The sequence below is a fragment of the Methyloparacoccus murrellii genome, assembly GCF_054657115.1.
Genome location: NZ_BAAHXD010000029.1, coordinates 1 through 42,604, shown reverse-complemented (window position 1 = coordinate 42,604; position 42,604 = coordinate 1). Strand labels below are relative to the sequence as shown.

Annotated in this window: 30 protein-coding genes; 8 read left to right on the top strand and 22 right to left on the bottom strand. The window is 65.2% G+C overall.

Annotated features, from left to right (window positions below; all coding sequences use genetic code 11):
- Positions 1-993 precede the first annotated feature (993 nt).
- The 8 genes from ACYQ1H_RS09715 to ACYQ1H_RS09680 all read right to left on the bottom strand — a co-directional run bounded on the left by ACYQ1H_RS09715 (position 994) and on the right by ACYQ1H_RS09680 (position 12,342).
- Positions 994-3,429, bottom strand: a complete 2,436-nt coding sequence (locus ACYQ1H_RS09715) for a phosphoketolase family protein (RefSeq protein ID WP_460027851.1) — start codon at positions 3,427-3,429, stop codon at positions 994-996.
- Positions 3,430-3,557: 128 nt separating this feature from the next.
- A complete protein-coding gene (locus ACYQ1H_RS09710; RefSeq protein WP_460027850.1) occupies positions 3,558-6,446 on the bottom strand; it encodes a discoidin domain-containing protein in 2,889 nt (962 codons plus the stop codon).
- Positions 6,447-6,738: 292 nt separating this feature from the next.
- Entirely contained in the window at positions 6,739-8,976 is a 2,238-nt protein-coding gene (locus ACYQ1H_RS09705; protein ID WP_460027849.1) for a tetratricopeptide repeat protein, read from the bottom strand.
- 205 nt (positions 8,977-9,181) lie between these two features.
- A complete protein-coding gene (locus tag ACYQ1H_RS09700; RefSeq protein ID WP_460027848.1) occupies positions 9,182-9,676 on the bottom strand; it encodes a hypothetical protein in 495 nt (164 codons plus the stop codon).
- Positions 9,677-9,721: 45 nt separating this feature from the next.
- The gene (locus ACYQ1H_RS09695) at positions 9,722-10,108 is read right to left on the bottom strand and encodes a hypothetical protein (RefSeq protein ID WP_460027847.1); all 387 of its coding nucleotides are present in this window, start codon (positions 10,106-10,108) and stop codon (positions 9,722-9,724) included.
- 132 nt (positions 10,109-10,240) lie between these two features.
- The gene (locus ACYQ1H_RS09690; RefSeq protein WP_460027846.1) at positions 10,241-10,741 is read right to left on the bottom strand and encodes a hypothetical protein; all 501 of its coding nucleotides are present in this window, start codon (positions 10,739-10,741) and stop codon (positions 10,241-10,243) included.
- 180 nt (positions 10,742-10,921) lie between these two features.
- Positions 10,922-11,350 (bottom strand): hypothetical protein, encoded by a 429-nt coding sequence (locus ACYQ1H_RS09685; protein WP_460027845.1) that lies wholly within the window; start codon positions 11,348-11,350, stop codon positions 10,922-10,924.
- A gap of 263 nt (positions 11,351-11,613) precedes the next feature.
- Positions 11,614-12,342 (bottom strand): DUF3313 domain-containing protein, encoded by a 729-nt coding sequence (locus ACYQ1H_RS09680; protein ID WP_460027844.1) that lies wholly within the window; start codon positions 12,340-12,342, stop codon positions 11,614-11,616.
- Between the two features lie 358 nt (positions 12,343-12,700).
- On the opposite strand from ACYQ1H_RS09680, the gene ACYQ1H_RS09675 reads away from it, so the two are divergent.
- Both ACYQ1H_RS09675 and ACYQ1H_RS09670 read left to right on the top strand, forming a co-directional pair.
- On the top strand, positions 12,701-13,018 hold the full coding sequence (locus tag ACYQ1H_RS09675) for a hypothetical protein (RefSeq protein ID WP_460027843.1): 318 nt from the start codon (positions 12,701-12,703) through the stop codon (positions 13,016-13,018).
- A gap of 346 nt (positions 13,019-13,364) precedes the next feature.
- Positions 13,365-14,942: a DUF1254 domain-containing protein gene (locus ACYQ1H_RS09670; RefSeq protein ID WP_460027842.1), complete on the top strand. Its 1,578-nt coding sequence runs from the start codon at positions 13,365-13,367 to the stop codon at positions 14,940-14,942.
- Positions 14,943-15,215: 273 nt separating this feature from the next.
- Here ACYQ1H_RS09670 and ACYQ1H_RS09665 read toward each other — a convergent pair whose 3' ends face one another.
- The 9 genes from ACYQ1H_RS09665 to ACYQ1H_RS09625 all read right to left on the bottom strand — a co-directional run bounded on the left by ACYQ1H_RS09665 (position 15,216) and on the right by ACYQ1H_RS09625 (position 23,960).
- A complete protein-coding gene (locus ACYQ1H_RS09665; protein WP_460027841.1) occupies positions 15,216-16,616 on the bottom strand; it encodes a BatD family protein in 1,401 nt (466 codons plus the stop codon).
- On the bottom strand, positions 16,613-17,206 hold the full coding sequence (locus tag ACYQ1H_RS09660; RefSeq protein WP_460027840.1) for a tetratricopeptide repeat protein: 594 nt from the start codon (positions 17,204-17,206) through the stop codon (positions 16,613-16,615). Before ACYQ1H_RS09660 ends, ACYQ1H_RS09665 begins: the two co-directional genes overlap by 4 nt.
- 10 nt (positions 17,207-17,216) lie before the next feature.
- A complete protein-coding gene (locus tag ACYQ1H_RS09655; protein ID WP_460027839.1) occupies positions 17,217-18,224 on the bottom strand; it encodes a vWA domain-containing protein in 1,008 nt (335 codons plus the stop codon).
- Positions 18,221-19,252 carry a VWA domain-containing protein gene (locus tag ACYQ1H_RS09650; RefSeq protein WP_460027838.1) on the bottom strand — a complete coding sequence of 344 codons (1,032 nt, stop codon included), beginning with the start codon at positions 19,250-19,252 and terminating at the stop codon, positions 18,221-18,223. Before ACYQ1H_RS09650 ends, ACYQ1H_RS09655 begins: the two co-directional genes overlap by 4 nt.
- Positions 19,253-19,267: 15 nt before the next feature.
- Positions 19,268-19,741, bottom strand: a complete 474-nt coding sequence (locus ACYQ1H_RS09645; RefSeq protein ID WP_460027837.1) for a DUF4381 domain-containing protein — start codon at positions 19,739-19,741, stop codon at positions 19,268-19,270.
- 63 nt (positions 19,742-19,804) lie between these two features.
- Positions 19,805-20,722: a DUF58 domain-containing protein gene (locus ACYQ1H_RS09640; RefSeq protein WP_460027836.1), complete on the bottom strand. Its 918-nt coding sequence runs from the start codon at positions 20,720-20,722 to the stop codon at positions 19,805-19,807.
- 17 nt (positions 20,723-20,739) lie between these two features.
- On the bottom strand, positions 20,740-21,702 hold the full coding sequence (locus ACYQ1H_RS09635; protein WP_460027835.1) for an AAA family ATPase: 963 nt from the start codon (positions 21,700-21,702) through the stop codon (positions 20,740-20,742).
- Complete coding sequence (locus ACYQ1H_RS09630) at positions 21,699-22,283, bottom strand: YqhA family protein (RefSeq protein WP_460027834.1); 585 nt, start codon at positions 22,281-22,283, stop codon at positions 21,699-21,701. The genes ACYQ1H_RS09635 and ACYQ1H_RS09630 overlap by 4 nt, the downstream gene beginning before the upstream one ends.
- A gap of 78 nt (positions 22,284-22,361) precedes the next feature.
- On the bottom strand, positions 22,362-23,960 hold the full coding sequence (locus ACYQ1H_RS09625) for an arylsulfatase (protein ID WP_460027833.1): 1,599 nt from the start codon (positions 23,958-23,960) through the stop codon (positions 22,362-22,364).
- 988 nt (positions 23,961-24,948) lie between these two features.
- Between ACYQ1H_RS09625 and ACYQ1H_RS09620 the strand changes: the two genes are divergently transcribed.
- The 6 genes from ACYQ1H_RS09620 (at position 24,949) to ACYQ1H_RS09595 (ending at position 33,012) form a co-directional block, all read left to right on the top strand.
- The gene (locus ACYQ1H_RS09620) at positions 24,949-26,127 is read left to right on the top strand and encodes an iron-containing alcohol dehydrogenase (RefSeq protein ID WP_460027832.1); all 1,179 of its coding nucleotides are present in this window, start codon (positions 24,949-24,951) and stop codon (positions 26,125-26,127) included.
- A gap of 59 nt (positions 26,128-26,186) precedes the next feature.
- Complete coding sequence (locus ACYQ1H_RS09615) at positions 26,187-27,635, top strand: coniferyl aldehyde dehydrogenase (RefSeq protein WP_460027831.1); 1,449 nt, start codon at positions 26,187-26,189, stop codon at positions 27,633-27,635.
- A 42-nt stretch (positions 27,636-27,677) separates the two neighbouring features.
- On the top strand, positions 27,678-28,532 hold the full coding sequence (locus tag ACYQ1H_RS09610; protein ID WP_460027830.1) for a porin family protein: 855 nt from the start codon (positions 27,678-27,680) through the stop codon (positions 28,530-28,532).
- Positions 28,533-30,005 carry a carbohydrate porin gene (locus ACYQ1H_RS09605; protein ID WP_460027829.1) on the top strand — a complete coding sequence of 491 codons (1,473 nt, stop codon included), beginning with the start codon at positions 28,533-28,535 and terminating at the stop codon, positions 30,003-30,005. It abuts the gene before it with no gap.
- Positions 30,006-30,071: 66 nt separating this feature from the next.
- On the top strand, positions 30,072-31,142 hold the full coding sequence (locus ACYQ1H_RS09600; RefSeq protein ID WP_460027828.1) for an AI-2E family transporter: 1,071 nt from the start codon (positions 30,072-30,074) through the stop codon (positions 31,140-31,142).
- A 214-nt stretch (positions 31,143-31,356) separates the two neighbouring features.
- Positions 31,357-33,012, top strand: a complete 1,656-nt coding sequence (locus tag ACYQ1H_RS09595; protein WP_460027827.1) for an alginate export family protein — start codon at positions 31,357-31,359, stop codon at positions 33,010-33,012.
- Between the two features lie 125 nt (positions 33,013-33,137).
- Here the strand turns inward: ACYQ1H_RS09595 and ACYQ1H_RS09590 are convergent, their stop codons facing one another.
- The 5 genes from ACYQ1H_RS09590 to ACYQ1H_RS09570 form a co-directional block, all read right to left on the bottom strand.
- Complete coding sequence (locus tag ACYQ1H_RS09590; RefSeq protein WP_460027826.1) at positions 33,138-34,592, bottom strand: efflux transporter outer membrane subunit; 1,455 nt, start codon at positions 34,590-34,592, stop codon at positions 33,138-33,140.
- Between the two features lie 13 nt (positions 34,593-34,605).
- A complete protein-coding gene (locus ACYQ1H_RS09585; protein ID WP_460027825.1) occupies positions 34,606-37,740 on the bottom strand; it encodes an efflux RND transporter permease subunit in 3,135 nt (1,044 codons plus the stop codon).
- A gap of 5 nt (positions 37,741-37,745) precedes the next feature.
- A complete protein-coding gene (locus ACYQ1H_RS09580; RefSeq protein WP_460027824.1) occupies positions 37,746-38,942 on the bottom strand; it encodes an efflux RND transporter periplasmic adaptor subunit in 1,197 nt (398 codons plus the stop codon).
- Between the two features lie 32 nt (positions 38,943-38,974).
- Positions 38,975-41,698: a cation-transporting P-type ATPase gene (locus ACYQ1H_RS09575; RefSeq protein WP_460027823.1), complete on the bottom strand. Its 2,724-nt coding sequence runs from the start codon at positions 41,696-41,698 to the stop codon at positions 38,975-38,977.
- Between the two features lie 589 nt (positions 41,699-42,287).
- A partial coding sequence (locus tag ACYQ1H_RS09570) for a hypothetical protein (RefSeq protein WP_460027822.1) occupies positions 42,288-42,604 on the bottom strand: 317 nt, incomplete at its 5' end.

The following is a 42,604-nucleotide window of genomic DNA, read 5'->3' as shown; positions in this document are numbered from 1 at the left end:
AACTCGACGAGTCTGCCCGAGCGGCATGACTCAAACCAGAGAGCCTCCGGAATTCTCGGGGCGGTTCAGTTCCGTATCGGAACACGGTGGACACAAAAAACCCGCGAAGCCTTGCAACTCGCGGGTTTCATGGATTGCCCAGGATGCCCTAGGACTTTCGATTGGTGCCCGAGGCCGGAATCGAACCGGCACGCCTTTCGGCGAGGGATTTTCTTACCACTTCGGCTTTCGCCGCCAGCGCGTGCGCTGTTCGTGGTCTGGAGCACGCCTTCACCATAGCCTTGCGGCCGTAGGTGCCCGCCGTCTGCTCTCTACACCTTCCCAGCTGGACGGCTTGGGCTTGGCTCGGCGTTGGCTCGGATGCCAAGGCATCCAGGGCGTTCGCCGACTTTGACGGGCTTCACCTCTGGGGTTTCCCCCGGAGGGCTCAAATTGTTCAAGTCCCTTGTGTCTACCGATTTCACCACTCGGGCGTAGCGCGATGCGCTGAAAACTCCTACCTCTCTCGACTGACTCCCAAGTTGGCCCCTGACCACCAGGCGGTGCTCGCAAGCCGTTGTCACTATTGGCCTTCCAGGGCAGTGGTGCAAGCAGAAAAGGCTTGACAAGACGGATTTTTTAAGTCTCTTGCGTCTACCGGTTTCGCCATCGGGGCTGGACAGGCTCGGCCTGCTGGCGGGCACAGGGGAGGGCGGCGTCGGGTGGCGGGATTGGTCATCGCTCCGGATCTGTTCCCCCCGCATTCGGTCAGGCGGGCATGGCAAGAATCCTGAGTGCTGATGAAGGTATGCCGGGCGCCCGATCATGCCTTCCGACCTGCCAATGAAAGACAGAAACCGCTGAATGGTAACACAGGCCGGGAAAGCCCGGCACCCGCCTCGCCCGGGGAAGGCGAGCGCAGACGGGCATGATCGGTTCGGCCCACAGCACCGAAATCGCATGCCCGTCGTCGTGGAGTTCGGGAATATATATGCCCGCCCGCAGGATGTTATGTCAGCCCGGCCAGCGCCAACCGGCCGCTTCCGGCAGGTCGATGCCGTGCTCGTGGGCATGGTGACGGCAGGCCAGCTGCTGGTTGCGGAACTTCTCCTTGGCATGCGCCCCGGCCACGCGGATTTTCTCCACCCGGTCGATCACGTCGATGGCCAGGCTGAAGCGATCGATCTGGTTGTTGATGGCCAGTTCCAGCGGCGTATTGATGTTGCCTTTTTCCTTGTAGCCGCGCACGTGCAGGTTGCGATGGTTGGTGCGCCGGTAGGCAAGGCGGTGGATCAGCCAAGGATAGCCGTGGAAATTGAAGATGATGGGCTTGTCCACGGTGAACAGGCTGTCGAAATCGCGGTCGCTGAGGCCGTGCGGATGCTCCGAGGCCGGTTGCAGCTTGAACAGGTTGACCACGTTGACAAAGCGGATGCGCAGCTCGGGGAACGCCTCGCACAGCATTGCGGTGGCTGCCAGCGCCTCCTTGGTGGGGATATCGCCGGCCGAGGCCATGACCACGTCGGGTTCCACGCCGGCATCGTTGCTGGCCCAGTCCCAGATGCCGATGCCCTTGGTACAGTGGATGATGGCGTCTTCCATGCTCAGGTATTGCAGGTGGTTCTGCTTGTCCGAGACGATGACGTTGACGTAGTTCTCGCTGCGCAGGCAATGGTCGGCCACCGACAGCAGGCAGTTCACATCCGGCGGCAGGTAGATGCGGGTCACCTCGGCGTTCTTGTTGACCACCAGATCGAGGAATCCCGGGTCCTGATGGGTGAAGCCATTGTGATCCTGGCGCCACACCGTGGAGGTGATCAGCAGGTTGAGCGAGGCGATCTCCTCGCGCCAGGACAGCTGGTTGCAGATCGACAGCCACTTGGCGTGCTGGTTGAACATCGAATCGATGACATGCACGAAGGCTTCGTAGGTGGAGAAGAAGCCATGCCGCCCGGTCAGCAGGTAGCCTTCCAGCATGCCCTCCAGGGTATGCTCGCTGAGCATCTCGATCACCCGGCCATTGCGGGCCAGCTCGCCGCCATCCGCGTCCTCGGGCAGCGACGCTTCGATCCAAAATTTCTTCGAGACCTCGTAGATGGCGTTCAGCTTGTTCGAGGTGTTCTCGTCGGGGCCGAACACGCGGAAATTGTGCCCGTTCGCCTTCATGACATCGCGCAGGAACACGCCCAGCGGCCGGGTGTTCTCCGCCTCGATCCGGCCTGGCTCGGGCACCTCGATGCCGTAGTCGCGGAAATCGGGCAGCCGTAGCGCCTTCTTCAGATGGCCACCGTTGGCGTGCGGGTTGGCGCCCATGCGGCGCGTGCCGCTTGGCGCATACGCGCGGATGGCGGCCACCGGTGTTCCATCGGCGTCGAACAGTTCCTCCGGCCGGTAGCTTCTCAGCCAGGCTTCCAGCAGGGCAAGGTGCTCGGAATTGCGCTTGACATCGGCCATCGGCACCTGGTGCGCGCGCCAGTAACCCTCAATCTTGTGGCCGTCGATCGTCGCCGGCGCGGTCCAGCCTTTGGGCGTGCGCAGCACGATCATCGGCCAGCGTGGACGCTGTACCGTGTCCGCGCCCCGGGCTTCCGACCGGATGGCGCGGATGCGCCCGATGGCGTGGTCCAGGGTGGCGGCCATGGCCTGGTGCAGGCTGTCCGGCTCCGAACCCTCGACGAACAGCGGCGTCCAGCCATAGCCTTCCAGCAGCCTGTTCAGTTCCTCATGGCCGATACGGGCCAGCAGGGTGGGATTGTTGATCTTGTAGCCGTTCAGATTGAGGATCGGCAGTACCGCACCGTCGCGGATGGGATTGAGGAACTTGTTGATGTGCCAGGACGTTGCCAGCGGGCCGGTCTCCGCCTCGCCATCGCCCACCACGGCCGCGACGATCAGGTCCGGATTGTCGAAGGCCGCACCGCAGGCGTGCGACAGCACATAGCCCAGCTCCCCGCCTTCGTGGATGGAGCCCGGCGTCTCCGGCGTGCAGTGGCTGCCGATGCCGCCGGGGAAGGAAAACTGCTTGAAGAAGGCGCGCAGACCCTCTTCGTCCAGGCTTTTGTCGGGGTAGATTTCCGAGTAGCTGCCCTCCAGATACACCGGCCCCAGCACGCCCGGCGCGCCATGGCCGGGACCGGCCAGGAAGATGGCGTCGAGATCGTACTGGCGGATCGCCCGGTTCAGGTGAGTCCAGGCGAAGGACAGGGCCGGGCTGGCGCCCCAGTGACCCAGCAGGCGATTCTTGATGTGTTCCGGTTTCAGCGGCTCCCGCAGCAGCGGATTGTCCTGGAGGTAGATCATGCCCAGCGCCAGGTAGTTGCAAGCGCGCCAGAAGGCATGGGTCCGGGCCAGTTCCGCGGCGCTCAGCGGAGCGCCCGTCACCGTGCTGCGAGCGAGGCCGAAACTGCTGATCTCGTCGTTGTCCTGATGGGGCAAGGCGGTTTCCGACATGATGGTTCCTCTGGGCAGTGGTCTGGATGATCGGTCGGGGGGCATTCTGGCATGGCAATGTGACAAGGGCGCCGCGTCCCGGGGTCACCTATGGGGTCCGTGTTCGGGCGGCGGTGGCGCGTCGACGTTCAGGGCGGTGGCGCCCGGTCGATCACCAGCCGGCGCAGGTCGGCAGGCGCCAGGATCGTTTCGCCATCCATCGCGCAAGGTCTTCCATCCGCCCAGGCCCTGCGGGCTCCCGGGAAACGAACCACGATCCGTTCCGGGAGCGGGCCGCCCAGCGACAGCTCGACGCAGGCCTGTGAGCGCTCGCGGGTGGCGGTGAGCGTGGCCAGCCCGAAAGACGTCGGTAGCTCGTGCAGCCGGATGCCGTCGCCGGACCACCAGGCGTCCGGCACGCTGCGCAACAGCTCCAGGGTTGTACCGTTCTCGCGCAGCAGCATGCGGCGGATCGCGGTGAAGAATTCGGCGCCGATCCAGGTGTGCGGCATGTCGCCGATGTATTCCGGCGCCCGCGGGTTGCCCCAGACCACTTCCGCCCAGCCGCGCCAGCCGGGCGGTCGGCGCCAGCTCAGCGCCTGTTCCAGCAGCGCACGGGCATCCTCGTGGCGCCCCAGCGCCACGAAGGCGTTGAGGTTGCGGATCTCGTAGGGCGTGAAGCCACCGTCGAAGCCGGGTTCGGCGATGATGGCCAGATGCCTGCGGTAGTCGTCGTAGGTCGGCTGCAGGCGCTCGGCCGGCAGCACATCCGCCACCCGGCAGGGTTCGAAGGCGATGGCGGTGGCGGTGGGATCCACATCCTCGCGGTCGGCCGAGGCCGGGATGAAGTCGTTGGGCATGGCTGCGGCGGTCAGACGTATCGATCGGCCCAGCCCTGCGGCGAAGGCCTCGCCCTTGGCGGCGGCTTCGGCGGCGATCGCACTGTCGCCCATTTCCCTGGCCAGAAACGCGCAGTTTCGCCAGGCACTGAGCGCGAAGAAGTTGTCCCAGTAACTGTAGGTTGGCTTGTTGTAGCCCTCATGGCTGATGGACGGCGCCAGGAGACCGTGGAACCGGCTGGCGGGACCGTGCAGGGCGTTGGTGCGGGCGCAGAGTTCGTCGAGGAAGCGTGTCGCCCGCACCACCGGTTCGAAAATGGCGGCGAGGAAATCCCGGTCGCGGCCGATCCGGTAGGTGTCGGCGGCGATGCCGACGAATTCACCCTGGGCGTCGAATTCGATGTCGCTGCCATAGCCCCGGTTCACGCTGCCGTCCGGGTTGAGGATTGGCGGTACCAGACCGCTCGGGTAGATGCGCGCCGCATACCACAGCACATAGCGCTGGGCCTCGTCGATCAGGCCCGCCCACAGCAGCGCCAGCGCCTGCGAGGCGCCGTCGCGGATCCAGGTGCGATCGTAGTGGCGCGGGCCGGGCTTGAAGGCATGGCGGGTAGCGTTGACGAGGATCAGGGCGATCTGCGCCTCGGCCGTCTCGCTGACATCCCGGTCGCCCACCGTGATGCGGCGCGGCCCGAGTTTTGCGCGCCAGGCGCCGATGACCGCTGCCCGCCGCGCATCGAAGTCGTCGATCGGCACGGCGGCGAGCTTCTCGCCCATGGGCAGGGCGACGACGACCTCGGTGCTGGCACCCGGCGCCAGCTCGAAGGCGAACTCGAAGGCGCCACTCACCAGGCCCGAGCCGGAGATGAGCGGATTGCGGGATGGCTGGGCCGCTGTCCCGATGAGGCGGACGACATCGCCATGATCGAAGTCGGCCAGCGTCGCGGCGTCGGGAACGCGCGAAAAGACCGCGTAGAGCTGCTCGTTGACGCGGACCGTCCGTTCCTCGTGGGCGACGGCATGGATGACGGCATGACCGCCGTGTTGCCAGTAGGGGTTGATCTGCACCGGCCGGACCGCCAGCACCAGCGCCCCCCGCCGCTGGCCGGAGCCGGTGTTGCGCAGCCGGTAGCGCACGAGGGCCGATCCGTCCTCTGCCAGGGCGCTGGCCTCGACATCGATGTCGCCGCAGGTCCAAGCGACGCTCGGGACCGGCCATGCGCCCTCGGCCAGGGAATGGCGCAGGTTGCCGGCGGCGGGGGCACCATGCAGCTGTCCCTCCAGCCGCAGCAGTGGCGTCAGCTGCCCAGCCTTGAGCCGTGGTTCGAGGTTGCCATACTCGTCGAACAGGGCTTCGGCATCCGTGCCGGGCTCACCCAGCACCGTCCAGTACACCTGCCGGCCCAGCAAGGCCTGCGGATACAGCTCGCCGCGACCCGCGGCGGCGGCCCGCTCCAGCTGCCCGATCGGCATGCGGTCCTTGTCGAGCAGGCGCAGCTTGAGTTCGTCGATGATGGCGCCGGCCGGTGTGCTTGTCGCGTGGACCGTCAGCCGGAAGTAGCGGGCGACGGTCGAGCGCCAGTAGAAATTGTCGTAATCCCCGTGGCTGGTGGTGATGCGGCCGACTTCACGAAACGTCTCGCCGTCGTCGGACAGGTGCACCGAGAATACCGTCCCCCAGCTGTCGCCCCAGTCGATCAGCGCGCCCAGAGGCAGGCGCGGATAGCCGAAATCGACGGTGATGCTGTCGCCGGCCGCCAGCGTCACCGGCGCCTGCCCGAGGGCGGAGAGACAGCTCGGTTCCCGCACCGACATGGCGTCCCCGGGCGCGTAGAGGTTGATCTCGACGATTTCCAGTGCCCGCGCCGGCATCGCGCTGGCGTCCGACCAGCGCAGGTGACGGGTTTCCACCGGCGTGAAGGCGAACACGTTCTGCCCACCCTCGCCATGGGCGGTGCCGCAGAGCGGCGTCCACTCCTCACCGTCCAGGGAGGTCTCGAAGCCGTAGACATCCGCCCAGTGCCGTCCCCAGTACACCTCGATGCCGCCCAGGGTGACCGTTTCGCCCAGGTCGATGCATAGCCAGGCCGTCGTCGCGAGGTCGGAGACCCAGGCGGTCGCATAGAGATCGTCGATCGCCGGGCGGGCATCGCCGCTGCTGGCCGTGATCCGCCATCGGGTTTTTGCCGGGATGCGCATGGATTGCCTCGCCAAAGGTGAATCAGGGGAAGACGCTCGCCTCGCGCGGCCGCGGCGATTCGGCCTTGCGCCGCGCATTGACGACCCGGCCGCCGCCTGGTCCGGTAGCGCTGGATGGTGGCGACCAGGCTCTGTTCGGCCTGCTGCATGTCCGGCCGCCGGCGGAGCGATTCAAAAGTGTAGCCGATTTCCAACCAGGTTCCGGTGATGCGGCACGCCTCGCCGAGGCTGTCGATGATGCCGCGGGTGGTCTCCAGGGTCAGCTCGACGGTGCGCCGTTTATTGGCGTTGCCTAACGGCCCAATGCCGCGGCCAATTCACGCAAACCCGGGTCACCGGGCGTTCCTTTCAGTCCAGCCTGCACGACCCTGCGGGCTTCGTGGGTCTTGCCCGCCGAATGCAGGGCAACGGCGTAGACATAGCGAAAGCGCGTATCGCCGGGTGCCAGGTCGAGCGCACTCTGGAGTGCCGGTAGCGCTTCCGAAAGTTTGTTCTGCCGCACCAGGAGCAACCCCAGGCTGTGCTGCAGGGCGGCCGACTTGGGTTGCCTGGCCAGGCCCTCTCGCAAGAGGGCTTCACCCTCGGTATCCCGATGCTCACGCCGGTAAAGATCGCCGAGATTGACATAGGCCGGCACCCAGCCGGGATCGAGCGCGAGGGCTTCGCGGTAGGCGCTTTCGGCCTCGGCGAGGTCGCCCCGCGCCGTGTGGAAATTCCCCTGGTTGACCTGGGAACCGGGTTCGTCCGCATTGAACTGCTGAGCGGCGAGATATTGGCCACTGGCCTTCTGGAAAGCCGCCAGTTCTGCGGCCGGCATGGCCTCCGAGCGAACGCCGCTCAGCGTTGCCCCGGCCAGCGCCCGAACGACGCGCACAGGGTCGGTCAAGAGGCGATGCGCGGCCTGCCAGCGTTGCTGGGGCGCGATGGGGTCGAGCGCTTCCAGTGCCGCCGCGCGCACCAGTGCATGGTCATCGTAGAGCGATTGCACCAGCGGGGCCAGGGAATTGGGGCTCAAGCGTCGGCCCAGTTCGGCCGCTGCCGTGGCGCGGGCGATGGCGGGCTGGGCGTCGTCCTGCAACAACGCCGTCAAGCGGCTTTCGGCGTCCGCAGCCCCGCTCCGGGCGGCATGAAGGGTTTCCGCATAGTTCTGGAAACCCCGGGGTTCGCGGCCCAGCTTCCGGCGTAAGGCCGTCGCGGCCCAAGCGGGTGACCGGTCGGCATGGCAGCCGGTGCACGCATTCGGCGTGCCGATTTTTACCGTGAGATCGGGGCGCGGAATCCGGAAGCCATGATCCCGGCGCGGGTCGACGACCATGTAGTTCTTGGCCGGCATGTGGCACGCGACGCACTGCGCGCCCGCCGAACTGGCCGGATGGAAGTGATGCTGTTCGTTGGCATATTGCTGCGCCCCATGGCATTGCAGGCACACGCCGTTGCCCTCGGCGCGCAGCTTCAGGCTATGCGGCTCATGGCAATCGCTGCAGGTGACCCCGGCCTGGAACATGCGGCTTTGCAGGAAGGAACCATATTCATAGACCTCCCCGTCGATCTGGCCGTCGGCATGATAGAGCCCGGCCCTCAGCAATGCCGGCAGGTGGGTGTTCATCAGCGGCTGGCCTGGTTCGTAATCCCCGAACCACTGACCGCGCCGCGCGTGGCAGCGGGCACAGGTCTCGATTTCCCGGGTCGTGGTGCGGGGGCTGCTGCGGGTGGCATTGCCCGAGGCGGCCTGAATGGGCCAGCTGACACCCCGGCGCTCGTCCAGGCGGTGGGTCAGGCCCAGCGTCTCCGGGGCGATCCGGTCATGGCCGGGCTGCTTTTCCGCGAAGACGACATGCTGGGAACTCGGGCCGTGGCAGGCTTCGCAGCTCACGTCGAGCTCGGCCCAGGTGGTCCGGTAGCCATGGCTGGCCTGATCGTAGTTCTTGCGTAAATCCGTGGAATGGCATTCCGCGCACATGAAGTTCCAGTTCTGCGACAGCTTGGTCCAGTGCAACTCGTCGCGGTGATCGATCCTTTCGTCCGGGTAGAGATGAAACCAGCGCTGACCACCTTGCGCCTGGGGCCGGCTGTCCCAGCTAATCGACAGTGCCTGCAAACGGCCACCGGGCAGGGCCACCAGATACTGCTGGAGCGGAGTCACGCCGAAGGTGTAGAGAATTTCAAAGTCGGTCATCTGGCCATCCGGCCCATCGGTATGGACCCAGTAGCGGCCCTCACGCCGGAAGAAACGGGAGACAACGCCGTCCTTGCTGAATTCGGCATGGTTGAAATCTCCCAGCACCGTTTGCGGAGTGGCCTCCTGCATGGCGAGGTCGTGATGCGAGCCCTGCCACAGGCGCTCCTGCTCGGCATGACAGCCGGCGCAGGCGGCACGACCCACAAAATGCGCCGGGGGCAGGGGGTTGTCAGCCACTTCCGCCGGTGGCGGAGCTTTCCCGCGTCCCGGCCACCCAAGCACCATGACCAGGGCGATACCCACCACCAGTGACAGCGCAATCCCGAGGACTTGCTGACGGCTAAACTTCATGCTGATGTCCTGAAAACGTGGCGATGCTTGGTGTAATCGATGCCTCGCGCTGATTGGCCAATCCTTCGACTGGCTTGGCCGCGCGGACCCCGGGCTGCTGGCATGGGCCAAACTGTGGCCATCACGGCCCGCAGGCGGCGGCTGCGCGGTATCGTGCCGGTCGATGCTTGGCCCTCGGCGCTGCCCCGCGCCGATGCCATAACGATCACGGCGCCGGACCGCCGGTTCCGGTTGAGCGCGTGTCAGGTTGTTGATTGATGGCCTGTTCCGCGGGGTGTTGGGAAGCTTGCGCGCGACGGGGGTCGGCTCCGTCGTGACGGGGCAGGGTGGGCTGATCGCTTGTGTTCCTGATTGCTCTGCTGCGGGTTGCCGCCGTATTGCCTTCGAGAACGATGCTTTGCGGAAAGACCCCGAGCAGCAGTTCCTCGGTGATGAGCGTGATAACGCCATCCGCGACGCGGTCTTCTGTCTGCACACGGACCTCCACCAACTGTTCCTTGGCAATCAACTCGGCCATGTCGGTTCTCCAGATGGGCAGCAGGCCGGACAGTAGGTACCAGTCCTTGTATTCCTTGTGAAAGCTGGCGGGCTCACCCGCCGCCATGATCCGCACCCCCTTGCCTTGTGGCGCTTCCAGGCGGGTGGTGAAACAGGCGGTGAGCAAAAGGGCGCTGAGACATATCAGACAGGAGCGGAGCATCTTGGCGTTTCTCCGGCGGGAAAGTCAGGCTGCCAAAATCGGTATTCAAGGTCTGGACAGGGTCCGGGGGGCAGGCGTTATGTCGCGGTTGCCTTCCACGATCATCGTGCGTCTGGGAAACCCGAAAACGCCCGGTATGATGGAATACAGGCCGTCAGCCAGCGTATTGGTCATCCGGATGCGCGCTTCCCTGAGACCGGCGTCCTTGATGATACTGGCGGCATGCGCCTCTTCTGGATGCAGCGGCTGGCCTCCCCACCACTTGAACCAGATGTGCTTTTCGATTTTTACCGTGGCCGGGGCATCCCGGCTCAGCAGTTTGATATCAGCGCCGGGAGGGGCATTCATGTACAGCGTGCCGCAACCGCTGATTGACAGGGCATGCAACAGGAGAGCACCGGCCAGTACAAGGTTTTCCATGCTGTTTTTCATCGTTATTCGGCTAACCAGCCTGTTCCGCGGATGGAAGCCGGCCGCGTTCGGAGACGATCGCTCGAACTGATGGGCGTTCGCTTGGCGAGCGTCAGCGCCTGTAGCCCCCATTGCCGCAGGCGGATGAAGTGGTCATTTCCTGGCGGTGGTCGACGATTGGACAGGCGCGGATGTTACTGGCGATGGCGTCAGCCAGAAGCGGCTGAGTGGCCTTTTTTCACGCTTGATGGTTTCGGCTACCGAACAGAATTCATGCTCGCGGTCCGTGCTTTCCGCGATCAGGAGGCCCACGTATACGCCGAAGTAGGTCATCAGGTTGTTTTCGAGAGTGCGCTGCTCGGCGGTCGGCCGCTTGAGATCGGTTGCAGCCAGGGCATCGAAAGTGCTGGTGAATTTGTTCTTGTCCAGATCGACGGCCGCGCAATAGTCGGAAAGAACCGCCGCGATCGCCAATTCACGCAGCGTCCTTTGCTTCTCTTCGCCGATCAGCTTGGCGACCTTCTGATCAACCCGTTGCAAGGCGGCTTGATACTTGAATTCAGGCTCGGGTAGCGTCCTGACCTGGCTGCCATCGACGGATTTGGCCTGTGCCGGAGCCAGGGCCAGGGGAAGAGCCACAATAAATTTCCACATAATAATCGGCCTCTGTATGGGTTGATGCGAGTCGCCAGGGTAAGGAAAGCCAGTCAGGACTGGCCCTTCATGATCGGGTGTCCAGATACCGGCCAACACCGGAATGGCCTGGCATGGGGCGGGTACATCGGCAGAGGGTGACCCCTGCTGGCATGCGTGCCCTTAGTGGCGCCATTTGCCCTACCTTGATCTGCGGTTGCCCCTGCCCCGATTACCGGCGCGGTTGAGGTTGCGATTGCCGCCTCTGGCAAGATTTCCCTGATGCACATGCCGGCCATGAGGCTGATTCAGATTGGCATTGTGGTTCACGCGGGTGACGCGATTATTGACGGAGCGGTTCACGTTCACGTTATTGACTCTGGTAACCCGGTTGCCGCCCCAGCCAGGCCCGCCATACACCACCCGGTCATTATTGTTGTTGCTCAAGGCAACGCCCAGCGCGGCCGCGCCCATCGCCGCTCCCGCCACTCCGGCCGTGGCGCCATAGTCAACCTGCTGCTGCCCGGTTACCGGGTTGGTGGTCGTACAAGCGCTGACTGAAAAGGCGACGGTCGCCGCGATCAGCAACGCCTTGAGTCGCTCCACCCGGTCCCACGTCATGTCCTGCATATCGCTTGCTCCGGTGTTGAAAAAAGTCGGGTTCCCAATGGGGGCTGGCTTGCAGGCCCTGGATCACTCAGCAACAGCCCTGTGCCCGGCCAGCCCTTCTCGTTTGGCGACAGCATGACCCGCTGCCGACAGCGGAATCAAGTTCCTTCGCGTCCGGGCGAGAAGGCGTGTTTCCGGTCTCCGCGTCAGGGCACACTCCTGCAGCCACATCCCGGTACGACAAGGCTTTCGGTCAAACCGGGAAACGGCTGACGCCCGGCGCATCATTGGGCCTTTTCCTGACCCGACGTCCAGCCGGCCAGCCGATTCGCGGACGTCTCCGACCAGTGTTGCATGGCATTCTCGACATCGCCCCATTGCCACTGGAAGCCGGCGGTCGGCGAACCACCGCCCAGGCGTTTATCGACTATGGCGGCCAGCACCTGGCCGCTGACCGAATCCTCCACCTTGCCCTCGACCTGGGCGCTGCCTACGAACGGGAATTGCCCGCTGATCAGGTAGGCGCCGGTGGACAGGGCGCGCGCCTGGGGTACGATCATCGAGATCGAACGCAGGACGGGAGTTGCCGATTCCGTTTTTGTCAACCCTACCGAAAGTGTCATGACGCCCGGTCCGGGGCGCGTGACAACCTGGAACTGCTTGCCGAATTCCTGTTTCAGGACGGTTTCGAACTCGTTGACCAGATTCTGGCGAACTTCCGCCGAAATCTCACCCTCCTCATCACCCCAGAAGGTTACCGGCTCGATGATGACAGCCTTGTACGGGCGCCAATCAACACCCGGTCTTACGTAGCGCAGACCCAGCTGGTTCTCCGTGCCGGGAGTCAGCCGGTCACAGAACCGGCCGAGCAGCCCGCAGTGCGCCTCGGTCTTGGCGATCGTGGCTTTCTGCGTCGCCGAACACGCCAGCAGGGACAGCGTGACGCCGCCCATTAACAGAAGCGCGATGCTTTTGCCGACAGCTTCAGCGCGCTTCAAACCATTGATAGTCATGACATGCTCCAGAGGGTAAACAAGTAGGCCAAACGGTAAATAGGCTAAACCAGAAAGACTTCTGAAGCGAGACTTTCAAAAATGCAGGCCTAACGGCGTTTTGGCAGCCTATCCACAGGCAACCCGGCCGGCCATGGCTTCGATTTGGAGCAAGCAAAAACCTCCCGGTTTTGTCGCAGCATGACTGCCATTCGGCGTTCAGATGTTTGAATATGTGGCAGAACGTGCTAGGTGTGCCTGATGCCGGATCAAGTCATCAGGCAAGTGATAAGACTGCTTGTTGATGGTCATGAATGGCGCCATTTTCCACGTCATGCAACAGGCTGGTCTGATGTCAATAATCCATGAATATTAATCCATGATGCGAATAACTCCAGGCTGCTGCGCGTCCCTTCTGGTCGTTCTGGCTTTTTTCTTCAGCAGCGCGGCGATGGCGCTGCCCAAGGTGGTCCATCACCATGATGTGGAACATTGCCGATTCCTCGGCAAGGTTCACGGTTCCTCGGGCCATGGCCGACACCATGGCCATGGCTGGAAGAGTATTGCCAAACATCGGGCCCTGGTGAAGGGCAAGAAATTGGGTGCAACTCATGTCGTTTGGCACAATGCCAAGGCCATTGGTGCATTCAACGGTGTGGTCGACGGCAGGGCTTACGCATGCAAGTCACACCACTGATCCGATCCCATTGGTATCGCTATATATTCATATTGTTTGCTAATGGAAATTCAGCAGGATTCTATATTGGCTGATAAACCGTTGCCTGCCGGTGCGCAGGGCGGTAATGTCCGACTCACGAACCCGGTATGGTCGCCCCGTTTGTCAAAGGTTCAGGGTTGTTTTTGAGACGGTTGAAGCATGCCGTCGTACATCTGGCCCCTCCTTGACGATTCGCCCGCGGTCCGGAGGGTTCCGCGCGTCGGGAATGCATCCGTCGCTGGCGATGCCGGATCTCGTTCGCGTCCGTGACAGGTTTGCCTTTCTCCTTGCCCATTACCCGTTCGCCAACCCAAAAGGTCCAACCATGCGCCGCAGCGTCATCACCTGCCTACTGCCGCTATTCGCACTGAGCCTGGGCTGTTCCACCATCGGCGGCTCTCGACCTGAGGCGCTCGCACAGCACAACAAGGCCGAAACCAGCGCGTCGCCGGCCATCCAGCACCAGATGGAGCTCGTCAGCCTGCCCTTCGTGGAAAACCGGGCCACGGCGGACACGGCGCGGACACTGCGCGATGAGATGCTCTACCAGCGCGCCACGCAAACCTACCTGTGGGCATTGCCGCTCATCAACACGCTCGGGATGAAGGCCGGCTCGGAGAAGGCATTCGGCGAAGGCTATAACGTGCTGCCCGTCTGGAAGAAGCGGCTTGACGCGAAGACCCTGGTGACCACGCCGAACTCGGACGTGATCTATGCAATGGGCTACGTGGACCTGGGCAAGGAGGGCCCGCTCGTGTTCGACGCCCCGCCGATGCTCCAGGGTATCCTGCTCGACTTCTGGCAACGGCCGATTCCCGTCGATGGCGGCAAGTTTGCCGGTGACCTCGGCTTCTTCGGACCGGATCAGGGCAAGGGCGGAAAATTCCTGCTCCTGCCACCCGGCTACCAGGGCAAAGTTCCGAAGGGCTACTTCGTCTGCCGCTCCGGCACCAACAACGTGTTGGTGTTCCTCCGGGCCTTCTATGCCGATGCGGGCAACCTGGGGCCGACGATCGATCTGATCGAGAAAGCAAGGATCTACCCGCTGAAGGGCAAGGCCGAGCCGATGAAATTCCCGGATGCGTCCGGCGTGCCGGCCAACATGCTGCCTGCCAGCGACTTCGCCGCCTTTGCGCAACTCAAGAAGCTGGTCGACAGCGAAGGGCCGCAGCTGGCTGATCCCGACTGGATGGGCATGCTCGCCGGGCTGGGTATCGTGAAGGGAGAACCGTTCCACCCGGACCCGCGCACGCGTGGCATCCTCGATCGTGCCGCGAAGACCGCGTACAGGATGAGCCGGGTGATGGCCTTCGACGAACGCGTGTCCGGGCGATCAATCCGCGTCTACCCCGATCGCCACTGGGTGAACCCCATGGCTGACGCGACGGCGGAGAAGCCGAGCGGCAAGCTCGACCTGAGCTGGCGCCGCGTGGATCGCGGCGGGGCGCTCGACGTCGATTTGCGCCCCTGGTTCTTCTCCAACTACTACGCGGTCAGCCCCGGCATGCTGTCGCAGATTCCCGGCAAGGGCGCCTTCTACGTGATCGCCTTCACCGACAGCGATGGCGTGGCGCTGAGCGGCGGGACCCACTACAAAGTGAACCTGCCGAAGGACGTGCCGGCCGCGAACTTCTGGTCGGTGACGCTGTACGAAGCCGAGAATGCAGCCGGCCTTGCCAACGGCCAGCCGTTCCCCTCGCTGGGTTCACGTGACCAGCCGGTCCAGAACGCCGACGGCAGCACCGACCTCTACCTGGGGCCGAAAGCCCCGCAGGGCAAGGAGAAGAACTGGCTCGCCACGGTGCCCGGAAAGGGCTACTTCGCCATTCTGCGCCTCTACGGGCCGACCGGACCGGCGCTTGCCAGGAATTGGAAACCAGGGGACGTTATCAATATCAAGTGACGGTTCGCGAGGCGAAAACCCGCTGCCGCCGGGCGTTCCGGCGTGGGGATCGTCGGCGCGGCGGAGGCGGGAAAGAGGCCGCGCGGCGCGCCGCCGCACCCTGGACGAAGGCTTCCCCTCGCGCCCCCGAGCTGGGCGGCACCGGCCGACCCGGGGAGGTAAATGGCGTCGCCGCTGGGCACGAAGGCGGGACGCGCCCGCTACGCCAAGCGCGAGTCCACCGCCGAACCCGGTGTCGGAATCACCACGCACCGCGTGGGATGCCGCAAAGGCTTACGGTCGAAGCGATCTGCGCGCCCGGGAAGGCACCGGATTCAAGGTGGGCAATTCGCCAGCCATATCCCCCGTGCGGGATGTCCGACCCAGTGCGCGGCGAAGGTCGGCGAAAACCCCGGCGAGCCGCTCGCCGGCCCAGGGAGAGCCCGTCTCACCGGCGCCATAGACATGCCGGGACAGGAGATGCCACTCGCGCTCGAAGTCGGCGGCCACGCCAGGCGGCAGCCGCTGCTCAGCCAGGCCCTCTCCTTGCAGGCCCACCGCCCGTTTCCATTGCAACCCTGCAACGTAGGCTTCGATCGCGGCGTTGCTCCGGCAAGCCGCCAGCAGCCTCCTTGCCGCCACCGAGGCGGGATCGTCATGCCGCAGCCGCCGCGCGGTCAGCCAGCCCACGACCGACTTGCGGCAGATGCCGGCGGCGATGCCGAGCAAAAGCAGCGAGACGGCCAGACGCCAGCGAGGCCCGGAGGCGGCGGCAGGCGGTTCCTCCGGTTCCTTGACCCTGCCTGCAAGAGCGACGTTCACCACCCTGCCGGGCAGGGTCACCCGCTGCAAGGCCCGGGCGGCGGGATCCCACCAAGTCACGGCTACATCCGGCAACTGGAATGTGCCGGGGCGTTCGAACTGGTATTTGATCGTTTCGCTCCGTACCGCCAGGGAAGCGCCGCGCTCGGTGAAATCCTGCACGGTCGGATCGGTGACATAGTGCCGGACACCCGGGGGCGTCTCGATGCTGACCGGGGGCAGCATCATGGCCGTGGTGCCGGCGGCACGGCGGACGATGTCGCGGGTGATCACATCACCGGCCTTCACGCTGCCGAGCGAATCGGGCTGCCAGGTCTGGCTTGCCTTCATGCTGCCGGCGGTGACCACGACGCCCAGTTGCTTGGTTCCCGGAGGGCGTACCGATCGGAATCGCAATGCCGGCGTGAATCCTGCCATCGGTTCGGCCGGGGACGTAAACGTCCGTTTGCCGGCAAAGCGTACCCGGAACGCGGGCACGACCACGTCTCCGGCACGCTGGGTGTAAATCGCGAATTCATGCCGCTGGGTCAGGTAGGTGTTGCCGTCGATCGATTCACTGCCGACCAGCGGATTCCCCGCACGCACGAATGCCAATGCCGGCAACTCGGGCAAGTCGAAAGCGGCGGTGCCGCTGAACGGGCCGGACGAATAGAGGGTGATGATCAAGGATACGGCTTCGCCGGTCCACGCCGTGTCTTGCCCGAGTTGCGCCCGGACGCGGTCCATGCCGAAGGCGTCCGCCGGATGCCACAACGCGATCAGCAAGCCGAATGGCAACAGGGCAGGGGGCCAGCCCGTGCGGCGCGCACGGCCGACAGTAGGCCAGCCTGCGCCCGGCGCCCCCGGGATGGCGCGGTTTGCCCATGCCCTCATGGGTGATCTTCCCCGGTCTTCCCGGTCGCGAGCTGATGGGCGAATTTCGCTCTCAGGAAATCGGCCGGCTTCGTCTGCACGCGGCGCAGCCACAGCGCCTGCATTTCCGCACCGGAAAGCGCCGGAGCTTCGACCTGGGTGTCCTGGCCGCCGCTCTTGTGGCCTTTCTCGAACGTGATGTCGTCGGCGCCCAGCTTCTGGTCACCCATGTCCGCGCCCTTGCGTTCGACCAGCCTGGCTCGGGCCACCGCGATGTCGCGATTGATGCGTGCATCGTCCCAATCCGCCCGTAGCTCGAGCGCGCGGTCGTAGCGCGCGACGGCCGCCTCGTACTGGCCCAGCATGACCAGGCAATTGCCACGGTTGAACTCGGCCTCGGGTATGGCCACATGGGCAAAGGCCTGTTCGGCCTTCGCGAATTCGCCGCCGCGAAACCAGGCGACGCCCTGCCGCATCGGATCACGGAATGTCTCGGCGGCGGCCTGGAAGTCGCCCTGCTGCAGGCGCTGCTGTCCCGCCTGGTCCGGCGTGTACCACAGACTGGTCCAGCTGAATCCGGTGATCGTCGCCAGCAGCCAGGAAAGCTTCACATCCCGCTCCTCAGGTCTCTTCCCGCGCCGGGCCGTCCGAGGGCGTCCCGGACGAGGCATCGTTGCGTGTCTCGGCGTCGAGCACGCGCCGGAAGGGGAGCAGGGCAAACACGGCCAGCAGGGGCACCAGCCACCAGCCGGCTTCCTCCCAGCGCGTGTCCTCACCCGCCGCCGTGACCGCCACCGGCGTCTCCGCCGTGCGCCGCACCAGGCTCAGCACATCCGCCGCGTCAGGTGTTAGCCGGGTGAGGCTCGCCCCCAGCGCGGCTGCCGCGCTGCTCAGGCCATCCCACTCCGGCGTATCCGGCCGGGCCACAGCCAGGAGGTGAACCGGCCAATCGTATTCTCCGCGATAGGCCCGCCAGGCCGATTCGTTTTCCGTCGGCGCGGTATCCGTCAGCACCACGATCGAGCCGCCGGCCTCGCCGAGGGCGCGCGCGGCCAGCCGCAGCGCGGCGGCCAGATCATTGCCTGCAAGGGGCATGATCGCGGGCCCGAGTTCCGCTGCCATCGCCGAGACGACGGCGGTATCCCGCGTGGGCGGCAGCACCAGATGGGCGGAACCGGCGTAGGCGACCAGTCCCAGGGGCTGCCCCCGGCGCTCCGCCGCGAAATCAGCAATCTTCAACCGGGCGCGTTCCATGCGGCTGGGGGCGAGGTCGGACTGATTCATGCTCTCGCCGGCATGCAGCACCAGCATCACGGGGACGGGGTCATCCGCAAACGGCGAAGGCTCCGGGCGCCAGGTCGGGCCGGCAATCGCCACCACGGCCGTGAGCCAGGCGGCAAGCAGACCGAAACCGCCTGTACCGAGCCCCTGACCGGTCTGGCCGACCGGATCACCCTGACGGCACTGCCCTCCCACGGTCATGGCCGCCAGCAGATCGCCGTCCATCCAGCCCCGCCAGCCGCGCAAGGGGTCTTGTTGCCGGCGAACCCGCCACCACAGCCACCCGACGACCGGCAGCAGGAGCAACCAGGGCGGGCGCAGGAAATGAAAATGTTCAAGGCCGATCATCGTTCGGTCGTCTCCAGTTCGAACGTCCGCGGATTGACCCGCAGTCGGACCGGGGTTGCCGGGCTGTTATCGCGTGGCCTTCCCATGAAGAGCTTCACGGCCTGAGCCGCCAGCGTGAGGAACAACGCGGCGGCCAGCGGCCAGAAGAACAGATCGCGCCGGGGGCGATGGCTGACGGTCTTGACGTCCCGCGTTTCGATCTGGTCCAGCCGCTGGTAAACCCCGGCCAGTTGTTCCCGATTGATGGCCAGGAAACTGTCACCGTGCGTAATTTGCGCCACGGCCTTCAAGGCCTCCTCGTCCAGGGCTTCCTCGCCCACGGTGGTCGGGTCTCCGATCGCGACCGTGTGTATCGTGATGCCACGGTCCCGGGCCACTTTCGCGGCTTCGGCGGGCGGGAGCGCGCTGCCGGTATCGTTGCCATCAGTGAGAGCAATGATCGTCTTCGTCGGCGCCTCGCTGTTCTCGAACAGTTTGATGCCCAGTCCGATGGCATCGCCCAGCGCCGTGCGCGGTCCTGCCATCCGCACCGACGTCTCGTCCAGCAAATGGCGACACAAGTTCAGATCGGTCGTGAACGGCACCTGCAGGAATGCCGCCGTACCGAACACGACCAGGCCGACACGGTCCCCCTGGCGCCGATCCAGAAATTCGCCCAGCACCTCCTTCACGGCCGTCAACCGGTCGACCGACTGGCCGCTCGCGCTGGTGAAATCCTTCTGTTCCATGGAGCCGGACAAATCCACCAGCAGCAGATCGCGCGTGGGTATCGACCTTTCGATCGGGGGCTCCAGCCACTGGGGACGGGCCAACGCCGTCAGGACCAGCAACCACACCACCCCGTGCAGCGCGGTCGGCAGGCTGTCCTCTCCCGGACGACGGCCGGTCTTGCTGCCCGCCGCGAGAACGCGTGACAGGAACGGGATCCGGACCGCAGGACGGACCGGGATGCGGGGCGGAACCCACCACCGGACGAGGAGCGGCAGCGGTGCCAGCCAGAAGGCCCAGAGGTGAGCGAAGGTCAGCATGGAGCGGAAACGCGTTTACCCATCGGCTTGGCCGCGATCACGATCATCCAGCCTGTGGCCGCGGACCCATTGGGCGGCAAAGGCAGCCAATTCACCGGCGCTGGCGGGTCCGGCCGCGCGGTAGATGCCGGTGGTCAGAATCTGGCGCACGGCCGGGGGAACGGTACGTCGGCCGGTCCTGGCCAGCCACTTGACCCAGGCGGAGCCGCTGAGTGCGGCGACCCGGGTCCGCGGTGCCGCCATGAGGGCGGCGCGTTTCAGAATCTCGGCCACGGAGGCGACGCTGTCGGCCTGGCGCAGGGCCCGCAAGGCGATGCGACGATAGGCATTCGCCCGCCAGCGGCGCCAGCCCCGTAACGCCATCAGGGCGGCAAACAGCGCCAGCAGCATCAGCACCAGCCACCAGCCGGGCGCTGGCGGCCACCACGGTACCGGTGGCGGTGTCACGATATCGCGCAGGTTCGCCAGACTGGTCGAATCGGGATGCATGCTTGACGCCTCTGGCCTTGGGGATGGTTCGGGACTTGCTGCCGGTCGATCACGAGCATCGGTTCAGACGCCCGGGCGCCCACCCAGAGCGGCCAGCACTTGCTCCGGAATCGGGTCGTGCGTGCAGATCGGCAGAATCGGGATGCGCAGCGCACGCAAGCGCTCGCGCAATTGTGCGCAGCGTTTGCGGAATTCGGTTTCAAAGGCCTGGGCAAACGGGCCGTCCTCCGGGATGGCCGATCGTTGCCGACCGTCCGTCACTTCCATGAGGCCGCCGACAGGAAAACGGATTCCGGCCGGATCGTAGACCAGCACCGCCAGCACGTCGTTGTGGGCGGCCAGCCGGGTTGCCAGCGCCCGGGTGGTCTCATCGTCGCCTTCGTAATCGGTCACCAGCATGATCAGGTGATCGTGCCGGGCCAGATTGGTCGCGCAGCGCAGGGCATGATTGAACGTGGCGCGGCTCGCGGGGGCGGACGTGGCGGACAGGCGGCCATTCATGCGCACCAGTTCATGGCAGATGTGCAGCACATTGGCACGGCTGCGATGCGGCCTGATTTCCACCGTCTCGTCGTCGCCGAAGATGATGGCGCCGATACGATCGCCCACCGCCAGCGTGCGCCAGGCCGCCAGCGCCGCAAGTTCCGCGGCGGCGGTCGCCTTGGTCGTGCGCGCGCTGCCGAAGAACATCGACGCGCGCTGATCGACGACCAGCAGCACGGGCCGCTCGCGCTCCTCGGAATAGACACGGACGTGGGCTCTCTGCAGGCGCGCAGTGGCACGCCAGTCGATCGAGCGAATATCGTCACCCGGACGATAATCGCGCAGTTCCTCGAAAATCAGCCCGCGTCCGCGCAGGCGCGAGGCGTGACGGCCGCTCAGCAGACTGTGCACCGGCTGGCGCGGCAGCAGGGAGAAGCCGCGCGTGTCGAACTGCAAGCGGACCAGCTGTTCCAGGGTCGGATGGATGCAGGCCGCCATGGTCGTGCCAGCCTGCCCTATACGGCGGCAACGCATTGCAGGATGGCATCGACCACGTCCTCGCGCGACTTGCCATCCGCTTCGGCTTCGTACGACAGGTGGATGCGATGAGCCAGGCAGGCTGGCGCGACGGCCTGAATATCCTCCGGCGTCACGAAATCGTGGCCCCTTAGCCAGGCGCGGGCCCGCGCGGTGGCATCCAGCGCGAGCGTGGCGCGGGGGCTGGCCCCCAGCTGGATCCATTTCGCCAGATCCGCGCCGTACCGTGCCGGTTCCCGCGACGCCATGACCAGATCGACCATGTAGCGCTCGACCGATTCGGCGACATGCACCGCCCCGACCTCCCGCCGCGCCGCGAAGATGTCATCCTGCGTGACGGGCTCCGGCGGGGGCGCGTCGCCACCGGTTCGTTCGGAGCGGACCAGCCGCAGGATCGACAATTCATGGTCCGAGGACGGGTACGGGACGCGAACATAGACCAGGAAGCGGTCCATCTGCGCCTCGGGCAGGGGATAGGTGCCTTCCTGCTCGATGGGATTCTGCGTGGCAAGGACGAGAAACAGGTCAGGCAACCTGTGGGTCTTGCCGGCAACCGTCACCTGCCGCTCTTCCATCGCTTCCAGCAGCGCCGCCTGCACCTTGGCGGGCGCGCGATTGATCTCGTCGGCCAGCACCAGATTGCCGAACAGCGGGCCGGGCTGGAATTCGAACGTCGCGGTCTGCTCGCGATAGATTTCGGAGCCGGTCACGTCGGAGGGCAGCAGGTCGGGCGTGAACTGGACGCGGCTGAACCGGCTCTCGATCAGCCGGGACAGGGTCTTGATGGAACGGGTCTTGGCCGTGCCGGGCAGCCCTTCCATCAGCACGTTGCCATTGGCCAGGAGCGCGATCAGCAGCCGCTCGACCACTGTCTCCTGGCCAAGCACCGCGGCGTTCAGGGCCCGGGAAACGCTGAGAATGGATTCGCGAGGGGTCGTCATGATGTGCTGAACAGGGTGGTCGGGGTCATGCCCGGTGGAGCGTCATGGGCTAGGCCGGCCGGCGGTCGATCCAGAGGCTCGGCCTCGCGCCTGAAGGATGTCATTCCTTTCCCGCTGCGGAAAACCGCAGGAATCAGGCACAGGGCGACAATCACCAGGGCGACGGCCGCCGCGCCCTGCAGCAAGGACAGCGTGTCGGCCGCGGCCTCGGCCTTGCCGAGAAAACTCACGGCCAGGGCCACGGCCACGACGCCAATGATCTTTTTCTCGAGATCCTCGAGCTTTTCGATCTTGATCCGCCGGAGCAGTTGGAGTTCTTCCTGGCTGATGAATAATTTGTAGATGCCGGCGGCCACGATGTAGCTGATCGCCCCCAGCAGGAACATGTCGATGGTCTGGATGACGGTGACCGTCAATTGCTTGGCGGTCCTGGCGGAAAACTCGCCCTGCTGCACCAGGTTCCACTCCTCGATCAGGAGCATCCCCAGTCCCGTGACCACCACGCTGACCGTGAGCAACAGGGAGCCGATGACCGGTAGCACGAGCAGGAAACGGCTGATTTCCAGGAGTTTTGACAGCATGTGAACCCCGTGAAGGCCTGCGGAAAAGGGACCGGTCGGGCGCCGTCCGGGGGACGACGCCCGCCGCGGGCCCGGCGATTACTGATTGGCCGGGAACCGTTCTCCCAGTGCCTTCAGCATGTCCATCGCCTTCATGGCTTTCAGCGAGTTGTAGTTGATCCCGCCCGCCGTGAGGCTCGATCCCTCCTGGAACGGATACTCCGGGATGGTCGCGAAGAAGCTCTTGAGCTTGTCCTGGATCGGGACGAACAGCCACATATTGTCGGCGAACCAGCGCAGGTAACCCATCACGCCCTCCTCGTGCATGATCTCGTAGGGATCCGCGCGCAAATTGATGATGAGCGGCCAGTTGGGGACGATCCGCTCGCCCGTCGCGATATTGCCCTTGACGATCGCGAAATGCACCTTCCAGTCGTTCCAGCGGATGGCGTTCAACTCGCCGCCCTGGCCGAAGTAGTAGATGCTGTCGCGCGGGGCCTTGTCGGCTTCGCCCTTGAAATACGGCAGGTAGTCGTAGCCGTCCAGATGGGCTTTCCAGGTCTTGCCGTTCGCCTTGTAGCCCTTCTTCACCTTTTCGACCACATCGGGCACGCCGGCCGCATGCAGCAGGGTGGGCAGCCAGTCCTCGTGGGAGATGATGCCATTGTCGACCGTGCCGGGCTTGATCACCCCGGGCCAACGCACGACCAGCGGGATGCGGAAGCCGCCTTCCCAGGTCGTGCCCTTTTCACCGTGGAAGGGCGTGATGCCGCCGTCGGGCCAGCTCCCGGTTTCCGCGCCGTTGTCGGTGCTGTAGATGACGACGGTGTTATCGTCGATACCGAGTTCCTTCAATTTGTCCAGGAACTTGCCGACGTGGCCGTCATGCTCGACCATGCCGTCCGGATACAGGCCAATGCCGGTCTTGCCCTCGGATTCCTTCTTCAGCCGCGTCCAGACATGCATGCGCGTCGTGTTCATCCACACGAAGAACGGCTTGTTGGCCTTGTGGGCGCGATCGATGAAATCCAGGGCCGCGGTCGCGAACTCCTCGTCCGCCGTCTCCATCCGCTGCCGGGTCAAGGGGCCGGTATCCTGGATGCGTCCGTCGGCATAGGAATGGATCACCCCGCGCGGACCGTACTTCTTCTTGAACTCCGGGTCCTTCGGGTAGTAATAGGTTTCCGGCTCTTCCTCGGCGTTCAGGTGGTAGAGGTTGCCGAAGAATTCGTCGAATCCGTGCGCCGTCGGCAGGTGTTTGTCGCGGTCGCCGAGGTGGTTCTTGCCGAATTGCCCGGTGGCATAGCCTTGATCCTTCAGCAGATCCGCGATCGTCGGCGCCCAGTCCGGCGCGCCATGTTCGCTGCCCGGCATGCCGATCGTCAGCAGGCCGGTGCGGAACGGGTGCTCGCCCAAGATGAACGCGGACCGTCCGGCGGTGCAGCTCTGCTGCGCGTAGGCGTCCGTGAACATCGCGCCCTCCCGGGCGATCTGGTCGATGTTCGGTGTTTTGTAGCCCATGATGCCGTGGTTGTAGGCGCTGATGTTGTGCACACCGATATCATCGCCCCAGATGACGAGGATATTGGGCTTCCGTTGCTCTTTTTCACCTGCAGGAGCGGCCGCTTGGGCGCCCGGCAGGCCCAGCAGGGCCAACGCCGCGATGAGCAACAATCGACTGGTAGATGGGTATAGCATTCATCCTCCTGGTTTGTTCCGAAACATAAAGCGAACACGCATGGGGAACCACACCGGTGTCCCCTCCCTCACCACACCCTCGAAGGCCGTGAAAATGAAGGCCATGTCCCCGATTCCGGTCAAGGAACGGGACCGCACCGAACTCCCACGATTCGCTGGATCACTGACTGGCCATCGCGCATGGCGAGCGCGACGGAGACTTAGGTTAACCCATATTGGCGAGCGGACAAAAAATGCGGTGGGCATCTGGCTTTCCTGCGTTTGTTCTGCCGGCCATTCTTATTGGTGGTGATTTTGGGACAAATGATTACTCGATATCCAGGGGGCGGGAGATCCCGGTCAAATAAGAATGTTCATGATGGCGCGCGCCGGGCATCGCACCGAATCCGGCGCGGCGAGCTTGTGTACGCCTGCAGCTGATCGGGCGTGGGCTCGCAGTGCGGGCGAGTTTTGCGGAAGGCCTCAGATGGCCGGGTTTCAGGGGGCGTCAGTGCCGAGGTGGCAACGATCCCTGAAATCGGTCACGGTTCCGCCAGACCGGTTTAGCGGGCAGCAGAGACAGCACGATGGGCTTCTCGCGGACGGACAACTCATGCTGATATGGCTCCCATGCGCTATTGCCGGTGCACCCCATGATTTTTCTCATTCATGCGGAATTTCCCGCGGCGCTAACGGATGTTCCGTTGTTATTTTATTGGAAATAAAATCCCATAATCATGTTGCTCTGGACGGGATTCCAGCAGGTTGGGACGATCCCCATGCCAAATGGCGGAAAGCCCGGCAAAATAGCCGGCCGATTTGTTGAAGCCGGGGCATCAGATGTACCCTTTGCCACGGGAGCAAATGCTGCTGCAGGAATCACGGACGATTTTTGCTGAATGCCGGCGACGGATTGGGCAATATCAACAGGTTGAAACCCACGGGGGATCTTGAATTGTTAGCGACGTCAACCAAAGAGACGGTGCTTCTGGCTAGTCTGGGCGCCATCATGAAGGGTATTGGCCATGTGATACGTTTCGTTCCGATTCCCCAGCCCGAATTGCTGGTCGGCCCCGGCTCCAGCCGTCGCCTGGGAGAGGCCATCGCCGCCGTGGGCCATGCCAGGATCCTGATCGTCACGGGGGGCAACATCTCCAGGATGGGGCTGCTCAAGCCCCTGACCGATGCGCTCGACAGCGGCGGCGCCCGCTATGTGGTGTTCAACGACATCACCCCGGATGCCCCGCTGCCCTTGATCGAAAAGGGCATCGAGGTGTTCAGGTCCAATGCCTGCGATGCCATCGTGGCGTTTGGCGGCGGCTCGCCGATGGATGCGGCCAAGGCGATCGCCCTGGCCGTGGCGAACCCGGGCAAGTCCCTGCGCCAGCTGGCCGGTTACTTCAGGGGCTGGCGCAGGCCCATCACGCTCTATGCTGTGCCCACCACTGCCGGTACCGGTTCGGAAGCGACCGTGGCGGCGGTCATCGCCGACCCGGCCAGCGCACGCAAGCTGGTGCTGGTGGACTTTCGCATGGTCCCGAAGATGGCGGCGCTGGACCCGGACCTGATGACGGGATTGCCGCCCCAGGTCACCGCCACGACCGGCATTGACGCGCTCACTCACGCGGTGGAGGCCTTCATCAGCAACTGGAAGACCCCGCAATCGGATCGCATGGCGCTGTCTGCGGTGGGTCTGATCTTCGACAACCTGCGCACGGCCTACCAGGATGGCGGCAACCTCGCGGCGCGCGAGCAGATGGCGCTGGCCGCGACCCAGGCGGGCATCGCCTTTACCCGCGCCAACGTGGGCTATGTGCATGCCATTGCCCACCAGTTCGGTGGCAGGTACCACACGCCGCACGGTCTGGCCAACGCCATCATGCTGCCGCATGTCCTGCGCCATTCACTGCCGGCCGTCACTGAACGCCTGGCCCAGCTGGCCGTATGCGCCAACGTCGGCAGCGCAAATGAAGACCCGCAGGAACTGGCTGGCAGGTTCATCGGCGCGGTCGAGCGGCTCATCGCCGACCTCGATATCCCCATCACACTGGATGCGCTGCGGGAAGCGGATATTCCCGACCTGGCCGCTGCCGCGCTGCGCGAGGCCCACACTGGCTACCCGGTACCGCGCTACATGACGCAGCGGCAATGCGAGGACCTGATCCGCGAGGTTCTGCCGAGCGCCTGACCATGCCGTGGGTGGTCCATTTCGCCTGCTCTTCCGCCACATCCACTCAAGGAGCCCTGATGACCGCTTCATCGACCGAGACCCCCTGGAACCTGGATGCCGACGCGGCGCTCGCCCGGCTCAATCGTCTATTCAAGGCTCAACAGCAGGCTTTCGCGGGGGAGCCGATGCCCCCGCTGGCGTCGCGTCGCCAGCATTTGCAGACCCTCAAGGCCTTGCTGCTGGAGCACCGGGACCGCATCGCCCAGGCGATCAACGTCGACTTTACCGCTCGTTCGACTGCCGAAACCCTGCTGGCCGAGATCATCCCCTGCATCGAGCAGGTGGATTATGTGTTGAAGCGCCTGAGCCGCTGGATGCGGCCCAGCCGCCGCCATGTCAGCCTCCAGTTCCAGCCGGCGCGGGCCCGGGTGGTGTATCAGCCACTGGGGGTGGTCGGCATCATGGTGCCGTTCAACTACCCGCTGAATCTGGCGGTCGAGCCACTGATCGCGGCGCTGGCGGCGGGCAACCGGGTGATGATCAAGATGTCGGAGTTCACCCCGCACATCGCCGCCGTGCTCGGTGAGATGCTCCGGCAGGGCTTCGACGAGGACCGGGTGGCGGTCGTGACCGGCGAGGCGGACATCGCGCAGGCGTTTTCGGCATTGCCGTTCGACCATCTGCTGTTTACCGGATCCATTCCGGTGGGCAGGCATGTCATGCGTGCCGCCGCGAACAATCTCACACCCGTCACCTTGGAGCTGGGGGGGAAATCGCCCGCCATCATTGCCGACGATATTCCGCTGGACGACATCATCGACCGGATCGTTTTCGCCAAGTCGCTCAACGCCGGGCAAACCTGCGTGGCGCCGGACTATGTCCTGCTGCCGCGCGCCAAGGTCGGTCCCTTTCTTGAAGCCTACAAAACGACCTTCCGGCGGCTGTATCCGACGGTGAGCAGAAACCCCGACTACACCAGCATCGTCAATCAACGCAACTATCAGCGCCTGCAGGACTGGTTGCGGGATGCGGAAGAGCAGGGTGCGCACATCGAGCCGGTCAGCGACGAGGTGATCGACGATGGCACCTGGCGCATGGCGCCGCATCTGGTCACGAACGTGACGGACACCATGACGATCATGCAGGAGGAACTGTTCGGCCCGATCCTGCCGGTCATTCCTTACGATGCCCTCGACGACGCGCTGGACTTCGTCAGCCACCGCCCGCGTCCGCTGGCTCTCTATCTCTTCACTTACGATCGGGCTTTGCAGGAACGGGTGATGACCCGGACCCACGCCGGTTCCATGGCCATCAACGAGGCAGTATTGCAGGTGGGTATCGATGACCTCCCCTTTGGCGGCATTGGTCCCTCGGGCATGGGGCATTACCACGCGCATGAAGGTTTTCTGACGATGTCGAAGGCAAAGCCGGTGCTGATAAAAAGTCGATTGAACGGCATGCGGTTTATTTATCCTCCCTATAGTCGCGCCATTCCCCAATGGCTGTTAAGATGGCTCCTCCGGTAAAACTGGCGCAAGGCAATAAGTAATCCATATGGAGACCAGTGAATGAAATCATGGGCCCTATTGATAAAACGCCTCATGCCGGCCCTGTTGACAGTGCTTGTCCTGACGCCGGTCAGCCATGCGGAGGAACCCGCGCGCACAGCGGATGAATCCGCCGAGCCCACGACCGACAGCCCCTGGGGCTTCAATCTATCGCTTTATCTGTGGACCGCGGGCATCAAGGGCAATATGTCGGCAGGGCCCTTCAGTCGTGACGTTAATGCCAGTTTCATCGATATCAACAGCCAGTCGCGGCGAGTCCCACTGGGTTTCATGGGGCGGCTGGAAGGCCACTATGACCGGTTCGGGTTATACCTGGACGGCAACTATATGGATCTTGCGCTGAAACCCCTCCGCGGCAATCTGGGCAGCGGGATCGATAATTCAGTTGGGCTCCTGGATTATGGGGCGATGTACCGGATTTTCGGCGCCAACGCGGCGGACACGCCGGCCTACAAGGGCAAAAAGCGGCCCAACATGCTGGAGGTGTATGTCGCCGGACGGACCCTCTGGCTGGAGAACAGCGTCACCCTGAGCGCGCCGTTCAGCCAGCGCGAGGCCAACCTGTCCGTCAGTCATGCGTTCACCAGTCCCATCCTGGGCGGGCGCTTCCTGGTGGATTTCACGCCGGAAATCTTCGCGCTGGTCGACGCCAATGGCGGTGGCTTCGGCGTGCAGAGCGTCACGTTCACCGGCAGTGTGATGGGACTGGTGGGCTACCGTTTGATGGATCTGGATATGCCGCTGTCCATTCAGGCGGGTTACAAGGCCTTGCGCTATGACGTCGACAAGGGCGGCCCCATCCAGACCAGCGCCACGCTGAATGGGCCGTTCCTGGGCGTCACCGGATACTGGTGAGTGAGCACACCGACCGCATTCCCGGGAGCCCACGATGAACAGAGCCTGACGGCAACGCCACGCCGGCGCCGCCAGGGACGGCAGCGACCGTCCTCCAGCCGTGGACGGGTCTGGCTGCTCCTGGCGACCTCTGGACTGCTGAACAGCGCCCTCACGCTTGCCGACGACGGCGCCTGTAGTGCCGATTGCCCGCCCGAACCGGCACCCGTTTGCAATGCCTTCCGGAATACCGATCCCCGCTGCGATTTCTGGAATCGCTCGACCTTGACCGGTGACTGGGGCGGCGTCCGGCCATATCTCCAGGATCATGGCGTCACCTTTGCCGGCCGCCTGACCCACTTCGCCTTTGGCGTGGCCGGTGGCATCGACCGACCGACAGTCCCCGCCCTGGGGCAGGGCGACGCCTTCAAATATACCGGGCGCGGTGAATACGACCTGCTGTTCGACCTCGACAAGCTGGTTGGTCTGCCCCATGGCCAGCTGCTGATGAGAGGAGAGCAGTGGTTCGGCACCTACGGCAACATCAGCCTGCGTACCGGATCCTACGCGCCCGCCGTGTTTCCGGCCGCGCTGCCGCCGCGTCCCGACGATCCCGGGATGCTGTACATGACCAATTTCCTGTATACCCAGCCGCTCTCGGAGGAATGGATCGTGTTTGCCGGCAAGAAGGACGTGCTCGGCGCAATCGATCAGGATACCTTTGCCGGTGGTGATGGTACCGATCAATTCGTCAATCAGGCGTTCATTGCCAATCCGGCGTTTCTGCTGGGTCTGCCCTATACCTCCTTCACCGCGGGCGCCGTCTTTCGGCAATCCTGGGGCACCGTCAGGGCCTATGTCTATGATCCCCAGGATCGCACCGCCGAATTTTTTCGTTTCGATGACCTGTTCGAAAAAGGCATCATTGTGGGCAGTGAGATCAAGCTAAAGACCAATTTCTTCGGCCTGTCCGGCGAGCAGCATGTCGGCGGCTTATGGAAAGATCATCCCCTGACCAATCTTAGGTTTGCCGAACCGCCCCCGGGTGAATATCCCGAACCGACCGTGCCCGGATTTCCAACCCTGCCGAGTTCGTGGACGGTCTATCATGGTTTCGATCAGTATTTCGTGCAGGATTCGGAGGACCCAGCGGACGGCTGGGGCATTTTCGGCCGCGCCTCCCTCAGCGATGGGAATCCGACTCCGGTCCGGTATTTCTTGCAGCTCGGACTGGGCGGCAAGAATCCCTTTGGCTTGAACCGGGGCGACCGTTTTGGCATTGGCTGGTATCTTGTCGGCGCCAGTTCCGAATTCGGCCCGCTGCCGCGTGCGCTGTTCGGTCCGCGTAACGGCAACGGCGTGGAAGCTTTCTACAACTTCCAGGTGACACCCTGGCTCAACATTACCCCGGACATCCAGTACATCTCGCCGGGCGCGGGCGCCATCGCCACCGATTCCTTCGTTTACGGGCTGCGTCTGAATACCCGGCTCTAGGCCCCTGACGACTGGCGATGCTGGGTGGTGGCGTGGTCAATCCCTCGATGAGTCAACAGCAATGCGATGTCCTCGATGGCCATGGCTGGAGGTCCAATGAGCGTAGTCGGTGATTTCAGTCCCCCGGCCAGGGGGGCCATGGTTGCGGGTGCCTGCGCACTGGTGATCGGTTTGCTGAAAGTGGCCGCGCCGGTGCTCGAACCGATCCTGCTGGCCGCTTTCATCGCCATCGTCGCGACCCCGATGCTGCAATGGATGCGGCGTCATGGCGTGCCGAAATGGGGCGCGCTGGCGCTGATCACCTTCGTGCTGCTGGATGCCGGCAGTTTGTTCGCGCTGATGACGACCGGTGCGGTGGAAGGGTTTCGCGAAAGCTTCCCGGGCTATCAGGAACGCTTCGCGGCCTTGAGCGAGCAGTTCGGGCGTTGGGCCGAGGGCATCGGCATCGGCGGGTCCACCGAGGCCGTTCCGGATCTCATCGACCCCGCCAGGGTGTCGGCCGCGGTGCGGCTGCTGCTGTCGGGCGCAAGCAGCCTGTTTGCCGAGGGGTTCCTCGTCATTCTCATCGTCGTCTTCATCCTGCTCGAAGCGTCGGCCTTCCCGGCGAAGCTTTCGGCGGCGTTTGCCCTGGGCGGCGACGGCGCGGCACGGCTGCAGCGGGTTCTGGGCGCGGTCAATCACTACATGCGGATCAAATGCGGCATGAGCCTCTTGATGGCGGCGGGCGCGTGGCTGCTGCTGCGGGTGCTCGGGATCGACTTTGCCGTCCTGTGGGCGATCCTGACCTTCCTGCTGAACTTCATTCCCGTCGTCGGCGCCATCGTCATGATGGTTCCGCCGGTCCTGATGGCGCTGGTCCAGACCGACCCGCAGACGACCTTGCTGGTGGCGGGTGGATACCTGGTGTTGCACATCGTCATCGGCGAGATCCTGGAACCCAGGATCATGGGCAAGGGCCTCGGAATCTCGGCGCTGACGATCTTGATCGCCGTGCTGTTCTGGGGGTGGCTGTTCGGCATCATCGGCATGTTCCTCGCGGTGCCGCTGACCACCGCGCTGGTGATCGCGCTCGAGGCCAGCCCGCACACGCGGCCCTTGGCCATCCTGCTCGGCTCCCATCCGGAAGGGGAGCCTTGACCCGCCCTGGTGTTGCCGTGCCGACTCGTCAGGGGCATGACGGGATGGAAGACGCCGACGCGCCCGGCGGGATTCCGCCGGGCGTTCCGCGCGTCGGCCCGACATGGCGCCACTCGCTGTCGGCTTGGAGTCCCCGGCATGATCCGGCCGCGTAACCCGCGCGAACCGCTTCGATCGCGAGGGGAGCGAGATCAATATCACGATACTCTGGGCCGTGACGAAACCGAGGCATGGTCTCTGCTTGCGCTCCCTGACCGGCCTGGTCTGCTGGGGCTGGCTTTCGGCCACGGCGTGGGCCGGGGGCGACGGGATGGCCCGGCCCGAGGCGACCGCCCCGCGCGATCCGCAGACGCCGGCAACGCCTGCCGCCGCCAGCGCGGAAGAGGATGAAACCGAAGTGGACCCGGGGGTCGGGCCCACCCCGGAAAAGGACCAGAAGGGGGCCATGACGCCCGAATACAAACGCCCCGACCGGTGGAGCCTGACAGCGGGCGGCAGTCAGCGGAAGGACTGGCTGACGGGCAAGAACCGCTGGTATCTGAACGAGCATTTCAACGCGCGGAAGATATTCGGCATGCCCCGGTGGCTCAACGGCATGCTGGAACACCGGACGCGCTACGAAAGCTTTGACGGGCCCTGGCGGCGTGGGCAAACCGGCGGCCAGGACCAGGTTCCACTGCAGACGGTGTTGTGGCTTGAGGCGCATCAGGACGGGTATCGGGCCGGCTTCGAACTCTGGGATGCGCGGCAGTATGGCGCCAAACCCGACGACACGCTCAACAACACGATGGTCAACGTCGCCAACTTCACCCAGCTGTACGGGGCCTGGAGCACCCGGAATCTGCTGGATTCGGGCCTGGGTTTCGAGGCCAAGGTCGGCCGGCAGACCCTGGAACTGGGCAGCCGGCGACTCGTCGCGCGGAATGCCTATCGCAACACCGTCAACTCGTTCACCGGTCTGATGATGCGCTTGCGGGAGGGGCAGGGGGACTGGCAGGTGCATGCCTTCGCCGCCCAGCCGGTGCTCCGCCTGCCGGACCAGAAGGAGAAACTGCTCCACAACGATTGGGCGTGGAACGAAGAGGAACAGGACATGCTGTTCGCCGGTCTCTTCCTCGAAACGCGGGCCCTGCCCTGGGACCTCAACGGCGAGTTGTACTTCTACTATCTCAACGAAGTGCCCGGTTATGTGTACGAGGATTTCGATCAGTCCAGGCTCGGCCGGCGCCGTCTTTTCACGCCCGGATTCCGGGTGTTCTGGCCCGCCAGAAAGGGTGAGTGGGATTTCGAGGTGGAAAGCGTGGCCCAGACCGGCACCTCGCGGGAAACGCCTTGGTCCAGCGTGCTCTCCCACGAGGCTTTCATGCAGCATCTCCAGGTGGGTTATACCTTCAACCTGCCTTGGCAGCCCCGCCTGATAGCCCAGTACGACTACGCCTCGGGTGGCCTGGGTGACGACGGCACCACGACCCGTTCATTTGATTCCCTCTATGGCGCGCGGCGCTTCGAGTACGGTCCAACCGGTATCTGGGGACCCTTCAATCGCAACAACATCAACGCCCCCGGCATGCGGCTCCTGCTGATTCCGCATCGGAATTTGACGAGCTTCGTGGCCTACCGGGCGTGGTGGATGGCGGATGCCAAGGCGCTCTGGCAACCCGCCGGTCTGATCGATCCCACCGGTCGCGCCGGAGATTTCATGGGGCATACGGTGGAACTCTCCATGCGCTGGGACCCGCGCTACAACCTCAGCCTGGAACTGGGATGGAATTACCTGATCAAGGGCGGTTTCGCCCGGAACGCACCCGAGGCCCCGGCGGATCATGACAATGTCAACTACTTTTATGTGCAGACGGAAGTCCGGTTCTAGCCGGATGTTCCCGCGCGCCTCCCGGCACCATGGCCGGCAGCGATCGGGCTCACCCGTGGCTGCGCGCGACGATTGCTACCATTGACGGCCATGGGGCCGTTGCGCGGGGTGCGCGTCGCTCCGTCCTACGGGAAGATGCTCGCCTCGCGCGGCTGCGGCGTTTCGGCCCGGCGCTGCGCAGTCACGACCCAGCCGCCGCCCATGGCCCGGTACAGCTGGATGGCGGCGACGAAGCTGTCGTTGCGGGCCAAAATCCGGTCGATCTCGGCATCGTAGAGCTGCCGCAGCGAATCCAGCACGACGATGTAGGGCGTATAGCCCTCGTCGAATTGCCGCCGCGACAGCCGCGCATACTGGTTGACCTCGTCGACGCGCGCCTGCTGCGCCTGCTGCCGCTCCAGGGATTTTCGCCGTGCCACCAGGGCGTTCTCGAAATCGCGGAAGGCACTGATGATGGCCCGCTGGTAGCTGGCCAGCGCCGCCCGCTGGAGCGCCTCGGCCGCCTGGACTTGGCCCTCGATCTTGCCGGCCGTGATGATCGGGCCGACCAGTTGCAGGCCCACGGACCAGAAGTTCGCGCCCGGCAGGAATATCTGGTCGAGGTCCTGCGCCGCCTGCCCGCCCATACTGGTCAGCCTTACCTTGGGGAAGTATTCGCCCCGCGCCACGCCGATGCGCGCCGTGGCGGCGGCCAGGTTCTGCTCCGCCAGCTGGATGTCCGGCCGGCGGCGGAGCAGGTCGGAAGGCAATCCCTCGGGCACCGCCGGCAGCGCCAGCTCGTCCAGCGACCGGCCGCGCGGAACCGGGCCGGGATTCCTGCCCAGCAGCAGGCTGATGGCGTGCTCGGCTTCGGCGATCTGCTGCTCGAACACCGGCACCAGCGCCTTGCGCCGCTCCAGTTCCGATCGCACCTGGGTGTATTCCAGTTCGGACGTGTAGCCGATCTCCAGCCGGGTCCTGGCGATGCGGCACTCCTCGTTGAGGGTGTCGATGATGCCGCGGGTGGCCTCCAGGGTCAGGTCGACGGCGCGCAGGTTGATGTAGGTCTGCGCCAGCAGCGAGGCGACCGTCAGCACCACCGCATCGCGCGCGGCCACCTGGGCGAACAGGTCGGCACTGGCGGCTTCCTTGGCCCGGCGCAGCTGGCCCCAGACATCCAGCTCCCAGGTCAGCTGGCCGCCGAGAATGGCGTGGTCGCGGTCGATGAAGGGCAGGTCGTTGACGGTGCCCGACTCGGCGCCGCTGATGAGCCGCCGCTCGTACAGGGCGTTGCCGAAAATCTGCGGGAACAGGTTGGCCCGGGTGGATCCGTAGCGGCCCATGAACTGCTCGACATTGGCGACGGCGATCTTCAGGTCGAGATTGTTTCGCACCGTCGCGTCGATCAGGCGGTTCAGTACCGGATCGTTCAGTAGCCGCCACCACTCCAGGTTGGTGACGTCGCGCGCGCCCTGGGCGGCGAACCGCCAGTCCTTCGGCGTCGGGAACTCGGGCCGCTGGTAATCCGGCCCGACCTTCCAGCAGCCGCCAAGCCCCAGGGCGAGGACAGCCAGCAAGGCGCCGGCGAATCGCGCGCTCATGCCGCCGCCGCGCTCAGCCATCCGGCGTCTCGCCGGTATCGGTGTGCCGGCGCCCGGCAATCCGCTCGACGACATAGAAGGTCACCGGAATCAGGAAGATGGCGATCAGCGTCGCCGCCGTCATGCCGCCAATCACGGCGTAGCCCATGACCTGGCGGGACAGGCCGCCGGCGCCGCTGGCGGTGGCCAGCGGAACGCAGCCGAGCAGGAACGAGAGCGCCGTCATCAGGATTGGCCGCAGCCGCAGCCGCGCCGCGTCCAGGGCCGCATCGAGGGTGGTCTTGCCCTGCTCGACGCCGGCTTTGGCGAACTCGACGATCAGGATCGCGTTCTTGGCGGCCAGGCCGATCAGCATGACCAGGCCGATCTGGGCGTAGAGGTTGTTCTCGTAGTGGCCGATCCAGAGCCCGACGAAGGCGCCAAAGATGGCGATGGGCGTCCCCAGCAGCACGCTGAACGGCAGGCTCCAGCTTTCGTACTGCGCCGCCAGGATCAGGAACACGCAGAGGATCGCGAAGCCGAAGATGAGGCTGGCCGACACGCCCTGCTGCGCCTGCTGTTCCTGGAAGCTCATGCCGATGTAGTCGAAGCCCATCTCGCGCGGCATGGTGTCGGCGAAAACCTCTTCCAGGGCCCGCATGGCCTGCGCCGAACTGTAGCCCGGGCTGGCGCTGGCGTTGACCTGGGCGCTGCGGTAGAGGTTGTAGCGCAGGGTGAATTCGGGCCCCAGCGTGGTATCGACGCGGGTCAGGGCATCCAGCGGCACCATCAGGCCGTCCTTGTTACGCACATAGAACTGGTTCAGCTGGCGGTCGTCCTTGCGGTATTCCCCCTCGGCCTGGACATACAGCTGCCACTGGCGGCCGAAGCGGTTGAAATAGTTGATGAAACCCGAGCCCATGAAACTTTGCAGGGTGGTGTAGACATCGGCAAGGTTGATGCCCTGCTTGAGCACCTTGTCCCGGTCGACATCGACATAGACCTGCGGCACGGTCGGCAGGAAGGTCGTGCTGACCGAGGCCAGCTCGGGGCGCGCCTGGGCCGCCTGGATGAACTTGCGCACGTTCCCGGCCAGAAAGGCGAGATCGCGGCCGGCGCGGTCCTCCAGCACCATGGTCACGCCGCCGGAGGTGCCGATGCCGGGAATCGCCGGCGGCGGGAAGGCGAAGCCGATGGCGTCGGGGATGGCGGCGAATTCGCGGTTCAGCCGGGCGATGATGGCGGCGGCCTTTTCCTCCGGTGCCTGCCGTTCCTCCCATGGCTTCAGGGAGATGAAAAAGAACCCGCTGTAGGTGTTGCTCACCTGGCTGAGCAGGCTGAAGCCGGCCACCGACGAGTAATGGGCGACGCCCGGCGTGCGGGCGAGGATCTCCTCGACCTTGCGCGCGGTCTGGTCGGTTCGTTGCAGCGAGGCGGCGTTCGGCAGCTGGATGCCGGCAAACAGGTAGCCCTGATCCTCCTCCGGCAGGAAGCCGCCGGGCAGCAGCTTGCCCAGCCCGCCCGCGGCTGCCGCCACGGCGGCCAGGAACAGCAGGCTGATCACCGACTTGCGGATCAGCAGGGCGCAGATGCCGACATAGCCCTCGGTGGCCCGGCCGAAGATTCGGTTGAAGCTGTCGTAAAACGGCTGCAGCGGGCCGGCATGGGTCTTCGGCCGCAGCAGCAGCGCCGAGAGGGCCGGACTCAGGGTCAGCGAATTGAAGGTCGAGATGGCGATGGAGACGCACACGGTGACGGCGAACTGCTGATACAGCCGGCCGGTGATGCCGGGAATGAACACCGTCGGCAGGAAGACCGCGATCAGCGCCAGCGAGGTGGCCAGGATCGGGCCGGTAACCTCCTGCATGGTCCTGAGCGTCGCCTCCTTGGGGCTCAGTCCCTTGTCGATGTGGTGTTCGACCGCCTCGACCACGACGATGGGATCGTCGACGACCAGACCGATGGCCAGCACCAGGCCGAACAGCGACAGGGTGTTGATGGAAAAATCCAGCACCGGGAACAGGGCGAAGGTGCCGACCAGCGACACCGGTACGGCCAGCAGCGGAATCAGCGTCGCCCGCCAGCCCTGCAGGAACACGAAGACCACCACGATGACCAGCGCCAGCGCCTCGAACAGGGTATGGATGATCTCCTCGATGCCGGCGCTGACCGCCAGCGTGGTGTCCAGCGCGACCAGGTAATCGAGGCCGGGCGGGAAACGCCGCTTCAGCTCCTCCATCATGTCCCGGGCACCCTGGGCGGCGGCCAGCGCGTTGGTGCCGGGCAGCTGGTACAGGGCGATCAGCGCCGAGGGCTTGCCGTTCAGGCGGCCGATCTGGTTGTAGGTCTGTGCGCCCAGCTCCACCCGGCCGACATCGTGGATGCGCACCATCGAGCCGTCCGGATTGGCCCGCAACACGATATCGCCGAATTCCTCTTCGCTTTGCAGCCGGCCCTGGGCGCGCACCGAGTAGGTGAATTCCTGCCCCGGCGGCACCGGTTCGCTGCCGATCTGGCCGGCCGGGTTGACGCGGTTCTGGTTCTCCACCGCCTCGACGATCTGCGGGATGGTCAGGTTCAGCTTGGCCAGCTGGTCCGGCTTGACCCAGATGCGCATGGCGTATTTGCCGGCGCCGAACACCGTGACGCTGGCGATGCCCGGCACCCGGGTCATCTGGTCGTTGATGTTGATGTGCGCGTAATTGGCCAGGAAGATGTTGTCGTAGCGGTTGTCCGGCGAATACAGGGCGAACAGGATCAGCGGCGAGGCCGTCGATTTCTGCACGTTGATGCCATAGTTGCGGACATCGCTCGGTACCTGCGATTCCGCCTGCGCCTTGCGCATCTGCGCCAGCACCTGGTCGGTGTTGGGATCGGTCTTGACGTCGAAGTTGACCCGCAGCGTCATGGTGCCGTCGTTGGCGTTGACCGAGTACATGTAGTTCATGTTGTCGACCCCCGACATCTGCTGTTCGATGGGGGTGGCGACGGATTGCTCGACGGTCACCGCGTCGGCGCCGGTGTAGGTGGTGCTGATCTGGATCTCCGGCGGCACGATGTCCGGGAACTGCGCGGTCGGCAGTCCCAGCATGGCCACCAGGCCGACCATCACCATCAGGATGGCGATGACAATGGCCACGATGGGCCGGTTGACGAAGAAGCGCGACATGGGGTTCAGGGATGTACGGGCGTGGCCGGCTGGGCGTCGTCGGCGGAAGCCGGCCGGCGTGGCGTGACCTTCAGGCCCGGGCGGGCTTTCTGGATGCCCTCGATGATCACCCGCTCGCCCGGCTTCAGCCCCTCGTCGATCACCCACAGCGACGCCACCCGCTCGCCCGGCCTGACCGCGCGGATGTCGATGGTGTCGTCGGGGCGGACCACCGCCAGCTGGTAGCCGCCTTGCAGTTCCGTTACCGCGCGCTGCGGCACCAGCAGCGCGCCGCGCTTGGTGCGCAGTTGCGCACGCACGCGGGCGAACTGGCCGGGACGGAGGATGTTGCCGGGATTGGGAAACAGCGTTGCCACCTTGATGGTGCCCGTGGTCGGGTCGACCTGACGGTCGGCGACGTAGAAGCGCCCCGTGCGGGGATGGTGCTCGCCGTTGGCGAGGATCAGATCCAGGTCGGGTGGGCCCTCGCTCGCGTCCGCCTTGGTGGCGAAACGCATGTAATCCTGCTCACTGATCGAGATGTAGGCGCGGATCGGGTCCAGCTGCGACACCGTGGTCAGGGCATTGCTGTTGGCGCTGTTGGGGCCGACGAGGTCGCCGATCTGCGCCTGTGACAGACCGATGATGCCGGTGATCGGCGAGCGGATGCGGGTGAAGCTCAGATCCAGCTGGGCCGAGTGCACGGCGGCCCTGGCGGTCATCACCTGCGCCTCGCCGGATGCCACCCGGCCCAGGGCATTGTCGCGATCGCGCACGCTGACGGCGCGCTCGGGCAAGAGCCGCTGGATGCGCTCGTAATCCAGCCGGGCGGTTTTCAGCAGCGCCTCCTCGCGCGCCAGGGTGCTAAGGGCGCCGTCCAGGGTCGCCTGGAAGGTGCGCGGATCGATTTCGTAGAGCAGCTGGTCCTGCTTCACCAGCTGCCCCTCCTCGAAGTGACGGCGGATCAGGTAGCCCGTGACCTGGGCGCGGATCTGGGCGTTCACCATGCCGTCCAGCGTGCCGACCCATTCCTGGTAGACGGGCACGTCGCGTTGCGTGACCTCGACGACCTCCACGATGGGACCGGCCGCGGCCGCCGCCGGGGTGTCGGGCGGTTGCCCGCCACATCCGGCCAGGCCGGCCAGCCACAGGTTCAGGACCAGCCCGGCCAGCGGGCGCCGGAAAACCTGCCGCCGCGGTCGCGGCGGCAACTGCGCGATCATGGATATCTCCCCCAAGGTCTCGGCCGCATATTCTAGCCGCCGCCTTGCCGCCGCCGAGGCCTGGAAAGCCACAGGCGCAACAGCTTCTCGGTGCCGACGACGAGGTAGACGAGCAGGCCGCAACCGATGGCCAGCAGCCACTCGGGCCAGCCCAGGGGCTGGGTCTGGAACAGCCAGTTCATCGCCGGCAGATAGATGATGACGGCCTCCGCCAGCAGCATGGCGGCGATGCCGGCCCATACCCAGGGATTGGAAAAGAGGCCGATCTTGAACATGGAATGCCTCAGCGAGCGGCAATTCAGCAGATAGAACGCCTCGCCGACGGCGAACAGGTTCATCGCCGCCGTGCGCGCCTTGGCGATCGGCTCCCCGTGCGCCAGCTCCCACTCGAATTCCAGGAAGGCGCCGGCGGTCAGCAGCAGGGCCACCAGCACCGAGCGGAAAATCAGCGTGCGCGAGAGGATCGGCTGGTCCGGATGCCGGGGGCGGCGTTGCATGATATCGGCTTCCCTGGCCTCGAACGCCAGCGGCAGGCCGAGCAGCACGGCGGTGGACATGTTCAGCCAGAGGATCTGTACCGGCAGGATCGGCAGGGCGATGCCGAGCAGGATCGACAGCAGGATGACCAGGCCCTCGCCGATGTTGGTGGGGATGGTCCAGGTGATGAACTTGATCAGGTTGTCGTAGACCCCGCGGCCTTCCTCGACGGCGGCGGCGATGCTGGCGAAGTTGTCGTCGGTCAGCACCATGGCGGCGGCCTCCTTGGCGACCTCGGTGCCGGTGATGCCCATGGCGACGCCGATGTTGGCCTGGCGCAGCGCCGGGGCATCGTTGACCCCGTCGCCGGTCATGGCGACGACATGCCCGCGCGCCTGCAGGGCGGTGACCAGGCGCAGCTTCTGCTCCGGGGCGACGCGGGCGAACACGCTGGTCTTCTCCGCCGTGGCCGGCCAGGCGCGCTCCGGCAGCTCGGCCAGCGCGCGGCCGTCCAGGGCATGCAGCGGCTCATCCGGATCGGTGAGCCCGATCTGGCGGGCGATGGCTACCGCGGTGCCGATATGGTCGCCGGTGATCATCTTCACGCGGATGCCGGCGCGGCGGCAGTCCGCCACCGCCTGGATGGCTTCCGGGCGCGGCGGGTCGATCATCGCCTGCAGGCCGAGGAAGGTCAGCCCCGTGCTCACGTGATCGTGGTGCAGGGCCTCGCCGGCGGCATGATCGCCGCGGGCGAACGCCAGCACCCGCAGGCCCTGCCCGGCCAGTTCGGCGACCGTCCGCTGGATGGCCTCGACGTCCAGCGGCACCGGCCTCAGCGCCTCGTCGAAGGCGCTTTCGCAACGGCCCAGCAGGCTTTCCACCGAGCCCTTGAGATAGACATGGCGGGCGTCCTCGGCACGGTTGTGATGCAGGGTCGCCATGAACTGGTGGACCGATTCGAAGGGGATCGCGTCCAGGCGCGGGTGGCTGTCCTGGGCCGGTTCGCGGTGCAGTCCACCCTTGTGGGCGGATACCAGCAGGGCCGCTTCGGTAGGATCGCCCTCGATCAGCCAGGCGTTGCCGTCCCTATACAGCCGGGCATCGTTGCACAGCAGCCCGGCGCGCAGGATTTCCAGCAGCGCCGGCTGGGTGGCGGCCTCGACCAGTCGGTCGTCGCGCCGGAACGCTCCCGCCGGGGCATAGCCGGCGCCGCTGACCGCATAGCGCTGGCCGCCGGCGAGGATGGCCTGGACCGTCATCTGGTTCTGCGTCAGGGTCCCGGTCTTGTCGGAGCAGATGATGCTGGTGCCACCCAGGGTCTCCACCGCCGGCAGCTTGCGGATGATGGCGTTGCGTCTGGCCATGCGCGCGACGCCGATGGCCAGGGTGATGGTCACCGCGACCGGCAGGCCCTCGGGGATCGCCGCTACGGCCAGCGCCACCGAGGCCACGAAGGTTTCCACGAGATTCTCGCCGCGCCAACCACCGACCGCGAAGGCGATGCCGGCCAGGGCAAGGATGAACCACATGAGTATCCAGCTGAACTGGCCGATCTTGCGGGTGAGCGGCGTTTCCAGCTCCCTGGCCTCGGCGATCATCCGGTTGATGCGGCCGATTTCGGTGCGGTCGCCGGTTGCCACCACCAGGCCGGTACCGGTGCCGTAGCTGACCAGGGTGGAGGAAAACGCCAGGTTGGTGCGGTCGGCCAGCGGCGTATCGGGGGGCAGGGGGCTGGTGGTCTTTTCCACCGGTACCGACTCGCCGGTCAGCATCGACTCGTCGATCTGGAGTTCGCGCACCGCCAGCAGGCGCAGGTCCGCCGGCACCTTGTCGCCGGATTGCAGATGGACGATATCGCCGGGTACCAGCCCGCTGGCCGGGACCACCATCCGCAGGCCGTCGCGCAGCACGGTGGCGTTGACGTTCAGCACGTTGGCAAGCGCGGCGATGGCGCGCAGGGCGTTCATTTCCTGGATGAAGCCGATGACGGCGTTGACCAGCACCACCCCGAGGATGACGCCCGCGTCCACCCAGCCCTTGAGCGGGCCGGTGACCGCGGCCGAAACCAGCAGGATATAGATGAGGGGGTGGTGGAACTGCGACAGGAACAGCATCAGCGGCGACCGCCCCCGGCGCGGCGTGAGCCGGTTCGGCCCCTGCGCAGCCAGACGCCGGACAACCTCCGGCGCCTGCAGGCCGGTGCGCGGGTCGCTCTTCAGCGCGCTCAGCAGGGCGGCGCCATCGGCATGATGCCAGCGAAAATCTTCGGACGCCTTCATGGGAAACCTCCTGGTGGGGCAATGCCACCGTCTGACCTGGCGGTGACTCGACGGTCGATCATAGCAGCGCCGCCCGCGGGCGGCGGGCGATGCCCCAGGATGTCCTGGACTGCACCGGTATCGCCGGCGCGGCCCGGGCCCATCGCTGCCACCATCGCGAGCAACGGCCCCCGGACGCACGCGCGTTCGATCATGCCCGTGCCGGGCGGCAGGTGGCGCATCGCCTGGCATCGCCAAGCCACTCAGGACCCATGGCCGGCCCGAGCGCTGCAATGGCCGTATCGCCGGGGTGCGGCAAGCCCATCCACGCCGCTTCGCCGGTCTCCGCAGGCACCCCCATCCCCTACCGATCCTGGGGCAACACGCGCCGGTGCGGCCTGGGGATGCTGTCGCCGTTTTTCAGGGGCACGAGTAAGCCTTGCGGAGCCGCGTCAACGTGGCGCTTCACCGGCGGGGGCGTGCCTTCCGCACGATGGACCTGCCACCATGAACCCGGGCGTCGCGGTGGTGGCGGAAGCCGGTGATACCGAATGCCAGAGCTTCGCCGGATCAGCTCGCGGGCCATGGCGGAGTGGGATGCGCCGGGTGTTCAGCGAAGGTCGTAGTGCCCGTTCAGTTCCACGACGCAACGCTGAACCCCGCTGGTGGCCGAGTCGTGTTCGAGCGTAATGGCATCGCCAAGACTCAGGTATATCCTCGAGATTTGCGACAAGATCTGAACCCCGTTGCTACCCGCTGGCGCAATATATTGATTGGGCGTGAAGTAAAAGTAATTGTTGCTGAAATTGTCCCCCGCATCGGGATTTTTCTTGGGCGCACCATCCGGCGTCGAGGCGATGGCAATGTAATCCGCCCGTCCGTCGCCGACGCAGACGCCTGACACGAACTCGATCACCAGCTGGTTAA

What these genes read in the sequence shown, in the direction of transcription:
- ACYQ1H_RS09715 (WP_460027851.1), bottom strand. Translation starts at nt 3,429, where the DNA reads ATGTCGGAAACCGCCTTGCCCCATCAGGACAACGACGAGATCAGCAGT.
- ACYQ1H_RS09710 (WP_460027850.1), bottom strand. Translation starts at nt 6,446, where the DNA reads ATGCGCATCCCGGCAAAAACCCGATGGCGGATCACGGCCAGCAGCGGC.
- ACYQ1H_RS09705 (WP_460027849.1), bottom strand. Translation starts at nt 8,976, where the DNA reads ATGAAGTTTAGCCGTCAGCAAGTCCTCGGGATTGCGCTGTCACTGGTG.
- ACYQ1H_RS09700 (WP_460027848.1), bottom strand. Translation starts at nt 9,676, where the DNA reads ATGCTCCGCTCCTGTCTGATATGTCTCAGCGCCCTTTTGCTCACCGCC.
- ACYQ1H_RS09695 (WP_460027847.1), bottom strand. Translation starts at nt 10,108, where the DNA reads ATGAAAAACAGCATGGAAAACCTTGTACTGGCCGGTGCTCTCCTGTTG.
- ACYQ1H_RS09690 (WP_460027846.1), bottom strand. Translation starts at nt 10,741, where the DNA reads ATGTGGAAATTTATTGTGGCTCTTCCCCTGGCCCTGGCTCCGGCACAG.
- ACYQ1H_RS09685 (WP_460027845.1), bottom strand. Translation starts at nt 11,350, where the DNA reads ATGCAGGACATGACGTGGGACCGGGTGGAGCGACTCAAGGCGTTGCTG.
- ACYQ1H_RS09680 (WP_460027844.1), bottom strand. Translation starts at nt 12,342, where the DNA reads ATGACTATCAATGGTTTGAAGCGCGCTGAAGCTGTCGGCAAAAGCATC.
- ACYQ1H_RS09675 (WP_460027843.1), top strand. Translation starts at nt 12,701, where the DNA reads ATGATGCGAATAACTCCAGGCTGCTGCGCGTCCCTTCTGGTCGTTCTG.
- ACYQ1H_RS09670 (WP_460027842.1), top strand. Translation starts at nt 13,365, where the DNA reads ATGCGCCGCAGCGTCATCACCTGCCTACTGCCGCTATTCGCACTGAGC.
- ACYQ1H_RS09665 (WP_460027841.1), bottom strand. Translation starts at nt 16,616, where the DNA reads ATGAGGGCATGGGCAAACCGCGCCATCCCGGGGGCGCCGGGCGCAGGC.
- ACYQ1H_RS09655 (WP_460027839.1), bottom strand. Translation starts at nt 18,224, where the DNA reads ATGATCGGCCTTGAACATTTTCATTTCCTGCGCCCGCCCTGGTTGCTC.
- ACYQ1H_RS09650 (WP_460027838.1), bottom strand. Translation starts at nt 19,252, where the DNA reads ATGCTGACCTTCGCTCACCTCTGGGCCTTCTGGCTGGCACCGCTGCCG.
- ACYQ1H_RS09645 (WP_460027837.1), bottom strand. Translation starts at nt 19,741, where the DNA reads ATGCATCCCGATTCGACCAGTCTGGCGAACCTGCGCGATATCGTGACA.
- ACYQ1H_RS09640 (WP_460027836.1), bottom strand. Translation starts at nt 20,722, where the DNA reads ATGGCGGCCTGCATCCATCCGACCCTGGAACAGCTGGTCCGCTTGCAG.
- ACYQ1H_RS09635 (WP_460027835.1), bottom strand. Translation starts at nt 21,702, where the DNA reads ATGACGACCCCTCGCGAATCCATTCTCAGCGTTTCCCGGGCCCTGAAC.
- ACYQ1H_RS09630 (WP_460027834.1), bottom strand. Translation starts at nt 22,283, where the DNA reads ATGCTGTCAAAACTCCTGGAAATCAGCCGTTTCCTGCTCGTGCTACCG.
- ACYQ1H_RS09625 (WP_460027833.1), bottom strand. Translation starts at nt 23,960, where the DNA reads ATGCTATACCCATCTACCAGTCGATTGTTGCTCATCGCGGCGTTGGCC.
- ACYQ1H_RS09620 (WP_460027832.1), top strand. Translation starts at nt 24,949, where the DNA reads ATGAAGGGTATTGGCCATGTGATACGTTTCGTTCCGATTCCCCAGCCC.
- ACYQ1H_RS09615 (WP_460027831.1), top strand. Translation starts at nt 26,187, where the DNA reads ATGACCGCTTCATCGACCGAGACCCCCTGGAACCTGGATGCCGACGCG.
- ACYQ1H_RS09610 (WP_460027830.1), top strand. Translation starts at nt 27,678, where the DNA reads ATGAAATCATGGGCCCTATTGATAAAACGCCTCATGCCGGCCCTGTTG.
- ACYQ1H_RS09600 (WP_460027828.1), top strand. Translation starts at nt 30,072, where the DNA reads ATGTCCTCGATGGCCATGGCTGGAGGTCCAATGAGCGTAGTCGGTGAT.
- ACYQ1H_RS09590 (WP_460027826.1), bottom strand. Translation starts at nt 34,592, where the DNA reads ATGAGCGCGCGATTCGCCGGCGCCTTGCTGGCTGTCCTCGCCCTGGGG.
- ACYQ1H_RS09585 (WP_460027825.1), bottom strand. Translation starts at nt 37,740, where the DNA reads ATGTCGCGCTTCTTCGTCAACCGGCCCATCGTGGCCATTGTCATCGCC.
- ACYQ1H_RS09580 (WP_460027824.1), bottom strand. Translation starts at nt 38,942, where the DNA reads ATGATCGCGCAGTTGCCGCCGCGACCGCGGCGGCAGGTTTTCCGGCGC.
- ACYQ1H_RS09575 (WP_460027823.1), bottom strand. Translation starts at nt 41,698, where the DNA reads ATGAAGGCGTCCGAAGATTTTCGCTGGCATCATGCCGATGGCGCCGCC.